Source organism: Paenibacillus popilliae ATCC 14706 (assembly GCF_000315235.1).
Classification (GTDB): domain Bacteria; phylum Bacillota; class Bacilli; order Paenibacillales; family Paenibacillaceae; genus Paenibacillus_B; species Paenibacillus_B popilliae.
On sequence record NZ_BALG01000167.1, the window covers coordinates 1 to 51,160 of the forward strand.

Consider the following 51,160-nt stretch of genomic DNA (forward strand, 5'->3'; position numbering starts at 1 on the left):
GAACCGGTTTGAGTTCGTCTTCACCCCCAAACATGGCTCCTGGCTCAATGGGATTGAAAGCTTCTTCGCAAAGATGACGAAACAGGTACTTCGTTATCTCCGGGTGAAGTCAAAAGAAGTTGTCATGTCGGATGGATTGTGTTGTGATGTAGATGTAAATAGCCCCACCAGCGACGGCAGGGCTTCTTCTCGTTTATCTTAAACGCCACTTCCCCAATGGGCTATGCTCGTTATACTTAGCCTCAATCTCTTCGCGCGTCAGGTCCATATACGCCTCTTCCGTTACTTGGCGGTGATGAAAGTCGAAATCATCGATTGTTAAATCAAGACATTCGCCGATTCTCATACCGGTATCTTGCAGCAGCATAACGATGATTTTGTTGCGGTATCCGTAATATTTCGTGGATCGAACTGCTCTAATAATAGCACGCGGAATTCTTCTTCGTTAATCCCGCGCTTCTGTCTTCTAATTGTCTTGATTTGCTTTATATTATCAACAGGGTTCTTCTGTAGTTCTCCTTCCCCCTTTAACTAGTTAAAGAACACTTTTATATTCCGGATGTAGTTATTGATTGTAACCGTGGAAACTTCCTTCTTATAGTCTGTACGATTATGGGGAAAATTGATTTGTGCATTACCTTCGCGACTTACGACTGTGTATTTTCCTCTTTCTTGAACATGAAATATATTAGCGGATGTGTCCTTTTTTCACATCCGCCAATATATCAACGTCATGCTCTTTTTTCAAGTACGCAATTAGAAGTCGCAATGACTGCTCATATGATGATAAGGTTTTCTTGGAGAGTTTTTTCTGTTGGCAGTACATCAAAAAAATCTTCGAGATAAAATTCCATCTCCGACACTTTCAACGTTTCCATCTCCCGTCTGTGCGAAATACACAGACCCGATAAATCAAGAAAATTCATCGCGTGAACGGAAAAAAGTTTATCGGCATAAAAGCGAGTTTATCGGTATTTGATAACTAGCGTAATATTCCCACCAACCCTTATGGCTCTATGCGTTAGCTCACCTTATGCTCAATCCGCAGCTTGTCGGCAACCATCGCGATGAATTCGCTATTGGTCGGTTTAGACTTGCTGATGTTGATTGTATAGCCGAACAATCGGCTGATGCTGTCGATGTTGCCACGAGTCCATGCCACCTCGATGGCATGGCGAATCGCACGCTCGACGCGGCTCGGCGTCGTTTTGTATTTCTCTGCAATAGCGGGATACAACGTTTTCGTGATCGAGCCGAGAATTTCAATGTTGTTGTACACCATCGTAATCGCTTCGCGCAAGTACTGATATCCTTTAATATGCGCCGGAACGCCGATTTCATGTATGATGGACGTAATATTTGCATCCAAATTTTTCGTCTTGCCCATTTGGATGACATTCGACTTCGAGGAGGTCATATAGCTGCCGGCGTTGGAGCTGCCTATGGACGGAGTCGAAGCGACGCCAGCCAGCTGCCGGATGCGATTCGCCAGGATATCCATGTCGAACGGGTTCAGAATATAATAGGACGCGCCCAGTTGTACGGCACGCTGCGTAATGCTCTCTTGGCCGAATGCGGTCAGCATGATGATCTTCGGTTGGGGGGACTGATTCATACTGCGTAAACGTTCTAACACGCCCAGACCGTCCAGGTGAGGCATAATAATATCCAGAATGAGCACATCTGGCACCGCTCTGGTCTGTTCCAGGAATTGAAGCACCTCTTCGCCATTATAGGCGACACCGGTGACAACCATGTCTTCCTGTTCTGATAAAAAATCAGCTAATAAGTTCGTGAACTCCCGGTTATCGTCCGCTAACAGTATTTCGATCTTTTGCAACTTTTGATCCTCCCTTGTCAAAGTTTAGCATTCCCGAATATTGATGTCGTTGGCTTTCCTCTACAAGAATAACTTATTCGACACCAGGAATGAAATTCCTTCTGTCGAAAACTTTTTTTCTTTATTTTTTTGAGAACATGATTTATAATGTATGGTTATTCATTTTTTCTACATCATTCGTATTCCTTCGACATGAAAAAGGCGAATAAGCGCAAAAAAGGAAGGCTCACGCAGCATGTGAGCCTTCTCTGTTGGAGATCGGGGGTGGCGACAACACCACGCCCGCATCCTGCAGCATCCATTCAATGAAGCAACCGTAACCGGAGCTCGGATCATTGACGAACACGTGAGTAACGGCACCAATGAGCTTGCCGTTCTGTATGATGGGACTTCCGCTCATCCCTTGAACAATGCCCCCGGTCTTTTGCAGCAATCTAGGGTCAGTAATGCGGATGACCATCCCTTTGGTGGCGGGGGACGTCTGCTTCGTCACATGGACCACTTCCAGCTTGAATCGGTCCACCTGCTGGCCGTTGACGACCGTAAGCATTTCGGCGGGGCCTTCCTGCACCTCCTCGCTGAAAGCGACAGGAATCGGCTCCTTGTACAGACTGTGCTCCGGTTGATTCGTCATTTTGCCAAAAATGCCAAACGGTGTATTGCGTTCAATATTGCCCAATACGCGGCTTTCCTTCAAAAAATGGGCCCGCTTCTCGCCAGGCTCGCCATTTTGGCTCTTGGAAATGGAGGTTACGTTGGACTGAACAATTTCGCCCTGGCCTACCGTGATGGGTGTCTGTGTATCCATATCGGTAATGACATGGCCAAGCGCCCCGTATACCCCTTGATCGGGAGCATAAAAAGTAAGCGTGCCTACACCCGCTGCGGAATCCCGGATATATAACCCAAGCCGCCAAGTCTTGTCCTCCACATCATAGGCCGGTTTCAGCTTCGTCTTTATCTCGGTGTCGCCCCGCTGAATAATCAGTTCAATCGTCTGCTTTTTCTCGCCGGCTTCGCGAACGATATCCGCTACCTTCGTCACATCGTTAAGACGGGTTCCGTTCATGCTCATAATCATGTCGCCTAACCGGACGCCTGCTTCTTCACCCGGCGATATTTTACGCTCAGGTCCGACATGAACAAGATGGTGCCCGACGACGAGAATCCCTGACGATTTGACCTTGACGCCAATCGTTTGGCCCCCGGGGACGACCCGCAAGTTAGGGACGACATTGACCTTCAATGTCTTTAACGGAATGCCGCCGAACAACTTCAACTTCAATTCAGCCTGTCCGGTCTGGGACGATTGCAGCGAGATCGGCTTCTGCAGCGATAAGCGAAAGGAAGTCTCGCTCTGCCCGTTGACCTTCAGAATATCAGGACGATCTACGGTGGCCTGCGCTTGGACAGGCATGACCAGATTCAATTGCTTGTGTTCTCCTTGAAAAAGGCGCAAATGATTAGGTAAAGCTGCGTAAGTGCGGAAAGGGGCTGTGGTGCAGCATAAACAAACAATAATGGCCAGCATAAGACCGAGCAGCCGTTTTGCGTTGGGGTTCAAAGGTGTCACACTCCTTTGTTGACGGAACTTTGACGAAAAAGGGCGTGCCCGTTTCGTAACATTAAGGTAACCTTGACCCCAGCGTTTTATGAGTGAAAATCATTCCTTAAGCCCTTGAATTACGCACCTTTTTGACGTTCAGCCAACTTCAGCATTTCTTGAGCATGATGCAAGGTTCTTTCCGTTACTTCCACTCCGCCAAGCATGCGAGCCAGTTCGGCAACACGTCCTTGTTCCTGTAACTCCGTTACCTGGGTCGATGTGCGTTCATCCCGCACCAGCTTCTCTATGTAGTAATGATGATCTGCCATGCAGGCCACTTGCGGGAGATGAGTAATCGCGAATACTTGACCGCTGCGGGATACTTCCGTCAGCTTCTCCGCGATGGCCTGGGCCGCACGGCCGCTTACTCCGGTGTCTACCTCATCGAAGACCAGCACCGGAATGCAATCCATCTCGGCAAATATCGTCTTCAATGCCAGCATAATCCGTGACAGCTCCCCGCCGGATGCGATCTTGTGCAGCGGGCGCAGCGGTTCGCCCGGATTCGGAGAAATCAGGAATTCCGCATCGTCCCATCCGTTCTTCGTGAAGCGGACGTTTACGCCATTGACGTCGAAGCCTTGTCCGTCCTGAAGCCGTTCTAGACGAACATCGAGACGGGTTCGTTCCATATGAAGATGCTGCAGCTCCTTCTCGATCCGCTTCGTCAGCTTATCGGATAATCCCCGTCTTGCATCGCTTAATGCCCGTGCCCGCTTGGCCAGCTTCGCCAGCCGCTTCTCGCTTTCCTGCTCCAAAGCGGCAATCCGCTCATCCTTGTGCTCGATTTTGTCCGCCTCAGCCTGTATCCGTTCGCCATAGGCGATCATTTCTTCCACCGTGGCTCCATATTTCCGCTTCAACCCATTCAACTGCACCAGCCGATCCTCAATCTGCTGCAGCCGCTCCGGATTGAATTCGATGTTCTCCCGGTAGTCGCGCAACTGAAATGCCACATCCTCCAATTGATAGTAGGCGGTCTGGACCTGTTCCACCATCGGTTGGAATCGTGAGGGATCGTACAGCATGACGTCTTCGAGCATAGTGATGGCGACGCCGACCGCATCCATCGCGCCTTGGCCATACAATCGTTCATAAGCATGGTTGACATGATCCATCAGCTTCTCGGCATTTGCTAGTTTACACTTTTCTTCCGCCAATAATTCATCCTCCCCCACTTGGAGGGCGGCATTGTGAAGCTCTTCGATCTGAAAACGGTACAGATCAAGCATCTGATATGCTTGCTGGCTTGTCTGCTTCAGTTGGTTGATCTCATGCTGCAGCGCCATGAAGCAGCCGAATTCTTCGCGGTACCGCTGCTTGAGCACAGCCAGTTCTTCCCCGCCGTACGCATCAAGCCAATCCAGATGCCGCTCTACCTTGAGCAGAGATTGATGCTCGTGCTGGCCATGGATATTGATGAGCAGCTCTCCGACTTCACGCAGCATCGTCAGATTGACCATTTGGCCATTAATGCGGCACATGCTCTTCCCATTCGCCGTCAATTCCCGGCGAATAATGAGCAATTCTTCCGCATCCGCCTGAATGCCCAGCTTGGCGACAGTCGCCCAGACCGGATGGTCTACTGGCAGATCGAAGGACGCCTCTACTTCCGCCCGATCGCGGCCATAGCGCACGAATTCCGAGGAACCGCGAGCTCCCCCGATCAATCCAAGCGCATCAATAATGATCGATTTCCCGGCGCCCGTCTCCCCGGTCAACACGTGAAATCCCTGATGAAACTGAAGCTGAACGGATTCAATAACCGCCAGATTCGTAATGGATAATGCGATTAACATGGACTTCCCCCCAGGATGCATTTACGAAATATACGCTTCAATTTGCGCTACGACTTGATCGCTTTCCTTCTTGGTTCGGCAAATGATAAGTATCGTGTCATCTCCGCAGACAGTGCCCATAATCTCCGGCCACTCGATGTTATCCATCACAACGGCAATGGCGTTCGCCGTGCCGGGAAGACATTTCATCACGACCAGATTTTCCGTACTGTCGATGCTTATGAAGTTATCCAGCAGCGCCCGCTTCAGCTTTTGGGCCGGATTGAAGTGCTGATCAACCGGCAGCGAATATTTGTACCGCCCATCTTTCATCGGAATTTTGATCAGGTGCAGCTCCTTCATGTCCCTGGACACGGTAGCCTGTGTCACGTGGTAGCCTGCGCTCCGTAAGGCATCGACTAATTCATCCTGGGTTTCGATCTCGTTGTTCATTATGATTTCCCTAATTTTGATATGTCGTTGACCTTTCATGTAAGCCCTCCGTTTTGTTCCTTCTACTCCTAGCCTTGGCGCAGCAAGCGAGATGGTTGTTGCTATGCTTCTTATTGACTTAATCGCCGTGAACATAGGCTACCCCCCAATCCATGCGAATTAGGCGCACCCGGCGTTCCAACATATCTACGACGAGCAGGCCCGAGCTATCGGGATAGGCGGCGAAGTAAGGCATCCATTGCCGCTTCATGCCGCTGCCGTCCCAATCGAGCTGCATCCGTTCGCGTGCGATACGAACAATATACCATTGATTGTCGCGTTTGACGATCATATCGATCCAGATGCGGGCATCGATGTCCTCTCCGTCTACCGTAAAGTGCAAAGGCATGCAGAATTTTCCGCCGATCAGCTCATAGCCAGCATCCTCGACGAGTTGTAACGCCTCCTCATCCTCCGGAAACTGGTTGCTTAGGCAGACATCCTCCATCGGCTCGGGAGAATGGGCGTACCGCCGCACGCCGAAGCCAATCCAAATCAATATCCCAATTAGAATGAAACCCATTACCCATCTATCGCTCAATGGAATCACCACCCCGCTATGATGGAAAGCGTACCGCCGGTGCCTGCCAATCCATAAAGAAAGCTCATCCGTCGGATGTCTATCCCGGATGAGCTTCAGCGGATGGAAGTGAACGAAGGAATTAAGAGGTCGAGCAGAAAACCGAATTGGCTTCCTGGACAACCGCGTGAATCTGCTCGATGGAAGTCGCGGATCCCGGCGAGCCGCCTTCCGGCACGCTCCAATAGGCCAAAAACTCGATGTTGCCTTCTCCTCCCGTAATGGGGGAATAGGTTAATCCTTCCAGCTGGAAGCCTAACAATGCAGCATCGTCCAAAATCTGCCTCAGCACCTGCTCATGCGTCCCCGGATCGCGGACGACGCCCGATTTGCCGACCTTGTCTCTTCCCGCCTCGAATTGAGGCTTGATCAGCGCGATGACTCGGCCCGGCTTGCCGATGAGCGCCTGAAGCGGCCGCAGAATCAGCTTGAGCGAGATGAAGGACACATCGATGGTCGCGGTATCCGGGACCGGGCCTTGCAGATGCTCCGGCTCCGTATACCGGAAGTTGGTCCTCTCCATAACATGCACCCGCTCGTCATTGCGAAGCGACCAATTAAGCTGGTTATAGCCAACATCGATAGCATAGACGTAGCGCGCACCATGCTGAAGGGCGCAATCGGTAAATCCGCCTGTCGAAGCGCCGATATCCAGCATGACGGTATCCGTCATCGAGAGGCCGAAGTGGCCAATTGCCTTTTCCAGCTTCAAGCCGCCTCGGCTTACATAAGGATGAACCGAGCCCTTCACCGTAATCGTTCCGTCCCGTGGGACCTTCGTCCCCGCCTTCTCAATCCGTTCCTCGTTCACATATACCAAGCCGGCCATAATGGCGGCTTTCGCTTTTTCACGACTCTCAAAATAGGCCTGCTCCACGAGCAGAACATCAATCCGTTCCTTCGGTATGGACATGCTGTACCCCTATCTGTCATTGCGTACTCGGGCTAGGCCCGGCTCAACCGGTTATCGCCATGGGCGAAGAGCATCATATGCACTTCCTTCACCAGCTGTTCCGCCGTCAGGCCCGTCTCCTGGCGCTGCTCCTTGATGCTGCCGTGCTCCACGAAGCAATCGGGAACCCCGATAGGTCTCACCCTGACGCCGAATACATGATGCTGCGCATAATACTCCATAACGGCGCTACCCAGGCCTCCCGCCACGGAGCCCTCCTCAAGTGTGATCAACGGCAGTTGCTCTCTGGCGAGCAGGGTCAGCATCGCCTCGTCAAGCGGCTTCATGAAGCGGGCATTGATGACGCGCAGTTGAATGCCTTCGCGCCGCAGGTGCTCCGCCGCTTCCTCAGCCACCTGTACCATCGGGCCAATCGCAAGAATGGCGACATGATCGCCGGGACAGACCACTTCCCATGTCCCGATCGGAATCGGAATCAGCTCGGCGTCCAGCTCGACGCCGACCCCGTTTGCGCGGGGGTACCGCACCGCGATCGGTCCTTTATCGTATTCGATCGCTGTTTTCAGCATATGGCGCAGCTCGTTTTCGTCCTTCGGCATCATCAGTACGATATTCGGAATATGGCGCATAAAAGCGATATCGTACACGCCCTGATGCGTCTCCCCGTCCGGCCCGACGAATCCGGCGCGATCGATAGCGAAGATCACGTTCGCACTCTGGCGGCAAATGTCATGGACCACTTGATCGTACGCCCGTTGCAGGAAGGTGGAGTATACCGCCAATACCGGCTTCATCCCTTCCATAGCCAACGCGGCGCACATCGTGGCGGCATGCTGTTCGGCGATGCCGACATCGATCATGCGCCCCGGGAAGCGCTCCGCGAATCCGAGCAGTCCGGAGCCGCCTGGCATGGCCGGCGTAACGGCCACGACGCGATCGTCCTGCTCCGCAAGCTCCATGAGGGTCTTGCCGAACACCTCGGTGTACATCGGATTGCCTACCGCCTTCAGCAATTGCCCGGATTCAATTTTGTACGGCGAGATGCCGTGCCATTTATGCGAATCGGCTTCCGCCGGCGTATATCCTTTGCCTTTGCGGGTTACGACATGAATCAGTGTCGGGCCGTTCACACGGCTCGCTTGCTGAAAAATATCGATCAGCTTGTCAATGTCATGTCCGTTGACAGGTCCAAAATATTTCAACCCGAACTCTTCGAAAAGCATACCGGATACGACCAGATATTTGAAGCCGTCCTTCACCCGCTCCGCCGTCTTGGCGATCTTGCCGCCAATCGCCGGAATCTTTTTGAGCAGTTGCTCCACTTCTTCCTTCGCTTTTAAATAGTTCCGGTCGGAGCGAATTTTGCACAAATAGTTATGTAGCGCTCCGACATTCGGGGCAATCGACATCTCGTTGTCGTTCAGCACGACCATCAAATTTTTCTTCTCATGCCCGATATGATTAAGCGCCTCGAGCGCCATGCCTCCGGTCAGCGCGCCATCGCCGATGACCGCAATGACTTTGTTGCTCTCGCCCTTGAAATCCCGGGAGAGCGCCATTCCCATCGCTGCGGATAGCGAGGTGCTGCTGTGGCCGGCTTCCCATACGTCATGCTCGCTCTCCGTGCGCTTGACGAAGCCGCACAACCCCTTGTACTGGCGCAGCGTATCGAACCGATCCTTGCGGCCTGTTACTATTTTATGAACGTATGCCTGATGGCCGACGTCGAATATCATTTTGTCTACGGGACTGTCATATAAATAATGCAACACAATCGTAAGCTCAACGATTCCCAGGTTCGATGCCAGATGGCCTCCGGTCACCGCCAGCTTTTCAATGAGAAATTGTCGAATTTCTTCCGCCAGGACAGGCAGTTCTTCCTTCGTCAACCGTTTCAGGTCGCCAGGTTGGCTAATCTGTTCGAGCAGCACGGGAATTCCCTCGCTTTCGTTGTTTCGATTTGTCGCGTTTTTTGGTGAACAAGCGGATATGGAGCTTGCTATCCAAAAAATAGAAGCATTTGCCGATCAACAACACAATCGAAGTGGAGTAGTGAATCGCAAACGACTTCCCCAACGCTTTGCCTCCGACGGTTAATGCGGAGACGAGTCCGGTGAATGTAACGCTTACCGCCGTCGTCATCCATACGCTATCCGCATTCATGGACCATAACAAATTCGTCACTACGATCGCTGTGGCCGAACCGCTGATAACCCCTGTCATGTCACCAATCACGTCATTGCAGAAGTTCGAAAAACGATCCGCGTTGCGAACGATATAAATCGCTTGCTTGGCTCCGCGCACCCTCTCCGCCGCCATCGCATGGAACGGAGTCTCCTTCGCGGCAGCCGCAGCTAAGCCCATAATATCAAAAAACACTCCAATAAGCACGAGCATCAACACGATCACCATGCCGACGCCCCAGCCCGCCTTCCCCAATATCGACGTGGAGGCAACAGATAATATGGCGGCCATCGCGAAGGTGACGATAAAAATGAATATGCTCCACTTGACGGAATGTTTGAATGAAAATTTCATTTTCGTTGTCAACTCATCCTTTTAAGAGATGTTCCCACGAACTTATTGTATGTATTTTGTTAACCAATGATGGTTGGAGTGGTAGCTTTCTGGATAAACGCTGTGGCTTAGGTCCAGTAGGTTTTCCCAGACGCCCGCCTCCCCGTCGCCGGGTAGGCCGTTTCCAATTAAGAGCGTCTTGACGCCGTCGCCGGACGTCAGACTGGATTACCACTTAGACCACACTATAATCCCCACAAAGCCTCACAATGTGAACAGTCTAGGAGTTTTCCTCGAGCAGCCCTGAACCGACCCTTAGCCTCTTTTGCAAATCAGATTTCAAGCGGCATCCGATAGGTAGGTCTTTGGCCGAAGACCGTCGTATCTACACATCCGCTATCCCTGCAGACTCACTCAAGGCAGGCTACGCTACATACAAGCCACCCGCACGGAACGATCCGGGAAGCCGGAGAGCGTTCCGTGTGACTCGCAATATAGGTTCATACCCCAAGCCGTAATGCGACGCGCGAGGACGCCGTACCACGCACTTGGGCCTCCGCGGAAGCGGGGTCAACGCCCACATGCCATTGTGGATCGCCCCACAACCTTAACTCCCAGCATCAGCCCACGACTGGGCGTCGCAAGCCAACACCAGGAACTTCATCGATGTGCCCTTTGGCGAATTTTTAGGCCCGTCTTCGGTGTCGGGAGGCCGACTAGAATACTGCACCACTCTATGTGCGCTCTATTATATCACAAAACGGAAACGCAAAACACGCGATATCATTTCCATGAAAGCGTTCCTCTGGAAATCCACCGCTCATCAGACCGGCGGGCATTCAGAATTGGCGCTTCAGCAAAAAATCCGCAAGCTCATACAACCTCGCCGGAAAAGGAAATCCGGCCTGCCGCACCGCTTGCTTCGCTTCCTCCGTCAGCCGGACGACCTCCTGCTTGGAGGCCTCCAGACCGATAAAATACGGGTAGGTAACCTTTCCGCACTTTTCATCGCTCCCCGTCGGCTTGCCGAGCAGCACTTCTTCTCCGGTAATATCAAGAATATCGTCCTGGATCTGGAAGGCGAGGCCGAGCTTCGTCCCGAATTCGGTCAACGCGTTCAGTTGCGATCCATTGGCCCCCGCCAGATGGGCGCCTGCGCGAAGCGCGAACACGATTAAATCGCTCGTCTTATGAAGATGAATATATTCAAGCTGGACCAGCGTCGTCATTCCCTGCTCGCCCAAAATATCGGCGGTCTGGCCGCCTACCATGCCCCGCATGCCTGCATAAACGGACAGTTCCTCGGTGATGGTCAGGGCGATCTCGGCCGGGATGCTGTGGCGGCGCGCGCTTTGCGCGACCGTGTAGAAGGCATGGGTCAGAAGCGCATCGCCCGCCAAGATGGCGAGGGCTTCCCCGAACACCTTATGGTTGGTTGGCTTGCCCCGGCGGTAATCATCGTTATCCATCGCCGGCAGATCGTCATGCACGAGAGAGTATGTATGTAACATCTCGATGGCACAGGCCACCGGATCGGCGGCTTCCAGCGGTCCGCCCAGGCTCTCGCATGCGATGATAACACAGAGCGGCCGCAGGCGCTTGCCCCCAGCCATCAGCGAGTACAGCATCGCTTCCTTCAATTCGGCAGGTACATGCCAGCCGGCGGGGAATTGAGCCGGCAGCAGCCGCTCCATCCGCGCGACGTGACGCTTCAAATAAGAAGCGAACCTTTCTTCCGCTCCGGCGCTACTCAATCCGATCACCCGCTTCTTCCGCTGGGAACGGCTGCCGCCTCAGTTCGCCATTCTGCTCTGACAACACCTCGATTTTGCGTTCAACCTGCTCCAATTTGCGGGCGCACAGACCGGACAGGCCCATCCCTTCCTGGAAAAGCTCAATTGCTTTCTCCAGCAGTACTTCTCCGCTCTCCAACTGCTCGACGATATGCTCCAGCTTCTCCATTGCGGTCTCGAAGCTCATTTCCTGATGGGTAGCCTTTTCATGATTATCCATCGATCAATCGCTACCTCCTTTCATCGACCAGACGTGGCAATCGAGCTGCCCGTCGTTCAGCTTCACGCGGACGACGTCTCCCAACTTCACATCCTTAATCGTGCGGATCATGTTCTCTTCCCGCTCATCATACACGAGACTGTACCCACGCGCCATCGTCTTCAACGGACTCAGGGCATCCAGCTGCTTCAGATGCGCGCCGAGCTTCAGGCGCCGCTCATTCATCTGCATCGCCATCGCACGGTGAAGCTGGCGCTCCATGCCGTTCAGCCGCTCCCGTGCGGAACGCATCTGATGTACCGGCGTCTGCTCCCGCAAGCGTCCGCGCAGTTCCCTCCACCGCTCGTCCGCTTGATTGAAGCGGCTGCGCGACCGGTATACGAGCCGCTCTCGCAGCCGTTCATACCGCTCCTGATGTTTCGCCGTCAGCAGCACGGGCTTCCGCAACACGGGCGAGCGCTGGGCGCGCAGCAGCCGTTCCTGGCTCTGCTGCACCGTTCGCCGCATGCCGTGCCGCATCCGCTCCGCAAGATGCTGAAGATGCTGCCGCAGCTCCTCCTGATGCGTCACCGCCAATTCGGCGGCCGCCGTCGGTGTCGGCGCACGCAGGTCGGCAACGAAATCCGCAATCGTGAAATCCGTCTCATGCCCAACGGCCGATATGATCGGGATGACCGATTGAGCGATGGCGCGAGCCACGATTTCTTCATTGAAGGCCCACAGCTCCTCCAGCGATCCGCCGCCGCGCCCCACGATGAGCACATCGGCTTCCTGGTGGCGGTTCATTGCTTCGATGGCCGCCGCGATTGAGGCGGCCGCCTGGTTGCCCTGAACCAGCACCGGATAGAGAACGACATGGACGCCCGGCTGGCGCCGCCGCAGCGTAATCATAATATCGCGCACCGCAGCGCCCGTCTGCGACGTTATGACCCCGATCTTCTTCGGATAGCGAGGCAGCAGACGCTTTCGCTCAGCGGCGAACAGCCCTTCCGCTCCCAAGCGCTCCTTCAACTGCTCGAACGCCGCATACAAACTGCCAATGCCGTCCGGCTGCATATGCTGTGCATAGAATTGATACTGGCCGTCGCGCTCATACACCGTCACGTTGCCGCGGGCGATGACGCGCGCCCCTTCCTTCGGCCGGAAGGGAAGCCGTTGATTGTAGGATGCGAACATGATCGCCCGCAAGCGGCTGTCCGCATCCTTGAGCGTGAAATACATGTGTCCGCTGGCATGGTGAGTGAAGTTCGAGATTTCGCCCCGCACCCAGACATCCTGCAACCGGGCATCCCCATCCAGCTTCATCCGTATATAACGGTTCAGATCCTTTACGGATAGAACCCGTGCCTGATTCGCCATCCCGGCAGCCTCCTCCCCCCGAGACATCCTGCCATCCGTACGTTAGCGATGGCGGTCCTTGCGGTTTGTACTGCGATTCGTCCTCTGGTTCGTACCGCAAGCCATCGCACCGCTTTCCCCCTGCGGCAGGCTACGCTTGGGCCGAAGCCTTCGCCAAGCGGTGGAACCGTTCCGCCGTCTTGAGCGTGTTGGATATTAGCATCGTAATCGTCATCGGACCGACGCCGCGCGGCACTGGCGTAATCCAAGAGCACAGCTCCTTGACGTCGTCGGTGTCGACATCGCCGACGAGCTTGCCGTTCTCCAGCCGGTTCATGCCGACATCGATGACGACGGCTCCCGGCTTAATGAAGGAACGGTTGACGTAATGTGCCTTGCCGATGGCGACAACGAGAATATCCGCCATTCGGGAGAGCTCTTCGATGTTCTGCGTGCGCGAATGGCACATCGTCACCGTCGCATGCTCGCGCTGCAGCAGCAGCGAGATCGGTTTGCCGACGATATTGCTGCGACCGATGACGACGGCATGCTTGCCGGCAATCGGAATGTCGTTGCGCTTGAGCATTTCCATCATGCCCGCCGGCGTGCAGGGCAGAAGAGACTCGTCGCCAAGCACCATATTCCCGACGCTGACCGGATGGAAGCCGTCCACATCCTTCTCCACCGCAATCGCATCAATGACAGCCTTCTCGTCGATAGGAGACGGCAGCGGGAGCTGGACGAGAATACCGTGAATCGTCGCTTGCACGTTCAGGCGGCCGACCAGTTCCAGAAGCTCTTCTTGGGAGGTCTGTTCCGCCAGACGGTGCACTTCCGAATAGAACCCCAATTCGAGACAGGCTTTATGCTTGCTGTTCACGTAAACATGGGAAGCCGGGTCGTCACCTACGATGATGACCGCCAATCCAGGACGGGTTCCTTGCTCGATCAGCCATGCCGCCTGCTGCTTGATTTCTTCGCGTATCGTCTGTGATAATGCTTGTCCATTCAAAAGTTGCGCTGTCATGGTCTCTCCTCCATCCGTTCTTGTAGCTCGCCAGTTATCCCCGGAGCTCGCTGTCCACCGAGGGGCCATCTATAGGCTCATCGTCCTTGCGATAGCCGCTGCCGCCTTCGCTGGCGTCTGCTCCGTCCTGCTGGCCGCTGCGATCCCGCAGCATCTGGCCGAGCACGCCGTTTACGAATTTGCCCGACTCCTCGGCACCGAAATGCTTGGCCAGGATAATCGCCTCGTTGATGGCCACCTTCGGCGGTACATCTGTGCGGAATGCCATCTCGTAACAAGCAAGGCGCAGCACCTGGCGATCGACCCGCGACAGCCGGTCGACCTGCCAGCCCTTCAAATAACGGACCAGGATGGCATCGATCTCGTCCCGCTTCTCCCAGGTATCGCGAACCCATTTCAGCACGTGCTTATGCATCGCCCGCGCATGCTCCGGCTTCAACCCGATTTCATTCTCTTCTTGATTCGATTCCGAAACGATCATGTCCACCGCTTGTTCAGGGGTCACGTCCGTCATTTCCAGCTGATACAAGCTTTGAACTGCCATCTCTCTGGCAATGCGTCTCTTCATGAAAAAAACTCCTCCTGCATCTATATCGCATCCGAATCGCCACTTTCACACTGCCGTCGAAGGTGGATCCTTCATGTCTCTTGACTGCCACGGCCCCTCCGGAATTCATGCCCCGTCCAAAAAATCCTATGCCGCCCCGATTTTGTTCCGTCGGTAAGTGACCTGCGGTCAAGCAGTCGTTCGGAGCGTCCATAGGACTCTACTTAAACCTATCAAACCGTTCTGACAGCCATATTCCAATACGCCGCCATGGGAACATGGGGCCCAGCTTCAAATCGTTTTGCCTGCCTACATTGTATCCAATGAAGACGAGTAGCGCAAAAAATAACATATCCCAAAATCCGGCGATCAAATAAACCACGCCCAAAATAAATCCACCCGCGCTGCCGATGATGCGATTTCTGTGACTCTCCCACCATTCATTCCACATCCGGAAAGCTCACCACCTATTCAACCCGCGCTTTGAAGGTCGGAGTCTGGACCACATTCGCCACATATACCGATACGTAAGAGACCGGAATCCCCGTAATTTGCTGCACATAGTCGCGAACCTGGCGCTGGACCTCCTCCGTCAGCTCAGGAATCGACGTCTCGCCGTCTACGACCGTCCGAATCACAATGTCCAGACCGGCATCATTCGTGCGAATGCGGGCCTTCAAGTCCTTGACTCCCCGTACTCGTCCTGCCGCCTTAAGGGCCACATTCTCTATCGTCTCCATCGAGATCTTGATGTCGCCTATCTCTGTCCGCTGATCGATCGTAGGCAGCGCCGCACGCTCTCTCCGGATGGACACATAGAAAAAACGGATGCTCAACAAAAACAAGACGGCGGCGGTCGTGATGACCGTCGACTGCAACCAAAGCGGCTCCGTCAGCTGTATCGGTTGGGCAATGAAACCTGAAGCGGCAAAAATGACAGCTATAGCAATCGCACTGATCGCGAAACTGTAAATAAACAGAAAGAGCCTGTCCACAATTTTGCTCACACTAGCCTGCCTCCTTTGAACATTTCGTATTGAATATGGCAGTAAACCCCCTTCAAGAGGGGGTTCCATATCAATCTTATTTAACTTGCGCCTTATTTAACTCGCGCCGGATCTGTCTCTTCAACCTTATCTTGTGCCTTGAAATGAACGTCATGCACGTGCACATTCACTTCCACGACATGAAGCCCGGTCATCATTTCGATCGAGCGCTTTACGTTCTGTTGAATCTCGCTGGCTACGGTAGGAATGCGATGGCCGTACTCAATAATAATGTTGACATCGACAGCCGCTTCACGCTGTCCTACTTCCACCTTCACGCCCTTGGACAAATTCTTCCGTCCGAGCATCTCTGCGATGCCGCCGACGAATCCGCCGCTCATGCCTTCTACGCCTTCGACCTCGATCGTCGCGAGACCTGCAATAACTGCAATGACCTCCGGCGCAATCTGGATGTTGCCCAAATCCGTGCGTTCAAATCCCGATGCGATCGCCTGATTCATCCGTCACACTCTCCTTATCTTTTTGTACTAGAGGCAGTTCCTGTCCAATGATTATCCTAACTATACCATTTGCCCCTGCATAAGACAAACGACGCTGGCCAATCCAGAACTTCTAGACCTCGTGTTCTTCCAAAAACGTAATGTCAACATCGCCCTTGATGAACGTAGGGTGTTCAAGCAGGCGGATATGAAACGGTATTGTCGAATGAATACCCTCGATGGTGAATTCGGACAGCGCCCGCTTCATGCGTTCAATCGCCTCTTCGCGCGTCGGCGCCCACACAATGAGCTTGGCAATCATCGAATCATAGTGCGGCGAGATCAGACAACCAGGATAGGCGGCGCTGTCGACGCGAACGCCAAATCCGCCGGGTGGCAAATAGAAACCGATCTGGCCGGCCGAAGGCATGAAGTTGCGTGCCGGATCCTCCGCGTTAATGCGGCATTCTATAGCCCATCCGTCAATGATGACATCTTCTTGACGGAAAGGTAAAGGTTCGCCTTGAGCGACGCGAATCATCTCCTGAATGAGATCAATTCCCGTAATCATCTCCGTTACCGGATGCTCAACTTGAATCCGGGTATTCATTTCCATAAAGTAATAACTGCCGTCCGGCCCAAGCAGAAACTCCAATGTGCCTGCACCGGAGTAATCGACCGCCAGCGCGGCGCGAACCGCCGCTTCTCCCATCCGCTCGCGAACTTCGGGCGTCAATACCGGACAAGGCGCTTCCTCTACCAGCTTCTGGCGGCGCCGCTGCACGGAGCAGTCGCGCTCACCCAAATGAACGGCATGGCCGTGCTTATCGGCAATAATCTGAATTTCTACATGCTTCATTCCGGTTAAATACTTCTCCAGGTACACACCCGAATTGCCGAACGCTTTCCCGGCTTCCTGCTGAGCGGCCGTCATCTGCTTGATTAGGGCGTCATCGTCCTCCGCGATGCGGATTCCTTTGCCTCCGCCGCCTGCGGTAGCCTTAATAATGACAGGATATCCGATATCCCGCGCTATCATGAGCGCCTGTTCCAGATCCTCAACCAGTCCGTCCGGCCCGGGAATAACCGGAACGCCGGCATCTTTCATCGTCTGCTTGGCGACGGATTTGTCGCCCATGCGCTCAATGGCATCTGCAGACGGACCAATGAATGTGATGCCGCACGATTCGCAGATCTCCGCGAAGTCCGCGTTTTCCGCCAGGAACCCGTAGCCCGGGTGCACGGCGTCGCATTCCGTTAACGTGGCGACACTCATCAGATTCGCAAAATTCAAATAACTGGCTTTGGACGCGGTAGGTCCGATACAATAAGCTTCGTCGGCAAGACGCACATGCAGCGCTTCCCTGTCCGCCTCCGAATAGACGGCGACCGTCGCGATACCGAGCTCACGACAGGCGCGAATAATGCGAACGGCGATCTCGCCGCGGTTAGCGATTAAAATCTTATGGAACTTCATCCTTGGACCTCCTTGGCTGGGCATCGTAATGGAATGACGGAATACGTCATTCTGGCTTCACCAGGAATAAAGGCTGGCCGAATTCGACCAATTGGCCGTTCGTTGCTAGCACCTCGACAATCTCGCCCTTCACCTCGGCTTCGAGCTGGTTCATTAATTTCATCGCTTCCAGAATGCCCACAACTGTATTCTCGTTGATCTTGTCGCCCACCTTGACATACGGCGGAGCTTCCGGCGAAGGTGTACTGTAGAAGGTGCCGACCATCGGGGATACGATACGGATCAAGCCCGTCTGCTCTTCCTTCTTCTCCGGTTGAGGCTCAGCCGCTGGCGTGAGCGCTTCTGACGAGACAGAAGCCGTTGCTGGAGCAGGTGCTGCATATGTAAGCGGCGCTGCCGATGTCTGTACATTGAACACCTCAGTCTTGCCGGGCTTCCGAATCGCGATGCGGCAGCCCTCGTTCTCTATTTCCAGTTCATGTACGGAGGTCTGGTCCAGGAGCTTGATCAGTTCCTTGATTTCGCTAATTTTGAACAACTTGAATCACTCCTTGAGACGATATGTATGAGCAAATAGATAATGTTATCAGACGGACAATCTACGACGTATGTATTATATCATAATCGTCTCAAATGGAAAGAGCCCAGTTTTTGACCGGGCCAGTTCCAACAACGCTGCATTATTCCGACACATATTGCACGCTTACCTTGTCCTGCGTTATGTTCAGCTCTTTCATCATTTTCGAGATGATGTCCACTGCTTCCGACACTTCCATCTTGTTGCTCTGCACGACGACGGTGAACTGGTCGTCCTCCTGCGTGATCACCGCGCTGTTGTAATCTTTCTGCAGCTCGGTTTCCAGATTCGAGATTTTGACCTCGCGCTCTTCCAGTTGGTACATATCTTCATAGGCTTGCGCGAGCCTGTTGCCCGTTGTCTTATCGTCATTGATCATGCCCATCAGCTTTTCCAGCTTCTGCTGGTACTGCTCGTTGCGCTCCATCTGCTTCTGCTCGATCGTGCTGCGCTTCATGACGCCTTCGGCCACGACTTGATCCAGCATCGCCTGCTCTTTGTCCTCCGGAGTCGCCTCTGGCGCCGCCGCATCCTCTCCTGGCTGTCCGCCTTCGACGTTGACCGCAGGGTCGGCTCCTTGCTCCGGAGCGGCCGTTCCGTTCTCTGCCGCCCTGGCCTGCGCGTCCTCCCCGATGGACACCTTGGTGACTTCCACTTGTGGAAGCGGGGGCGCTTCCGTCATATCGCCCTTCAACTGCTGCTCACCCGCCATTTCAGGAGCTGTCGGCGTGTCCTCCGTGAACAGATAATAAGCGGACAGCACCACCATCAAGCTAAGCATCGATACCAGCCATATCGTTTGTCTTTTCGTATTCATCGTCCTTTTTCTCCTCCTTTACGATTCATGCATTGTGCAGGTTGATTTGCTACTCGGCGATTTTCCGCGGCACGACGGAGATTCGATAGACCGGTACATTCAGCCCTTTCTCGACCGCGTCGACGATGAGCGACTTAACGACGGCGTTCTCCGCCCCTTTGGCGACGATGACAACGCCGCGAATCTTCGGCTTGATGCGCTTGGTCACGAACGGCGTCTTGCCGTCGGAAGACTCATACATCACAATTTCGCCGTCCCGGGTATGCTGCGAAGTATGCCGCTTGCCTCCATTCGCATCGGTCTCGTCCGTCAACTGCTGGTTGTCCTTGAAGTTGCGCTGGACGACAATTTCTTCCGTCGAGTCAATCGTGACCAACACATCGACTTGTCCCACCCCTACAATTTCCTCCAAGATGGACTTGACCCGGGCTTCGAATGTCATCTCCACCGACTCAAATGGGCCCGGCACGGCCGATGAGGAGGACGCGTTCTGCTCCGCGCCGTCAAATACGCCTACCGTCGGCGGCTCCCGGCCGACATTGCTTGGGCCCTGTGGCCATCCCCCGCCCCCGGACTGAAACGTGCCATACAAGAGGAGCGCCGCGCCGGCCAAGCCGAGAAGAAGCAGCCAGCGGAACGCTTTGATCCGTTTGGAACCGTTCGAGCCCTTGCCGATCCACTGTTCAATCTGCTGCAACCAATTCGCCAATGCCATCGACCGCCTTTGCGTAGTATGGACCTGCTCTCACTTGTCCTATTTTCACCTATACGCGCGCGCGGCGATTTTATGACGGTTTGTCCGCATTTTTTTGCGGCGGCACCCTTTTTGTAGGGGCCTTACGGGACAACGCATTCCGGCGACCAGGATACCACAATCTGCTCGGGCTTCACGAGCCAGGCGGAGGTAAGCGCTCCGACAGCGGCCTCCTCCAGGTGCAGGAGCTTGCTGCTGGCCGTACCGAAGGCTGGCGCGTCCTCCGGCGCTTCCGGCGGCGAGCTGCCGGCCTCGACCGGTTCGATCCGAACCGGCTCGATGGCCGCGACCGGTTCCGGCTCGGGCGGGCCGCCGCTGGCCGGAGCTGCCAGCGGCTCGGTCACCGGGACCTCCTCTAGGGTGAGCGCGATTCGAGCAATTACCAACTGCCCCTGGCTGGCGTCATGCATCAGCGCAACGTGCACGGCCGCCACCTGAGCGGCCGTCCCCCCGCTGGAGCCGGCGGCTCCCGCCTGGAGCAGCGCCCGTTGGATCTGCTCCTTCATACTCACTTCCATCTGCGCGCCGGCTAATCGGAGCGCCTCCTGTTCACGTGCACGCGCCAACCGTTCCCCTTCCAGCCGGATTTGCTCTAGGGTCTTCCCTTCGAGACTCTTGGCGGTCGAAGTACTCAGCAGCGCATCCCATTCGCGGACGAGCTCCGCCGTCACGTTGGAGTCGAACAGGCGCAGCAGCGGGGACAGTAGCGTAAGCAGAATAATCAGGCTGAGCATCAGCTTGACATAACGCTGCATCGAACGGTTCGGCAGCAGCAGGTCGATGAAGGCGGCCAGCAAAATCACCATGATGATCTCCTTGATCCATTGACTGAACCATTGCATACTCCCGCCTCCCTTCTCTCCGGCCTACCTCATCATGACCGTGACATTGCCTGCCGTCAGCAGTATCGTGATGGCCAGGAAGAACATTAGGCCAACGGCCGCGAGCGCCGCGAAGACGTAGATCATGCTTTTGCCGACCGTCTTGAGGCACTCGGCTGCCGGCGTGTCGCCAAGCGGCTGCATGATAGCGGAGGAGACGTTGTAGATGAGCGCCAGCGTCACGATTTTCAGCGCCGGGAACGCGCAGATGAGCAGCAGGATGACCACGCCAGTCAAGCCGACCGCATTCTTGACGAGCAGCGAGGCGGATATGACCGTATCGGCGGCATCCGAGAAGACGCGGCCGACGACAGGCACGAAGTTGCCCGTAATATACTTCGCTGTCCGGACCGTAACCCCGTCGGTAACCGAGCTCGTCGCGCCCTGCACGGAGATAACACCCAGGAAGACGGTCAGCAGAACGCCCAGCATGCCGATGCTGATATTGCGCAGCAAATTGGCCAGTTGGGTTACTTTGTATTTGTCCGACAAGGCACTGATAATGTGCAGCAGCGTGGAGAAGAACAGCAGCGGGAACACGACAGTATAGATCAGCGTTCCAATGAAATGCACCATGAAGACGATGAGCGGGTGCATGACCGAAACCGTAACGAGATTGCCCATCGAAGCAAGCAGCGTGAACAGCAGCGGCACCATCGCCATCATGAAATGAATCATGCCCGATATCGCTTCCTTCGCATAACCGATCGCGACATGGAAGCTGTTGATGGCCAAAATAATGATGACCATATAAGAGACGGCATAGGCGATCTTGCTGACGGCATTCCGTTCAAACGCCGATTGCAGCGTCTCCAGCACCATGCTGAATACGGCCAGAATGACGATGGTCAGAATCAGCTTGCCGTTTTGGATCACTTCCTGCATCAGGAATTTGCCGAACGCTTGCAGCACCGCCCCGGCTGTAAGTTTCTCTCCCCCGGGAAGCAGTAGATCGGCAAATTCGGGCAGCGAGTCTCGGGGCAAAAAGCCGCTGTACTTGCCCAGCAGTTCGTTCCAATACCGCTCGACATCCGCCATATCCAGCTTGTCTGCCTGCTTGCGGCCCCACTGTTCAGTTACCGCCTGGACGCGGGAATTCCCCGTGTCCCCCTGAGCGGACTCGGGAGCAGCGTATCCGGACCCGATGCAGGCGAACAGGAAGCACAGCAGAGCCGAGGTCCAGATGTGCATCCTCTGCGGCGGTGGACTGTCTATCCGTCGTAATCGATTCATTCCCTCTCCACCTTATATTGGCAGCAATCTCATTACGGTCTCGATAATAACGCTTATGATCGGAACCGCCAGCACCATGATAAGTACCTTGCCCGCTAGCTCGATCTTCGAGGCGATCCCTTCCTGTCCGGCGTCCCGCACCACCTGGGCGCCGAATTCGGCAATATAGGCGATTCCGATAATCTTGAGAATCGTCTTCAGATAGACCGTCTGTATCCCGGATCGATCCGCCAGATCCTCCAGCACGTGAATGACGATATCGATTTTGCCGATAAGGAAAATAAAAATGATAACTCCGGTCACGGTCGAGATCAGAAAGCCGAACATCGGCTTCTGTTCTTTGACCACCAGCACAAGGATGGCGGCAATCAATCCGAGACCGACCACCTGTATGATCTCCACGGAAACCACCTACCCGCAAAATGCGGCCGCGCCGCGCTAGTCAACTTCAGTCATTGGAATAAAAATATGGTCCGGATCTCTTTAAAGAGTTGATCCAGCAGGCGAACGACCATGAACAGGACCACGACAAAGCCGATGACCGTCACCCAATGCGCCATGTCCTCTTTGCCCATTTGCTTGAGCACGGTATGTATCATGGCCACGATAATGCCGATCCCGGCGATTTGGAAAATGGCGCTGACATCCACATTCATTTCATGGCACCTCAATACATCAAGATAACGGCCAACAAGCCGCTCAATACGCCGAGACTGCGGCACATCGTGCCATACCGCTGGTATTCCTCGCGAGCCACGAATTCTTCCTGCTCCAGCTGCTTGATTGCATGGCGGATATGCTTGCGCTGATCATCGCGATCGCTGATGCCGAGGCTGTAGCCCAATTCCAGCAGAACGCGCAAGTCTTCGTTCGCCAACGACGTATTCCCACGATGGCGCTCCCAGGCCAACTGCCACGCTTCGCGGGCAGTGAGCGGGACCGCATTTGCGTCGTCCATCGCCTGCGCCGCAGCGGCGAAGATGGCGTGCAGCGGAGGCGGCAGCTGACGGCTAATCTCGGCGAACGCTGCTGGAAGCGGTGTATGGCCGTACATGATGGCCGTCTCCAGCCGCTGAAGCGCATAGTTGAGCAGGCGGAGCTGCTTCGGTCGCGCCCTGTAGGAAGCGGCCTTGAGCCAGCCGATGCTGGCTGTGGCGGCGATCAAGAGGACCGATCCGAGGAGCTTGATTATTCCGGCCCCCTCCCTTCCATCGGCAGCACAGGCTTCTTCAGCACTCTTCCCTGTTCGTCGTAAACTTTGCGCTGCCATTCCCTTTTGGCCCGGCGAAGCGTGACAATGCGGCGGAAGGCCCCTTCCTCAAGCAGTTGCCGGAGGCCGGGGCGACGCAGCAGATCGTCCATATCCTCCGCATGCGCAGTAGCAATCAGGCGGACGCCGGCATGCATCGCCTCGCTCATCGCCAGCAAATCCTCCTCCCGTCCCGTCTCGTCGACAGCAAGTACATCGGGCGACATCGAACGGATGAACATCATCATCCCTTCCGCCTTTGGGCACCCGTCCAACACGTCGGTCCGATAGCCGAGATCGTAGCTCGGCACGCCCTTGATACAGCCGGCAATCTCGGAGCGCTCGTCGACGACGCCTACCTTGAGCGCCTTCCACCTCGCTTCGGGATGATGCCATAATCCGCTGCCGATTGCCCGCACAAGATCGCGCAGCAGTGTCGTCTTGCCCTGCTGCGGAGGCGATACGATCAGCGTATGATGAATATGGGCATGCTTGAAATCAAGCAGCATCGGCATGACCGAAGCCGCGATGCCATGTACCTCGCGCGCAATCCGAAGATTGAAGCCGGTAATCTCCCGCAGATGGCTTACCCGGCCTTGTGCGAGCACCGTGCGGCCGGCGAGGCCAATCCGGTGTCCGCCCGGAATCGTAAGGAATCCACGGCGCAATTCTTCTTCCATCGTGTACAATGAATGATTCGTTATCAGATCGAGCATTTGATACCCATCCTCCCGGCTTGGGCGGTAGGCGTCATCTGGATTATCCGTCCGCTCCCCCTGCTCCGTTACGAGCTGGAAGTCATCCATGACGCCGATTTCGAGCGGGCGTCCTACGCGGATACGAATCTCCTCCAGTTCCCGACATGTACCAGCGGGCAGCCGCTGCAGGATGGATTTGAGCATCGGCGGCAGCACCGACGACCAGTTTCGTGCTTCCATTGGCATTCTCTCCCGTGTCATCATTCAACATCCGGACAACCAGGGCTTGTATCCCTATATGTATGGCGCTGCGCCGCTTTTTATGCCCTCGCCGGACCCGGCGCCTCGAATGTCCGGCTCCTACTTCTTCAATACGCCGATAAGCAGACAGGACACCCCGACCGCAATCCAGACAAGCTTGCTCCAGTTCAGCTTATCGGCGATGCCGATGAGACCGATGGTCGTCGTCGCGATAAGAATGAGCGGACCGATAATCGCAAGCAGAGAATTGACGGCCAGCGCCTTCACCGGCTCATTCAGCTTGAGCATAATCAGAGCCGCGGTAATTTCCAAGCAGCCCGACATGATGCGGAGCCCTGACATGCTGGCGACAAATTTATCGACGGACAACTTCTCACCTCCCTTCGCTGCGAGAATAACGGATAAAGCGGGGCGATAGTTTCCAGCTCTGCCGGAGTCCGCAGGCGCAATCCGCGCAGCCTTCTTTTCCCATATATTGACCATTGTATGCGCGGCAGCGTCCCGTTCATGCTCTTCCCTTCGATTTCCGCCGTATCTTCTCCCACTCGATGACACTTTCCGTCCGGGTAGGCACCTATCAGCAAGTGGGCGCATATATTACTTGCATGATTTTACTAATCTGGGGACATGAAGGAGATTATGTGATGGGTCTTTCCGAACCTCAAATCGCACAATGGCCTTGCGCCATGGCAGATCCGAGCGGAGTACGAACCCGCAAGCCGAGAACAACCGGATTGACGATGGTAATGGACAAAGGCTTGGGAGCGAACGCATTTGCCGATCTGCTCTCTACAGCTCATGAGCATATCGATATCATTAAGCTGGGCTTCGGCACGGCTGCGGTTACGCCGACCCCGCTGTTGTCATGGAAGCTGGACACAGCCCGGCAATATGGGGTGATGGTGATGCCAGGGGGGACATTTCTTGAATATGCCGTCGTCAAAGGCATGGTCGAACCATTTTTTCATATGATGAAAGAAACAGGCTTCACTGGAATCGAAGTATCCGACGGGACGATCGCGCTGCCGCGGCAGAAGCGCAATGAACTGATTCAGCGCGCCCGCGAGGTAGGGTTCTTCGTCTGCTCCGAATACGGGAAGAAAGCGGCCAGTTCCACCTTCATTCGGGACGATGTTGTGAAAACGTTCAATGAAGATATTGCGCATGGCTCCGAATGGATGACGCTTGAAGGCAGGGAATCGGGAGCTGGCGTCGGCGTATATGACGAACACGGGGGCTGCGATACGGAAATGGTGTCGATGATTGCCGAAGCGGTGCATTCCCCCCAGCGGCTCATGTGGGAGTCTCCGCGCAAGGATCAGCAGACCGCCATTCTTCGAACGCTCGGTCCACAAGCGAATCTCGGCAATATCTCCCCGGATGACATTATTGCGTGCGAGGCGCTGCGGCGGGGACTGCGTTCTGATACGATGGGTCATTTCCTGGATACGATGAAGTAGAACTGCAGTCTAACGGCATCGCCAACGCAAAGGCGAGCGAGAGGAAGGGGAGCAACTATGCAGGTCGATGTTATTGCGAGCGTCAATGAAGCGAGGACGGTTGAACTGGCGAACCGGACGGTCATTGTCATCGATGTGCTTCGGGCGACGAGTACCATCATTACGGCGCTGGCGCACGGGGCATCCGGCATCGTGCCGGTCGAAACGGTGCAGCAGGCCAAGCAGGCTGCCCGGGACGGGGACATAACGGGAGGCGAGCGCAACTGCAAAAAAATACCGGGCTTCGATGCAGGCAATTCTCCGTTCGAATATATGGGCGAGAGCGTGTACGGGAAACGTGTCGTGCTGACGACCTCGAACGGAACGCGGGCCATCCACAAGGCGTCGAAGGCCGACGTTATTTTGGCCGGCGCCTTCCTGAACGCGTCGGAATGTGCGCGCACCGCCTACCAATTACGCAAGGACATTGCGGTATTATGCGCCGGCACGCAAGATGAATTCGCCTTCGAGGACAGTCTATGCGCCGGTCTCATCGTTACGGAGTTGTGTCGGCTTGGCCGCCAGGAACAGGAGATGCGCACGAATGACCTCGGAAGCATTCTCGTTAGCGCCTATCGCCATCATGCAGGAGAGATTACGGCGGCGCTGCTCAGCTGCTCCGGCGGGACGCGCCTTGCCAAGCTGGGATACGCAAAAGATGTCGAATACTGCGCCGACGTCGATACAGTGTCGGTCGTTCCGGTGTGGGTTCAGCAGATGATGCTTCCGTTTGCGACATAGGGCGCGGCCATTTATGGATGATAAGGTACGATCGTTGTTCTAAACGGAGAAGGCTTGTTCATACCGTTAGTAGAGGATGTTCAATTACGTCCCTTCTTGATCAAGCGGACGGACAAACTTTCTTGTCGAGGAGCAATAATCATGAATGGCGAGTTGGTACTGGTTGTACTTATTGTTGTCGGACTGGTCAGCCGTTCCCCGATCATTACGACGGCTGCATGCATCCTGCTTATCGTCAAGCTCGTACATCTGGAACGGTATCTGCCTGCCATCGAGCGGAGAGGACTGGAATTGGGGCTGTTGTTCCTGACGATAGCCGTGCTTGTTCCTTTCGCCGCCGAGCGGATTACGGCCGAACATCTATGGAGCACGCTGACATCCTGGCCGGGAATTTTTGCGTTGGTCGGCGGGGCCGTCGCCACGTCCATGAACGGCCGGGGCCTGGAGCTGCTTAAAAGTGACCCGCAGATGATCGTCGGCCTTGTTGCCGGGTCTCTGATCGGGATTATTCTATTGCGAGGCGTGCCCGTAGGCCCGCTGATGGCGGCCGGAATAACGGCCTTGCTCTTGAGTATTTGCCGATGGATTATGGATAAGTTCTAGCCGCATCCCTCATGATAACAAGCCGGCCCTCCCGGACCGGCTTATTTTGTGCGCATCGTTCTTCCTTTATCTGCGGTCTTTTGGACCGCCGACGAACGCTTCCTCGACGGCATCCAGACCGTATGAAGTGTGTAACGCGGCAATGATATCATTCAGCTTGGCGTTGGACACGACGCAGGAAACTTTAATCTCGGACGTGCTTACCATTCTAATGCTGACGCCCGTCTCCGAGATGACGCGGAACATTTGCGCCGCAACGCCAGGATGGCTGACCATGCCTGCACCGACGATCGATATTTTGACCAGGTCGGCTTCAGAGGTCACTTCGCGGTAAGGAACTTCGCTCCAGATATTCTCTAGGACTTGAACAGCGCGGTCCCGATCATGCAGCGCCGTCGTGAATGAGAAATCGGCCTCCCCGTTCGTTACCCCACTCTGAACGATGATATCTACATTGATCTGCTCATCAGCGAGTGCGCCGAACATGCGGGCAAGCACCCCCGGAAGATCGGATACGCCGAGAACACTGATGCGTGCCACATTTTTGTCATAGGCGATGCCGCTAACGACCACCCCTTGCTCCATCTTCGCTTCCTCCTTCACATAGGTCCCTTCATTGTAATTGAAGCTTGATCGCACGACGAGACAGACCTTATTATGCTTGGCATATTCGACAGCCCGGGGGTGAAGAACCGCCGCGCCAAGATTGGCCAGTTCCAGCATTTCATCGTTGGAGACCTCCTCCAGCTTGCGCGCACAACGCACAATTCTCGGATCAGTAGAATAGATTCCGTCGACATCCGTATAGATTTCACACACATCGGCCTCAATCGCCGCAGCCAGCGCGACCGCCGTCGTGTCAGATCCCCCGCGGCCGAGGGTCGTAATCTCTCCGTCCTCGGACATGCCTTGGAAGCCGGCGACGATGACAATGTTCCCTGTTTGCAGCGCCGAATGCACGCGCTCGGGAACAATGTCCGTAATGCGCGCTTTTCCATGCGTGGCGTCGGTCCGGAAGCCCGCCTGCCATCCGGTCATCGACATGGACGCATGGCCCAGCTTCTGTATGGCCATCGCTAGCAAGGACATCGAGATTTGCTCGCCCGTGCTCAGCAGCAAATCCATCTCACGGGCCGGCAGTTGATCGTTTATACTTTTCGCTTGATCAATCAGATCATCCGTTGTATCGCCCATCGCAGACACAACGACAACACATTGATGGCCTTCTAATTTTTTCTCTACGATCCTTTCGGCAATCCGTTTCATCCGTTCGATGGTGCCGACGGAGCTGCCTCCGAACTTCATAACGTATCGTGCCACGCTGACTCACTCCCACCCTCAATGGAATCATTAATTGGATATTATAGCACGTTTTTGGGCGGATGGATGAAAAAAATAAAAACCCCGGAAGCGAACTAGGAACGGCGGCTCCGCAAGTGGTCACTTTTGTTGCGTGTCCATCTTACGGGTCGCAGTTCACTATCTGCTTCCGGGGCTTTTCGGATCTGGCGGTTGCCGGCGTCCGCTAATTAGGCACGGGAAATGTACTTGCCTTCGCGCGTGTCAATCAGCAGGACGTCTCCTTCGTTGATGAACAGCGGCACTTGAACGTTAAGGCCTGTTTCCAGGTTGGCGTTTTTCGTTGCGCCTGTCGCTGTATTGCCCTTGACGCCCGGCTCTGTCTCAACGACCTTCAGTTCAACGCTGTTCGGGAGATTGATGCCAATAATCTCGCCCTGATAGCTGACAATATGAACAACCATGTTGTCTTTGAGGAAATTCAACTCCCATTCAAGCTGATCCTTCGTCAGATTGAACTGATCATAGGACTCATTATCCATGAACGTATATTCATCCCCGCTGTTGTACAAGTACTGTACTTCGCGGTTATCGATTTGCGCCTTCGCAAGTGTCTCACCCGCGCGGAACGTTTTTTCTACCGTATTGCCGTTGCGCAGGTTTCTCAGCTTGGAGCGCACGAATGCGGCGCCTTTGCCCGGCTTCACGTGTTGGAATTCGAGAACCGTAAAAATATCTCCGTCCACTTCAACTGTCAATCCTGTCTTAAAATCGTTAACTGATATCATTCGCTTGATTCCCTCCTACAATGATGCAACCCAGATTGCTTGGACGGAGTAGCTCCCTACAGCTCCCCAATCCTATCCGATTACATGTCCAATATGAGCAGTTCCTTGGTCGATTGCGTAATCAGCTCAATTCCGCTGTCCGTAATGACAATATCGTCCTCAATGCGCACACCACCGAAGCCCGGTAAATAAATGCCCGGCTCGACCGTTACCGTCATGCCTGGGGTGAGCACATCATCAGACGATGAAGCAAGACGAGGCATTTCATGGACTTCCATGCCTACGCCGTGCCCGGTGCTATGTCCAAACTGATCGCCATATCCATGGCGCTTGATCATATCGCGCGCCAACGCGTCGGCTTCCCGCCCCGTCATGCCCGGACGGATGCGAGCCAGCGCATGCAGCTGCGCTTCCAGTACAATATGATAAATGTCCCGGTGTTTCTCCGACGGCGTGCCGAGAACGACTGTCCGTGTCAGATCAGAACAGTAGCCGTTGTACAATGCGCCGAAATCAAATGTGATGAATTCGTTGCCTCGAATAATCCGGTCGCTCGCCACGCCATGCGGAAGTGCCGAACGCTCTCCGGACGCAACAATCGTATCGAACGAGCTGGACGTGGCCCCAAGCTTGCGCATGAAGAACTCCATTTCCAATGCGAGATCCTTTTCCCGTACGCCCGGCTTGATGAAGCCAAGAATGTGACTGAAGGTTTTGTCGGCAAGTTGGGCCGCTTCCCTCATGACCGCCAGTTCCTCCGCATCCTTGATCATCCGTAGATTTTCAACCCGTCTGTCGACCGGAACCAGCTCGATCCCTTGCAACTGCTCGCTGTAAGCGGCATAGGTGGAATACGTCACATGCTCCTGCTCGAAGCCGATTCGGGTCAGGCCCGCCTCCGACAGCAGCTGCTTCAGCGTGTCTGTCATGCTGGACGTGTACTCCACCACTTGCATATGCTTCGCTTGATCCGATGCTTGCGTTGTGTAACGGAAATCCGTCATGAGAACGGCCCGATCGGCTGTAAGGAAGACGCAGCCTGAAGATCCGGTAAATCCGGTCAAATAGCGCCGATTAATCGCGCTGGTCACCAACAGTGCTTCCAAGCCGCGAGCTTCCATCGTTTCTCTCAGTCGAGTAATGCGGTGTTGACTCATTCTCATCATCTCCTGACAATGGACTATTATCAATCCGTTCGTCGGGCCCGCCCGATGGTTCCCGCTTCGAATCGCTTACGGTATGGTGAAGGGCCAGAAGTCCCAACTCATAGGACCTCGATCCGAATCCCGCAATCTGACCGAGGACAACCGGTGCGGTTACCGACACATGCCGGAAGGCTTCCCTTGTATGTATGTTCGACATATGGACTTCAACTGTCGGGATGTTCACGGCGCTGATCGCATCACGCAGCGCATAGCTGTAATGCGTTAGTGCGCCCGGATTGATCAGGATGCCGTCATGCGTGCCGTAAGCGGCATGGATGCGGTCAATAAGCTCGCCTTCGTGATTGCTCTGGAAGGTTTCCAGCCGAACGCCCCATTGCTCTGCCATTCTCGTCAGCCTGCCCACTATCGCGACCAACGATTCAGCTCCGTAGACTCCGGGCTCGCGTATGCCGAGCATGTTCAGATTCGGTCCATTCAATACCATATAGGAAGCCAAGCCGTACACCCCTTTCCCCGTACGCAATTACATGATAATCCTCACGTATTTTACCATACGAAGCGGCAAATGAGAAGCGTATCCGTAGCGGAGAAGCCGTAATTTCCGGCTTCCGGACGATTATATGACAGGCTGAGGCTGCGTGCGGTCACCGGATGCATTCCCTTCGCCATCCTTCTCTCCCTTGTCCGGCGTGTCTTGCTGCTCTTCCGCCGCACCGGATGAATTCGAGTCTTGCGGCTCCCGCTCCCGTTCTTCATTGAATTCCGTCGCCACGGTATAGCCGATGAACAGCCCCCACAGCAGCATGATGCATAATTCCGTCCATATCGTATTCCATGTCGTGTGGCGCACCGGTGGAACTAAGCCTAGCAGCGGACCGGGTATGACGAATAGGAGAACCCACCATACGACTCCGAAGACGATGCCCGCCCACGGTCCAGGCACTTTGCGGAGCACAAGCACATACAACAGCGCCGCCAGAATCGAGAACACGATGAATGCGCCCAAGCCGAGAAGCTGACCGTACCCGGTTGTCAAATAGGCATGCTTGAAAAACGGCTCGACCAAAAAACCGGGCACGATAATCGTAAAGTGAAAAATATAGCAGAGCCAATGCAGTCCCCCCCATATTAATCCGGCAAAAAAACCGGTCAACATACCGAACGAGAACGGATTCGTCCGCTTCTGCCGCAGCCGGGTTTGACGTTCATTCATATCGATTGCTCTCCTTTCCTTGGACAACATATATGTGGTAGTATGCTCCAATCGGGAAAGGGAGATTACAGAATTCCGCGTTGAAATCATGAAGTGGAAAACAGTGTTGAAATTCGTTACAATAATATAGCATTCCTAATCCATGAGTACACCACTGACTGCACAACTGTTATTGAATAGATAAGGATGGTGAACGAATTTGTCTGAACAGCAAGACCGGTCAATTTATGGCGGACAGGCCGTTATCGAAGGCGTCATGTTCGCTGGCAAGCATGTCAATGTGACAGCGGTCCGCCGTAAAAATAAGGAAATCACTTTTTATGAAGTTCCGCGCGAAGACAAGCCGTGGTTGGCCGTTTTGAAGAAGATTCCCTTTATCCGGGGGGTCATCAGCCTGCTGGACGCAAGCGGCAAAGGGTACCAGCATCTGACATATGCGGCGGAGAAGTATGCCGAGGATGAGGAAGGAGAGGATGCAGCCGAACAGGGAAAAGACGAAGGCAAATGGAATCTCGTCATGATTATCGGGGTTGCAGCCGTCGGCGTTCTGTCGCTTATTTTCAGCAAAGTCATCTTTACTGCGGTTCCCGTCATCATCGAGCAATTTTTATTCGGAAAAGCATTCGATAATCGGGTCATTCATACGCTGATTGAAGGAATGATTAAAATTATTTTCCTGCTTGCCTACTTGTGGCTGATCGCCAAGACGCCGATTATCCGAAGACTGTTCCAGTACCATGGCGCGGAACACAAGGTGATCAGCGCCTATGAGGCCGGGCTGGAGCTGACGGTGCATAACGTGCAGAAGTTCAGCACACTTCATTACCGTTGCGGCAGCAGCTTTATCATTCTAACTGTCATCGTGGGGGTCGTCATTTACTCCTTCATCCCATATGATAATTTATGGGAACGGATGTATCCCCGGCTCCTGCTTATCCCGGTCGTCATGGGCGTAGCTTATGAGTTCCTCCGTCTGACCAATGCGCTGAGAGAGGTTCCCGTGCTGCGCTGGCTCGGCTACCCCGGCTTATGGCTGCAGCTGCTGACGACGAAGGAGCCGACCGACGATCAAGTGGAAGTATCCATCGCTTCATTCAACCGAATGCGCGAGTTGGATCAGGATCTGACGGCGAAGAAAGCGGCCTACTGACTGCATCAGCTTCTGCGGAAGAAGACAACAGTCGAAAGGAATGATCATATGGGCGCATTTCCAAAATGGGCTCTGGCTGTAATGGCGTTGGCCGGAATCGGCGCATTGTACGCTGCCCTGCAAACAGGCAGCGCATCGTTGCTCATTCCCGTCGTGCTGATTGCAGCGGTATGCCTCCTCTATAAGCTGGGACCGAAGAAATCAGCCACCCTCAGAATCAAGAAGTCGGCGCAGACGGAAGCCAAAGCGAAGGGCAACGCGAACCGACAGCCTAAGCGAATCCGGCCCCGATCGCAGGCTAACCTGCGGGTCATTCAAGGAAGCAAGCCGAAGGATAACAAGAAGAAATCGAAGTAGCAGAACGGAAGCGCTCGCTATGGCGCTTCCTTTTTTATTTTTTTACAATAAGGATTTTCCATCTGTTTTCGTAAGATTCATATTGTATACTTGTTGTTAGGGCATGTTCCACAGGATCTGATTCAGAGGCCTGCTTGGGAACAGCTTCTTATCGATATTTCGCATGGGAGGTATGACATCATGGCAACCGGACGTGAAAAGCTGTCCGAGGTGCAGCTTGTACGCGCGATGGCAATCATCGGAGTCCTGTCCGTTCACTCGACGTCATTTGCGACGCTGGAGATGATGGATTCCAATTATTACTGGTTGTACAGCTTTATGAATATATTTACGAAGATTGGCACACCGACATTTTTATTCCTGAGCAGCTTCGTGCTGTTCTACAACTATTTTGCAAGACCTTTGGACGCTAAGCTCATCAGCAATTTCTATAAAAAACGAATGAAATACATTATTATTCCCTATTGTTTGTTTTCGGTATTTTACTTCGTCATTTTACATGTTACTCATTACCGGGACCGTGCCCTGGACGAGACGCTCGTCAAATTTTTCAGTCAGCTAGCTACGGGTAAGGCGTATACGCATCTATACTTCGTCTTCATCAGCATCCAGTTCTATCTGTTGTTCCCGATTTGCCTGTGGCTGTTCAAGCGGAAGCCGGCCATTGCCAAGTGGAGCATTCCGCTTGGACTCGCCATGCAGTGGGGCTTCATCCTGCTTAATAAGTACGCACTTCAGGTGCCTAACAAGGGGAGCTGGTCGCTCGCGTATATGTCCTACTTTATGCTGGGCGCTTGTCTGGGCATTTATTATCCGAAGCTGAAGAACTGGCTCGTCATCAGCCGCGACAATGCAACCACGCCGCGTATCCTATCCTGGATCGTCTTGTGGACAGTCGGATTATGCGCCGGACTCGGTCACGTGTACATCTGGCACACGACACGGCTGTATGGCGCAAACTACAATTCGCTCTTGTATGAATTGCTGTGGAATGTTCACACCTACACTTTCGCGATTATGGCATTCCAGATCGCGTTTCTGCTTCGCCGCCATGCCTGGCCGTGGCTCGTTAACGGAATGCATCGGCTTGGGGAAATCTCATTCGGCATTTATTTGATTCATCCGTTCTTCTTATTCGTCTATCGCAATTTCCCGCCACATACTTCGAAATCGCCGCTCTTGCATATGTGGTATGCCGGCGGATTATTGTCGGCGCTTATCTTGTCCTGGATAGCGGTCTCCCTGACGGTGCGCTTCGTGCCCCAATCATGGGTTATCTTCGGGAGCACGCCTCCACGGAAAAAGAGCAAGCCTGCACAGGGAGTGGCCGTAAGCGGCTGACCCTAAAAACTCCGTCCCGATCTTATGCGGGGCGGAGTTTTTTGCTTCCATACCGTCTCGCTGAAAACCGCTCCCATCTCAGACGGCTCCTCTGCGGATCCCAGCAACGATAGCGTCCTTCCCGAGTCAAGTTCATTCATCTATAAAAATTTTGATATATCTCTTTATATTTCCTAAAATCCCATTCCTTGAAGAAATTGGTTCCTGCCTCTAGTCCAGAGGCGTACAACGCCATGTTCTGTTCCAGCGTAAGATCGAAATCCGTCGTACCGATGCCAAGCGTCGGAATTTTGATAGTGCGGTACTCGTCATGCTTCTCGATATAGCGTTGATCATGAGCGGACATCATCGTGCCAAAAATCGCTTGCAGCATCGATAGCAGGCCGGAGATCCGATGCGGCTGGTTCTCTCTGTTCCCTACCATCTTGAATCCGATCGTCGGAATACAGTTTTTCTCTCCGCAGGCCGCGTCCTCATCGAACAGCCATAGCGGAAAATTGCTCAGCAAGGCCCCGTCGACGATATAGGAGAACTGCTTATTGAATGGCTTGCTTTTGCGCACAGCCGATTGGAAGGAATGCCGGATGATAACGGGATCAAAAAAATACGGAATGCTCGTGCTCATTCGAACGGCTCTGCTTACGAGAAATCGGTTCGGATCGATTCCATACTGCTTCATATCGTCGGGAATTACGAGCAGCCGGCCATTGGAAATATCCGAGGCGATAATGCGCAGTCGGCCGGGCTGGACGTCGCCGAAGGTGCGGACCCCTTTTTCCAACAGCCGCTGATGGACCCAGTATTCGAGCCGTTCTCCGGAATATAGGCCTTTTTTCAGCAGCAGCCGCAAGGCTGGCCCCATCCATTTGACTTGAAAAATCGGAGCGCGCTGTAAAAAGGAGGAGAATGGCATCTCCATGATGAGATGTCGCATCTCTTCCGCCGAGTAGCCCACAGCAAGAAGTGCGGCCACGATGGAACCCGAGGAAGTCCCAGCCACGCGGTGAAATGAAAATCCATCGTTCTCGGCAGCCTGCACCGCTCCGGCTAACGAAGTACCTTTGACGCCGCCGCCTTCAAAAACAGCATTGATTTTCATTGCGGGAATCCCCCTTCCGGCACATACGCGGATCGTATTACTGTTATGTATGCGCGGAAGAGGGCGATTATGATGAGGTTATAGAAGCGCGGTTCTTTTATTGCTCATAATACTGCTTCAGCCGGGTAGCCACGTCCTTCGTATTGTTCAGTAAATCCGAAGCGCTGAAGAAAATGCTGCCCTTCACGCTGCCATACTGCTTGTTGTAGTCCAGTTGGTCGATGAGCACATCGGCGCTGGACCAGTCCTTCTGCTGCGCGTCTGCCAGCTTATAGGCGGCATGCCCGATATACAGTTCGACGCCTGTGCCGGCCGTCTCCTTCACCCACCAATCGACCAGCGTATCATAAGAAGCTAGCTTGTAGCCGATATGCCAATAGACTTGCGGGGCGACGTAATCGATCCAGCCGTTCTTGATCCAGGTGCGCACATCGGCGTACAGATCGTCATAGCTGTTGTATCCCGCCTGGGTCAACGATCCCGTCGGATCGAGCGTCGAGTTGCGCCATACCCCGAACGGGCTGACCCCGAAGCGGATATTCGCCTTGCTCACTTTACATTCTTCATGCAATTGCTGAATGAACTGATTGACATTGTTGCGCCGCCAATCGTCTTTGTTGGTAAACACTTTGTTATACGCTTTATAGGAAGCATCGTCAAGGAAAGGCTCGGCAGCCTGGCCGTACGGATAGAAGTAATCATCCAGATGGACCCCGTCGATATCGTATCCGTCGACCACTTCCATAATCGTCTTGATAATGAACTGGCGCGCTTCCGGCACGCCCGGATTATACATCAGCTTGCCGCCATGCTTGACGACCCAATCCGGATGCTCCCGCGCCGGATGATCAGCGGCCAGCTTGGCTATGTCTCCCTGTACGCTGATCCGGAACGGGTTGAACCAGGCATGGAACTCCATTCCCCGGCGATGGGTCTCTTCGATCAGATAGGCGAGCGGGTCATATCCCGGGTCCTGCCCCTGCTTGCCCGTCAACCATTCCGACCACGGAAGTAGCTTGGAAGGGAAGAAGGCGTCCGATGTCGGTCTCACCTGAACGAAGACCGCGTTCATCCCTATATTTTGCAGCTTGTCCAGCATGTCGGAATATTCCTGCTTCTGCTGTTCCAGGTCGGCCCCTGTGCGAGGAACGGTCGGCCAGTCGATGTTATATACGGTGGAAATCCAAGCGCCCCTCAAGCCCTCGGTATGTATTTCTTCTTCCGCCCCTGCATTGGCTTGCGCGCCTTCCTCCCCCGTGAATAGGTTCACGCTTCGCTCCTGCTGATCCCACTTTACGGTCAGGCCCGTGTTCTCCCCGATGAACCGCAGCGGCACCATCGTTCGGCTGTCCTGCATCTGCGCTCCGGCGTCCAGCGCCACCTTCTCTCCGTTGACGAGCGCCATATCGCTGCCAATCGTGAGCTGGATGACGGTTTCATCCTTGCGGAACTCCACCTCCTGCTTGCTCTTGTCCCAGCCTACCGTCGCACCGATAGCTTCCCCGACGGCCCGGAACGGAAGCATCGTTACGTTCTTCCCCGGCACCAGATAGGGCGCCACGTCCGTAACCAGCCTCTTCTGATCGAGATAAATGGCCATGTTGTTCGCCGCTGCCTGCGTAGGCGCCGACAATGCGGCCCCGAACAGCAGCGCCGCCATCGTTCCCGGCAAGAGGCGTCTCCAGATTGTCATGAATCCTCTCTCCCTTGCGTTTAATTTTCCAGGCTTGCCCACAAGCCCTACTCTATTAGACGTACAAAACAAAACATCTGTTTCACTCGAAACAGATGTTTTTAAGAGGATTCGTTCTCTAATTCGCCGCGCACGCCGGCGAGAGCCTTGAGACGCTCGGGGTCACGCTTGAAATATTCGATTAGCACTTCGATGCATGTAATGGAATCCCAGCTCAAGTGATGCTCGATTCCTTCCACATCCGTGTAGATGTTCTCATTCTGCACGCCGATCATCTCCAGGAATTCCTCCAGCAGATGGTGGCGGTCCACAAGCCGTTTGCCCATTTTTTTGCCCTTGCTCGTCAGCACGAGCCCGCGGTATTTCTCATAGATCAGATATTGATCCTTATCCAGCTTCTGAATCATCTTCGTAACGGAAGATGGATGTACCTCCAATCCTTCCGCAATATCCGATACACGGGCGTACCCTTTCTCATCAATCAGTTGATAAATACGTTCCAAATAATCTTCCATGCTTGGCGTAGGCATCAAGCGTCCCTCATTTCATCCACAATCGCTAACAATATCCATAAGATAGTGTACCATGTTCATGTAAGCAAGTTCAACCATAGCAGGGAAATACGGCCGCATCGAACTCCTTCATTAGATGCCGCTCCTATGTAAGCCGCCTTAGCCAATCCGGCGTGATCTGCTGCAGCCAAATATTGATCTGGTTCAAATGATCCGTAAATAACAGTACGCCCATGATGATCATTACCAAGCCACCGAACTTCATCATTGCGTTCGAATAGCGGAGCAGCCAGCGCGTCGATCCGAGGAACACCGACAAAATGAAGAACGGCAGCCCGAAGCCGATGCAGTAGGCCGTCGTCATCACGATGCCAAGGCGCGGCTGAGAAGCCGACAAGGTGAAGATTGCGCCGAGAATCGGTCCGACGCAAGGGGACCATCCCGCCGAGAAGCCCATCCCGAACAAAAACGATCCGAGGTAGCCTCCCTTGCGCGAGACGCCGAACTTCCATTCCTTCATCAGTAGCTGCGGCCGGAAGACGCCCATGATGACCAGGCCCATCGCGATAATGATCATCGCCGACACTTGACGGACCGTATCTCTATACTCGGCCAAGCGTGATCCGAGGAAGGTCGCACTTAACCCCAGCGTATAAAAAACAACGCTAACCCCAAGAAGGAAAAACAGGGTATGCGTCATCGTCTTCCAACGAACGACCCGCTTGTTGCGCTCTTCTTTCCATTGATTGACGGACATGCCCGTTATAATGGAAAGGAACGTGGGATACAACGGCAAGCAGCACGGGGAAATAAATGAGATGACTCCCGCCCAAAAGGCAACCCAGACCGTTACATCCGACATGTTGAACGCCTCCTCCCTAGTTCAACCGCCGGGTAGGGGGAACGGCTACATGTCTTGGAAGAGCCTCCATGTCGACAGACCTATACCTTTACCCCCCGGCGTATCACTAAGGTTAATATTAACATGGAAATCAATAGCAATACAATCGTCGCGCCGGGAGCCAGGTTCCAGACGCCTGCCATCAGCAGCCCGGCGATGACGGCGGATTCCGACACGAGCACAGAGACGATAACCGCCCTCTTGAAGCTCTTAGCGAGGAGGAGACTGGTCGCGACCGGAATCGTTAAGAGCGCCGATACGAGCAACGCGCCGACGATCTTAATCGCGACGCTGATCACAAGCGCCGTCAGCACGGTCACGGCGAGATTCAACCAGCGGACCGGAAGCCCGTTCACCGCGGCCGCATCCTCATCGAAGGTCAGCATGAACATTTCCTTGAAAAATAGTAGCATAAAAACAACGACAATGACCGTCACGGCTCCGACCACCGTCAGATCCGTGCCGTTCAGCGTATAAATGCTGCCGAATAAATAATTGGTCACGTTCGCATTGAAGCTTCGTCCCAACGTAAAAAAGAGCGAGGCCAACGCGACGCCGCCCGACATGATAACGGCTATCGACAGCTCGGCATATGTCTTATACGCCTTGCGAAGCCGCTCGATCGCCACCGCCCCCAGTAGGGCGAAGACGACGCCCATCGCGAGTGGATAGATGCCGAGCAAAAAGCCGAGCGCCACCCCGGCAATCGTTACATGGGCCAAGGTGTCCCCGATCATGGACAGCCGGCGCAGCACGAGAAACATCCCCATCAGCGGTCCGGTAATCCCGATGAGCAGACCACCGAGAAGGGCCCTCTGGAAAAATTCTGAAAATATAATATCCAATCGATACCGACCCCTTCACATCATTTGCTAGCCGCATGCTAAGCATGCATTCAGACGATGACGCCATGTGTCAAACCCGGCTCCAGACATTCCGCCTCATGAGAATGCTTCACATAGAAATGGAACTTCCCGCAGGTGCCGGCCGGCTCGTCGCCAAGCCACGAATTCACCAGGTCCAGATCGTGGGAGACCATGACGAAGGTCATCCGATGATGCTCATGCAAATGCTGCAGCAGGTTGAAAAATTCCTTCTGCGTGCCGGCATCGATGCCGACGGTCGGTTCATCCAAAATCATCAAGTCCGGCTTGTTCACCATCGCCCGGGCCAAAAAGACGCGCTGCTGCTGTCCCCCGGACAGCTGTCCGATTTTTTTGTGAGCCAAATCCTCGATCCGCATTGCGGTCATCGCATCGACGCATTGGCTGATTTCCTGCTTCGACAGCCTGCGGAACAGGCGTCTTCGGTTATACATCCCGGACTGCACCACCTCCATGACGGTGGCGGGGAACAGCGGATTAAACGAATTTTTTTGCGGAACATAGCCTACGCGTTCCCACTGCTTGAACCGCTGCATTGGCGTCCCGAATAGCCTCACTTCCCCGGCAGCAGGCCGGAGCAAGCCTACCATTAAGCGCAGCAGCGTCGTCTTGCCTGCCCCGTTCGCCCCGATAACCCCTACAAAGTCCCGTTCTCTCACCGTGAAATTCACATTTTCAAAGACCTTCTGCCCTTCATAGTCAAAACCGACATGATCCAACGTGATGACCTGCCCGTGGCAGGGATCGGTTACGCGCATTGTTCTCGTCATCTCGCTTCCTTATCCTCCCGGCCGGCTCGCCGCACGCGCCGGAATGTATCCTTCTTATTGTAACGCGAGAAGGAGATTTTGCAAGTTCCGTGCCATAAGCGTCAAATAATTATCGCCCGCCGCTGCCTGCTCCTGTGTCAAGCCTTCCAGCGGATTCAAGACGAGCGTATCGATCTTCGCTTCCGAAGCCAGCGTCTGGGCCAATTGATCGGATACCAGCTCTTCGAAAAAGACATATTTCAATTGCTTCTCCTGCACCAGCTTCGACAGATTCAGCAGATCCTGCGCGCGCGGCTCCGCATCCGGGGAAATACCCATTATCGCATGCTGGCGCAGATCGTAATCCCGCCCCAAGTAACCGAAGGCCTGATGCGATACGATGAGATCGCGCTTCGCGACGCTCTTCAGCTTCGACGTATATTCCTCATCGATCGAAGCGAGCTTCGCTTTCAACTGCTCATAGTTCTTCTCATAGTCGGCGCGATGCTCCGGATCGGCATCCACGAGCGCGTTCTTCACATTCACCACCATAATGAGCGCAGACTTGGGACTGATCCATGTATGCGGATCGATATCGCCATGGTCATGTCCATGCTCGTCCTCATAGGCCTGCTCGCCTTCGGCGTACGCTTCTTCCTCGTGTTCCTCTTCGCCTGCCTTCAGCAGCGTGACTCCGTTGCTGACCTCGACGGTCTTCACCTTCGAGTCGGCAGCCAGCCCCTTCTGGAAATCAGACAGCCAGCCTTCGAATCCGGCTCCGTTCACGAGCAGCAGCTGCGCGTTGGACACATTCTGCAAATCCCGGCTCTTCGGCGTCCAATCATGCGGCTCGACTCCCGTCGGGATCAGATTAGTCACCTGAACATGTTCTCCTCCGATCTCGCTTGCCATGTAATAGATCGGATAGAAGCTTGTGATCACGTTAACCTTGCCGTTGGCCGCTCCTTCTGCACCTGAATCGTTATTCGCGCATGCACTCAGCAGCAGAAGACTGCAAGCGAGCAGCGCCAGCATGATGAACCGCAGCGACAGACGCCGTTTCCCAAGATTCATATTCCAACTCCCTTTCCTGTGTCTTATTCTTTCTATTTCGTAATTATTACTATTAAGATTATAGCAGGGCCGAAGCACATGTCAATCCCTGCTTGCGGAAAAATAGTGTGTCATGCTTTGACATCCTTCTCCCCCAATCATAAGATGATAGGGGGCCATCTGGCATCTGCATCCCGCAGCAAACCTAATTTTTTTATAAGGAGCAAGGAGTGAAAAGTTTGGAATGGATAGACTGGCTGAAATACGCCATCCTGGGCTTGGTGCAAGGGGTTACGGAGCCCCTCCCGGTGTCTTCAAGCGGGCATCTTGTTATAGTTGAGAAATTATTCGGCATAGATATCGAAGGGCTAGGATTTGAAGTATTCGTCAATTTCGCCTCTTTATTGGCTATTCGGCCTGGCCCAATCGCTCGCCTTAATTCCCGGTATCAGCCGCTCCGACGCGACCATCGTCACCGCCATGGCGCTCGGATGGAAGCAGGAGACGGCGCTGCGGTTCTCCTTCTTCTTGTATATTCCCGTCAGCTTGGGCGGCATGCTACTCGAAGGGAAGGACATGCTGAAGGATCCGGCGCTCGGGCAGTTCATCGGCCCGTATTTGCTGGCCTTCGTCTGTTCCCTGGTCGCCTCCTACTTCGCGCTCCGCTGGTTCATGGGGCTGATGGCGCGGGGCAATCTGAAATGGTTCTCCCTGTACTGCGTGGCAGCCGGCCTCTTCGTGCTGCTGTTCCTGAATTGATCCGTATGGACGAACACATAACGGGGGTGTCCCAAAAGTCATTGAAAATGACTCGGGACACCCCTTTTCTCAAGAATGTAAAACAAAAAGAAATCGTTCTTTAGTACCATGGAAGTACCGCTCAAAAGAGCGGTTAACCGAACTGCTACACCTTCTCTTTCCATGTTGCTACCACATCTTTATCCCAGACGACAGAAATTTCGTGTAATGGGAGCTAACCTACTTCACGACCGCTCCGTTCGGCATGCTGTCCGGCACGGTAGCCACCGTAAGCTGGCCATCCTTGGACGCGGCCAAAATCATGCCTTGCGACAAGACGCCGCGCAGCTTGACCGGCAACAGGTTCGCGACCACAATCACTTTGCGGCCGATAAGCTCCTCCGGCTTGTAATATTGCGCGATGCCGGAGACGACCTGGCGCTGCTCGTACCCGAGATCCAGCTCCAATCGGAGCAATTTTTCCGCTTTTGGCACCGGCTCGCAGTGCGTCACTTGGCCCACGCGCAGCTCGACCTTGCCGAAATCGTCGATAGTGATCTCTTCCTTGGCGTCGGCAGGGGGACCTGCCACGGGCTCCGCTTCCACCGGCGCAGACACTGCTGCAACCGCATCGGCTGAAGCGGATGCGGTTGCCCCGTCGCTCATGTTCTCCGCGATGAATGCCGCCTCTGCGGCAGCCTCCAGGCGCGGGAAGATCGGCGCGGCCTTGACGACGCGCGTGCCTTCCGGAATAACGCCGAACGTGCGGGCCGCATCCCAGTCGGCGCATGACTCTGGCTTCAGTCCGAGCTGCTCCCAGATCAGCGCAGGCGCCTTCGTCAGGAACGGCTGGAGCAGAATCGAAGCGATGCGTAGGCTCTCCGCCAGATGTGTCATCGCCGAAGCCAGTTCGCCGCGTCGCGCTGCATCCTTCGCGAGCGCCCACGGCTGTGTCTCATCGATATATTTGTTCGTGCGGCTGATGAACTGCCAGATCGCGCTGAGCGCAACGGAGAATTCCATCTTCTCCATCGCCGCTTCCACCTTATTTACCGTGTGGCCTGCAATCGAGGCTAATTCGCCGTCGAACGGAGTCACCTGCCCCTGGAACGCCGGTATGACGCCATCGAAATACTTTTCGATCATCGCCACCGTACGGTTCAGCAAGTTGCCCAAATCATTCGCCAAATCGTAATTGATACGCTCCACGAAGCCTTCTGGCGTGAATGTGCCGTCGGAACCGAATGACACCTCGCGCAGCAAATAGTAGCGGAGCGCGTCCAGACCATAGCGGTCGATCAGCATGACCGGATCGACGACATTGCCTTTCGACTTGGACATTTTGCCGTCCTTCATCAACAGCCAGCCGTGCCCGAACACCTTCTTCGGCAGCGGGAGTCCAAGCGCCATCAGCATAATCGGCCAATATATCGTGTGGAAGCGGATAATCTCCTTCCCAACCAGGTGCACATCGGCCGGCCAAAATTTTTCATACAGCTCTGAATGGTTGGAACCGTAGCCTAACGCCGTAATGTAATTCGTCAATGCATCGATCCAGACGTAGACGACATGCTGTGGATCGCCGGCCACCTTGATCCCCCAATCGAACGACGTGCGGGAGACGGCCAGATCCTCGAGCCCCGGCTTGATGAAGTTGTTGATCATCTCGTTCTTGCGCGATTCCGGCTGAATGAAGTCCGGATGCTCTTCATAGTAAGCCAGCAGTTGATCGACATACTTGCTCATGCGGAAGAAATAACTTTCCTCCTTCACGAGTTCTACCGGACGCCCGCAGTCCGGGCAATTGCCGTTGTTCAATTGACGCTCGGTGAAGAACGCTTCGCATGGCGTACAGTACCAGCCCTCATAGCTTCCCTTGTAAATGTCGCCCTGCTGAAGCAGCTGATCGAAAATTTGCTGGACGACCTTCTTGTGGCGCTCCTCCGTCGTACGGATGAAGTCGTCGTAGGAGATATCGAGCTTTTTCCACAGCTCTTTAATCCCTACGACGATATCGTCCACGAATTGCTGCGGCGTCTTCCCTGCTTCCGCCGCCTTGCGCTCAATCTTTTGCCCATGCTCGTCCGTTCCCGTCAAGTAACGGACATCGAAGCCGCGCAGCCGCTTGTAGCGGGCCATCGCATCGCCGGCTACCGTCGTATACGCATGCCCGATATGGAGCTTGTCGCTCGGGTAATAGATCGGGGTCGTGATGTAAAAGGTTTTATTCTTGTTGGCCATCCTGCCCATCCTCCTTCATATTCGCTTGCAGCCGCTGACAGTGAACCCCGGAATGCACGCAAAAAGCTCTCATCCACTTGGGACGAGAGCTGAACTCACGCGGTACCACCCAAATTCCTGCCGTCTTCCCTTCCTCTTCTACAGGGCAGTGGCGACAGCTTCATTGCGGCCGATTCAACCGGCCTCGAGCATTCGTTAACGGGAATGAGCCGCCGCAGGCTTGCCTTCTATCGCCATTCGCGTACAGAAGCTCGCAAGCGGTTCCTCCGGGACCATGTTCGGAAGGGTTCACATACCGGTTCTCAGCAATCCCGGCTCTCTTCGATGCTTACGCTTCCTACTTATCCGTTCATCGGATGATATATACACTAATGTCTGCAGCTTAACTCCAAATATATCCCAGCCCTCCACCACATGTCAAGAGCGCTTGAGCGGAACTGGATCGTAGCCGCCCGGATGGAACGGGTGGCAGCGGCCAATCCGCTTGATCGCAAGCCAGCTCCCTTTGATCGGACCGTGAACCTCGAGCGCTTCCAGCGCATAGGCCGAACAGGTCGGGTAAAAGCGGCACGTCGGAGGCTTCAACGGGGAGATGAATTTGCGGTACAATCTCACCGGCCCCTGCAGCGTCCGCACCGCCCGCGACGGGCGTGAAGCGGCCTGCCGGCCCGCATCTTTGGGCGATCTCATGGCCGGGCACCGTCCTTGTCCGCTTCGGAACCAACTGCATGCGAACAGGCTTCGCAATAGCCGAAGACTTCGAATTTATGCTTCACGACCTGGAACTTCTCCGGCACATCGGTCAGCGGCATCGGACAAAAATGTATCGGATACGTCTTCTCACACTGCAAGCAGATCATATGATGATGGTGGTGCTCCTCCGCGCAATGAACCCGGAACTTGACTCCATCCTCGAAGACGATCTGCTCCAGCACGCCCAATTCATGCATGACGCGAAGATTGCGGTATACCGTATCAAAGCTCAAGCCCAAGTACCGCTTCCCCATAAAATCATAGACATCCTTCGGCGTGAGGAAGCCGTCCGTATCCGCGAATAATTTGGCTAGCATGCGACGCTGTTCCGTAATCCGCAGTCCTTGCGCCGCCATGATGTCCAATATTTGATCTGTGGTCAGCATCGGTGTCCCTCCCGTAGATTCCGAACCTCTTTTATAATAATGATCGATTGTCCTCCCTTAGTCAAACATTATGGAAAGCAGGTGAGCGGATGATTCGACAACAACAAACCTTGGTTCTAAGTCCTTATGTGGCACTGTATGACATCGTTGTACCGAAGGACAATATGCTCCGTCAAATCAATGAACTGGTTCTACTACTGCGATTAAAAGATATGAACCTGCTCGACATGCTCATCGGGCAGACAGTAGCTCTCGCGATCGAGCAGGGTATCTTAAAGAGTGCCTCTATCATCGTAGATGCCACGCATACGGCAGCTGTCATTACGACAGGTGAGAAAAATGATGGCAAGCCATTGCAGACACTGATCGAAAAAAGCCAAGCCACCGGGATGCAGGTCAAAACGGTAATTGGGGATATGGCGTATTCTGAGAAGGATAACCTGATCTACACGAAACAAAACGAGATTGAACTTGTAGCGAAACTTTCGCTGTAAATCTCAAGCGAATACTGAAATTAGTAGACTAAGAACTACTGGTGAATACAGCATTATGAAGACAAAAAGAAGACATTCATCTCCAAAACGCGGGGTGAATGTCTTCTTTTTACACTATCTGCACCGCCTCCGAAGAAAAACGCAAGTTCTTCAGTGGCCTCCCGCGACGGTGCTCTCTTTTGATCGTTCTGATAAGGATTGGATGATGGCTTACTCAGCTGGCTTTTCTTGTGGCAATGGTAAGAATAACAGATTGACCGGCATATTGCTGCCCGCAGCCGGCGTGAACAGAATCTCTACTGTCTCCTGATAAGCTCCAGTCCGGTAGACGACGCTGGCTTCGTTCGGATTGTTTAATCTTCCGCTATTCGGCGTCTGCAGGGTTTGTCCGTTCACATACAAGCCGCCAGAGTAGGAGCCGCCGCGCGAGTTGAAGGCGATTAGGGTATGCGGGGCCACATTTTGCAGCTTGACGCGATACAATACGCCATAGTTGCCGGCGTTCACTTGGCTTTCATATGTCATCATATCCGAACCTACAATGTATTGATCATTCGTCTTGTCGGCGAATACGAGACGGGACGCTACTTCCCCTACCCGTTCGGCGATCGTGAAGACGCGATCCGCATTGTTGAACGTGCCTCGGATATGGGTGCCGTCAGGCTCAAGTTCCTTGAGCTTGTTCAGTTCCTGCAAAATATCCTTCGAAGCGTCCAGAGCGACGACCGAATATTCCAACGTGTTGTCGCCGAAAAAATCGGCATACATCGTATAGATGTCATCCGGTCTCATCACGCGCTCGTTCAATTCCGGCATCAGCACCCGGGTCTCGTTCGGCTGGAGCACAAGCTCATTAATTTCTTTCTCCTGCTCGAACGATTCCATATATCGAACCGACGCGAGCTTCCCAGTCTGCTGTGGATACGGGTTAGGGCCGGCTTGGCCATAATGCTCCACATAGACGGTTGCCGGATCGTCGGATACGTTCTTCGCAAGCACGTAAAGCTGCATCTTCTTGTCCGTACCATTCTTGTGATGCAGGAAAATACGGGCACCGCCTGCAACGCGATCCTTGTACACGATTCCTTCCTCAAGAACCGTCTCCGGGGAATTCGCACGGTACAATGTCCGGTTCTCTTCCTTCACTTCCGGCTGAAGCAGCTTCATGTCCAGTACGGAATGTGCGCCAAGCGGGAACACTTCGCCGTACTCTGTGTACAGCAGGTTGAATTCATCGACGGAGTACAGTTTTTCATCCGAGATCATGATGGTCTGGGAATACTCATCCGTCAGCCCGAACTCATTCGTAACCTTGAGCGTAATCGTCTGCGGACCCGGCTCAAAAAACGCATGCTCGTTGTTGGTCCATACCCGCTCCGTGATGGAATCCTCTTCGTCTGTGCTCAAGTCTTCGTAACGGATATATTCCCCCATCTTATAGGTGGTCTTTGGCGTCCGGAAGTAGGCCTTCGGCGGCTCCTTCGCCGGCTGGACCGTAATATTGACAGCGTAGGGTTCGCTTATGTTGCCGCGCTCGTCAACGACTCGAAGCGTGATGGTGTAGACGCCCGGCGCATCATAATAGTCCTCGAGCCCTTCCCACTGCTCATCGACTATCTTCAACCCGGTTGGACTCGTGGATTCGTTCGTGACCGTCACGCGGGTCTGCGTCGCGAAAATTTCCTCTTCATTTACGCTGAATTGGGCAATCGGCTGCATATTCAACTGAATCACAATCCGCTTGTTCTTGCTGTCCCATGTATATGGATAGCCAAGAGCCTGCATTGCAGATGTGACCGGCACCATAAACGTGCCTTTGTCAATATAGGCTTCCCCGCTCATCTTCGTCGGAGAACCGTTCACCCGGTACTGATCGCTATCGGCCTGATAGCGCAGCTCCTTGTCTCCGTTCGTAATGATCGTTTCCTTTGTCTTATTATCGAATCGGGTTTGCAATCCGAGCCGCTCCACCAAGGACCGTAGAGCGATATAAGAGACGCCCTTTTTGACGGTAATTGGCTGTGGGGACGTATATTTGACGCCGTTATGAAACATCACGTTGCTGTTCGCCATCAAGATAAGCTCATCCTTGCCGACGGTTCCGGCGAATGGATCCGGGGCAACCGCATCCGGGTTAGCCGCATCCGGGTTAGGCGTGTCTGGATTGTCCGCGCTTCCACCGCCGTCCAACTCTTCCCCTGTAACGTCGCCTTGCTGCTCGGTTTCAACATCTGCTTCCGTTCCGCTTGCCGCACTGCCGTCTCCCTCTGCAGCAACCATGATGGGAACAACCGTAATCAATTGTATTGCCGCCAAGCAAGTAACAAATAGCTTTTTCCAAAATTTCATTTCTGTGCGTTCTCCTCACCCATCGTAATCATTTGTGCTCCTATTGAATCCTGGCCACGTATTGAACATAGTCTTAGACGCAAAAGGTTACAAAAAGTTTCTTTTTTCGTAACCATTTTTGCAGAAAGCAATCATACGGAAGGAATTCCGACGAATAACGAGAAGAAATCGCAGCGGGTCCGACAATTTGCCCGAGAATCTCCCTATCCCCAAACAGGCCTATCAGGATTGCGCTTCAAGCAAAACAATGTTACAATTTTAACGTAACATTGTTACGACAATGGCGTGAAGGAGGCTTTCCGCTTGGCATGGACGAACAATTGATATCCAAAAAAGAATTGCTCGATTTGACCGGTATCTCTTATGGACAGCTGTACCGGTGGAAGCGCAAAAATCTGATACCGGAGGCGTGGTTTATCCGCAAGTCAACCCACACCGGCCAAGAGACTTATTTTCCGAGAGAGAAAATATGGGGGCGCATCAATAAAATCATCCATATGAAAGAGGATCTGTCGCTCGATGAACTGGCGGACATGTTCTCGCCCAATGTCGCAAGCACTGCATTCAGCAAGTCCGAGATCATCGGCTGCGGCATCGTGTCGCCGATGGCGCTTCAGGTGTACGCCGAGCAAATGGGCGACGCTGAGGCATTCTCCTTCGAGAAGCTGCTGCACATTTACGTGCTCGATCGGCTGCTGCAATCCGGCGATATGAGCCTGGAGGAAGGCATGCTGCTGCTTCAACTGCTGCGCGATCATTATGGCAAGTTCGATGGGAAGGACTGCGATCTGATACTGGTCCGCAAGATGGGCATCAGCTCGCTGCTGCTCGTCTCCAGCCCGGAAGAAGTCTGCGTCGACACCGGCACGAAAGTCGTGACCTGCCTGTCGCTCGCCAGTTGCCTCGAAGAATTGAAAGGCAAACTTACGTAACGGAGGTACATTTATGTCTCAAGCAACGGGAGATATTATGATTTCGGGTCTTGGAAGCTCGTCCGGCGGCACGTACCAGCGCGTTCGTATCGACGGTGTCGGCGATATCAACGGGGATCTCGTATGCACATCCTTCGTCTCCAACGGGAAAGGCAACGTAACGGGCAATCTGGAGGCGGGCATGACCGAAGCTCGCGGGATGCTTACCGTCAAGGGCAACCTCCAATCGGTTCATAGCCGCATTGACGGGACAGCGCGGCTGGATGGTCATTGGTCGGGCGATACGATCGAGCTAAACGGCACCGTCACCATTGCTTACGATTGTCAGGCCGAGTGCTTCATCTCCCACGGCACCTTCCATATTGGCGGACTGCTCAACGCAGGTACGATCGATGTCAAGATGGTCGGCGGCTGCCGGGCATGGGAAATTGGCTGTGAGCGGATTCAGGTTCGACGGAGCGCCGCGTTATCGCTCTTCAACAAGCTGTTCTCCTCGTTCATCAACCGTCCTCCGTTGGAGGCGGACACCATCGAGGGAGACATCGTAGATCTGGAATATACGCGGGCCCGCGTCGTGCGCGGCAATCATGTCAAGATCGGTCCCGGCTGTCGGATCGATCACGTCGAATACCGGCAATCCGTACAACTGCACGAAGAAGCGCAAGTGAACAGCCACCGGAAGCTGTAGTGAATGAACGGATGCGGGCTGCCCGGGAGTCGTCCCTTGCGGCACCGTCAAGCCCGAACAAGGAGGAATCAGCATTAATATGGAACAGCGACACAATCTGAAAATAATGGGCTCCTCACAAGCAGGCGGAGGAGTATATGATAAAGTAAGCATTATGGGAGATGGCTCCGTGCACGGAGATGTGGACTGCCGTCAATTCAGCTGTGCCGGAACCGCCCATCTCGAAGGCAGCGTGAAGACCGGCGTAATGAAAATTCGTGGAACCTCCCAAGTGAGCGGGAGCGTAAACGTGAACAAGCTCTCCATTCAAGGGCAGGTCGAGATACGCGGCAGCATGCGGGCTGCGGAGGCCAGTATTGGCGGCATGGCGAACATCGGCTGCCATCTACAGGGCGAACGTCTGCGTTTGAAAGGCTCTGTGACGGTGCAGGGCGATTGCGAATTCGAATCCATTACCGCCAACGGCTCGCTCCAAGTCGAAGGCCTGCTCAATGCCGGCAGTCTGGATCTTCGTCTCCAGTGGCCCTGCCAGGCCCGCGAGATCGGCGGCGATACAATCAAAATCCGCCGCGGCAGCGGACTCGGCAATCTGCTCGGCTTCCTCCCCGGCTTGTTCAACATAGTGCCGGATGCGCGCATGAACGCCGACCTGATCGAAGGCGATTATGTTGAACTGGAGCATACGACGGCACGCGTCGTCCGCGGGAACGATGTCGTCATCGGTCCGGGCTGCGAGATCGGTCAGATCGAGTACCGCCGGCAGCTGCACCGCCATCCGGACAGCACCGTTCATCATGTGATTCAATTGTAGCCGGATAGTTGCCTGCCGGCTCACACCATCCGACATCAGGGACGGGATGCGAGCATCCCGTCCCTGATTCAATCGGTTTGGTTGCCATGCACCCCGTACCGGCGGCGCAGTTCGACTGAGACCGTGCGCACCTCGTCCGGCTCCGGCAGACGTAGCTTCGCCGCCGCGGCCGCCATTCCCTGCTCCGTCTGCCGCTCGCGGATGACCCGCTTCACGGCCGCGGTGAAGGCCGCTGCGGCATCCGCATCGCGGCAAAGCCCGGCCGCTTCCTCGAGGCTGGCCGTGCTCTCCTCCGTCACGCGCGGATAGTCCCGCTCTGTGCCGCCGGCGGTTGCCCGCGCATAGAATTCCCGCACGAGCGCGGCACTGTCGCCGCCAGAGCCGCCGGCAATGACGAACGCCTGCACGATGAAGGCGTTCGCCTGCCGGCGCTGGGCGATGCCGCAAAATTTCCGGCCGCCGATGCTGAGATCGAAGTCGCCGGGGCAATAGGCCCCTTCGACCTCGCCTGTGTCGACGCGGCAGCCGGAATGCTGCAGCGCGAGCCGAATCAAGCGGTACATCCGCTCGAAATCGCCGTGGAAATGCTTATCGCCTCCCTCCTGCTTCGGCAGGATGAGCGACAGATTGACGACG

General features: G+C 54.4%; 54 protein-coding genes and 4 pseudogenes. 12 read left to right on the top strand and 46 right to left on the bottom strand.

What is annotated here, in order from left to right:
• Nucleotides 1-202 (top strand): annotated as a pseudogene (locus PPOP_RS25605) (hypothetical protein); the annotation flags it as partial.
• Here PPOP_RS25605 and PPOP_RS24250 read toward each other — a convergent pair.
• The 29 genes from PPOP_RS24250 to PPOP_RS11665 form a co-directional block, all read right to left on the bottom strand.
• Nucleotides 194-367, bottom strand: coding sequence for a site-specific integrase (locus tag PPOP_RS24250; RefSeq protein WP_006286538.1), 174 nt, complete (start codon nt 365-367; stop codon nt 194-196). The pseudogene PPOP_RS25605 and the gene PPOP_RS24250 overlap by 9 nt on opposite strands.
• A gap of 321 nt (nt 368-688) precedes the next feature.
• On the bottom strand, nt 689-826 hold the full coding sequence (locus tag PPOP_RS24255) for a site-specific integrase (protein ID WP_234399803.1): 138 nt from the start codon (nt 824-826) through the stop codon (nt 689-691).
• Between the two features lie 195 nt (nt 827-1,021).
• Nucleotides 1,022-1,840: a sporulation transcription factor Spo0A gene (spo0A, locus tag PPOP_RS11535; protein WP_006286540.1), complete on the bottom strand. Its 819-nt coding sequence runs from the start codon at nt 1,838-1,840 to the stop codon at nt 1,022-1,024.
• Nucleotides 1,841-2,066: 226 nt separating this feature from the next.
• Entirely contained in the window at nt 2,067-3,404 is a 1,338-nt protein-coding gene (gene spoIVB, locus PPOP_RS11540; RefSeq protein ID WP_042228563.1) for a SpoIVB peptidase, read from the bottom strand.
• A gap of 119 nt (nt 3,405-3,523) precedes the next feature.
• Nucleotides 3,524-5,245: a DNA repair protein RecN gene (gene recN, locus PPOP_RS11545; protein ID WP_042228565.1), complete on the bottom strand. Its 1,722-nt coding sequence runs from the start codon at nt 5,243-5,245 to the stop codon at nt 3,524-3,526.
• A gap of 21 nt (nt 5,246-5,266) precedes the next feature.
• Nucleotides 5,267-5,716, bottom strand: a complete 450-nt coding sequence (ahrC, locus tag PPOP_RS11550; protein WP_006286543.1) for a transcriptional regulator AhrC/ArgR — start codon at nt 5,714-5,716, stop codon at nt 5,267-5,269.
• Between the two features lie 79 nt (nt 5,717-5,795).
• Entirely contained in the window at nt 5,796-6,257 is a 462-nt protein-coding gene (locus tag PPOP_RS11555; RefSeq protein WP_148277925.1) for a LolA-like protein, read from the bottom strand.
• A 121-nt stretch (nt 6,258-6,378) separates the two neighbouring features.
• On the bottom strand, nt 6,379-7,209 hold the full coding sequence (locus PPOP_RS11560; protein ID WP_006286546.1) for a TlyA family RNA methyltransferase: 831 nt from the start codon (nt 7,207-7,209) through the stop codon (nt 6,379-6,381).
• A gap of 32 nt (nt 7,210-7,241) precedes the next feature.
• Complete coding sequence (dxs, locus tag PPOP_RS11565) at nt 7,242-9,140, bottom strand: 1-deoxy-D-xylulose-5-phosphate synthase (RefSeq protein ID WP_006286547.1); 1,899 nt, start codon at nt 9,138-9,140, stop codon at nt 7,242-7,244.
• Nucleotides 9,121-9,747 carry a CNNM metal transporter family protein gene (locus tag PPOP_RS11570; protein WP_042228568.1) on the bottom strand — a complete coding sequence of 209 codons (627 nt, stop codon included), beginning with the start codon at nt 9,745-9,747 and terminating at the stop codon, nt 9,121-9,123. The genes dxs and PPOP_RS11570 overlap by 20 nt, the downstream gene beginning before the upstream one ends.
• A gap of 818 nt (nt 9,748-10,565) precedes the next feature.
• Nucleotides 10,566-11,420 carry a polyprenyl synthetase family protein gene (locus PPOP_RS11575; protein WP_006286549.1) on the bottom strand — a complete coding sequence of 285 codons (855 nt, stop codon included), beginning with the start codon at nt 11,418-11,420 and terminating at the stop codon, nt 10,566-10,568.
• A 52-nt stretch (nt 11,421-11,472) separates the two neighbouring features.
• Nucleotides 11,473-11,739, bottom strand: coding sequence for an exodeoxyribonuclease VII small subunit (gene xseB, locus PPOP_RS11580; protein WP_006286550.1), 267 nt, complete (start codon nt 11,737-11,739; stop codon nt 11,473-11,475).
• A gap of 3 nt (nt 11,740-11,742) precedes the next feature.
• Complete coding sequence (gene xseA, locus PPOP_RS11585) at nt 11,743-13,098, bottom strand: exodeoxyribonuclease VII large subunit (RefSeq protein WP_006286551.1); 1,356 nt, start codon at nt 13,096-13,098, stop codon at nt 11,743-11,745.
• A 130-nt stretch (nt 13,099-13,228) separates the two neighbouring features.
• A complete protein-coding gene (gene folD, locus PPOP_RS11590) occupies nt 13,229-14,104 on the bottom strand; it encodes a bifunctional methylenetetrahydrofolate dehydrogenase/methenyltetrahydrofolate cyclohydrolase FolD (protein ID WP_006286552.1) in 876 nt (291 codons plus the stop codon).
• A gap of 34 nt (nt 14,105-14,138) precedes the next feature.
• Nucleotides 14,139-14,672, bottom strand: a complete 534-nt coding sequence (gene nusB, locus PPOP_RS11595) for a transcription antitermination factor NusB (protein ID WP_006286553.1) — start codon at nt 14,670-14,672, stop codon at nt 14,139-14,141.
• 199 nt (nt 14,673-14,871) lie between these two features.
• The gene (locus PPOP_RS11600) at nt 14,872-15,102 is read right to left on the bottom strand and encodes a DUF2273 domain-containing protein (RefSeq protein WP_042228575.1); all 231 of its coding nucleotides are present in this window, start codon (nt 15,100-15,102) and stop codon (nt 14,872-14,874) included.
• Between the two features lie 16 nt (nt 15,103-15,118).
• Nucleotides 15,119-15,658 (bottom strand): alkaline shock response membrane anchor protein AmaP, encoded by a 540-nt coding sequence (amaP, locus tag PPOP_RS11605; protein ID WP_006286554.1) that lies wholly within the window; start codon nt 15,656-15,658, stop codon nt 15,119-15,121.
• Between the two features lie 92 nt (nt 15,659-15,750).
• Nucleotides 15,751-16,158: an Asp23/Gls24 family envelope stress response protein gene (locus tag PPOP_RS11610; protein ID WP_006286555.1), complete on the bottom strand. Its 408-nt coding sequence runs from the start codon at nt 16,156-16,158 to the stop codon at nt 15,751-15,753.
• A 112-nt stretch (nt 16,159-16,270) separates the two neighbouring features.
• A complete protein-coding gene (gene accC, locus PPOP_RS11615; RefSeq protein ID WP_006286556.1) occupies nt 16,271-17,614 on the bottom strand; it encodes an acetyl-CoA carboxylase biotin carboxylase subunit in 1,344 nt (447 codons plus the stop codon).
• Nucleotides 17,615-17,660: 46 nt separating this feature from the next.
• On the bottom strand, nt 17,661-18,152 hold the full coding sequence (gene accB, locus PPOP_RS11620) for an acetyl-CoA carboxylase biotin carboxyl carrier protein (RefSeq protein ID WP_006286557.1): 492 nt from the start codon (nt 18,150-18,152) through the stop codon (nt 17,661-17,663).
• 142 nt (nt 18,153-18,294) lie between these two features.
• On the bottom strand, nt 18,295-19,008 hold the full coding sequence (locus PPOP_RS11625) for a SpoIIIAH-like family protein (RefSeq protein ID WP_006286558.1): 714 nt from the start codon (nt 19,006-19,008) through the stop codon (nt 18,295-18,297).
• 49 nt (nt 19,009-19,057) lie between these two features.
• Entirely contained in the window at nt 19,058-19,723 is a 666-nt protein-coding gene (gene spoIIIAG / locus PPOP_RS11630) for a stage III sporulation protein AG (protein ID WP_006286559.1), read from the bottom strand.
• A 122-nt stretch (nt 19,724-19,845) separates the two neighbouring features.
• A complete protein-coding gene (spoIIIAF, locus tag PPOP_RS11635) occupies nt 19,846-20,604 on the bottom strand; it encodes a stage III sporulation protein AF (protein ID WP_006286560.1) in 759 nt (252 codons plus the stop codon).
• Nucleotides 20,605-20,628: 24 nt separating this feature from the next.
• Nucleotides 20,629-21,876, bottom strand: a complete 1,248-nt coding sequence (gene spoIIIAE, locus PPOP_RS11640) for a stage III sporulation protein AE (protein ID WP_042228578.1) — start codon at nt 21,874-21,876, stop codon at nt 20,629-20,631.
• 12 nt (nt 21,877-21,888) lie between these two features.
• The gene (gene spoIIIAD, locus PPOP_RS11645) at nt 21,889-22,278 is read right to left on the bottom strand and encodes a stage III sporulation protein AD (protein ID WP_006286562.1); all 390 of its coding nucleotides are present in this window, start codon (nt 22,276-22,278) and stop codon (nt 21,889-21,891) included.
• A gap of 50 nt (nt 22,279-22,328) precedes the next feature.
• Complete coding sequence (gene spoIIIAC, locus PPOP_RS11650) at nt 22,329-22,532, bottom strand: stage III sporulation protein AC (protein ID WP_006286563.1); 204 nt, start codon at nt 22,530-22,532, stop codon at nt 22,329-22,331.
• An 11-nt stretch (nt 22,533-22,543) separates the two neighbouring features.
• Nucleotides 22,544-23,146 (bottom strand): stage III sporulation protein SpoIIIAB, encoded by a 603-nt coding sequence (gene spoIIIAB / locus PPOP_RS11655; RefSeq protein ID WP_422730643.1) that lies wholly within the window; start codon nt 23,144-23,146, stop codon nt 22,544-22,546.
• Nucleotides 23,065-24,063, bottom strand: coding sequence for a stage III sporulation protein AA (gene spoIIIAA / locus PPOP_RS11660; RefSeq protein ID WP_052516615.1), 999 nt, complete (start codon nt 24,061-24,063; stop codon nt 23,065-23,067). The genes spoIIIAB and spoIIIAA overlap by 82 nt, the downstream gene beginning before the upstream one ends.
• 120 nt (nt 24,064-24,183) lie before the next feature.
• Nucleotides 24,184-24,453 carry a YqhV family protein gene (locus PPOP_RS11665; RefSeq protein ID WP_006286566.1) on the bottom strand — a complete coding sequence of 90 codons (270 nt, stop codon included), beginning with the start codon at nt 24,451-24,453 and terminating at the stop codon, nt 24,184-24,186.
• 275 nt (nt 24,454-24,728) lie between these two features.
• Between PPOP_RS11665 and comA the strand changes: the two genes are divergently transcribed.
• From comA to PPOP_RS11680, 3 genes are all read left to right on the top strand, one after another.
• Nucleotides 24,729-25,544, top strand: a complete 816-nt coding sequence (comA, locus tag PPOP_RS11670; RefSeq protein ID WP_006286567.1) for a phosphosulfolactate synthase — start codon at nt 24,729-24,731, stop codon at nt 25,542-25,544.
• A 57-nt stretch (nt 25,545-25,601) separates the two neighbouring features.
• A complete protein-coding gene (locus PPOP_RS11675) occupies nt 25,602-26,324 on the top strand; it encodes a 2-phosphosulfolactate phosphatase (RefSeq protein ID WP_006286568.1) in 723 nt (240 codons plus the stop codon).
• A 141-nt stretch (nt 26,325-26,465) separates the two neighbouring features.
• Nucleotides 26,466-26,927 carry a DUF441 domain-containing protein gene (locus PPOP_RS11680; RefSeq protein ID WP_006286569.1) on the top strand — a complete coding sequence of 154 codons (462 nt, stop codon included), beginning with the start codon at nt 26,466-26,468 and terminating at the stop codon, nt 26,925-26,927.
• A 66-nt stretch (nt 26,928-26,993) separates the two neighbouring features.
• Here the strand turns inward: PPOP_RS11680 and PPOP_RS11685 are convergent, their stop codons facing one another.
• From PPOP_RS11685 to PPOP_RS11705, 5 genes and pseudogenes are all read right to left on the bottom strand, one after another.
• Nucleotides 26,994-28,247 carry an aspartate kinase gene (locus tag PPOP_RS11685; protein WP_042228579.1) on the bottom strand — a complete coding sequence of 418 codons (1,254 nt, stop codon included), beginning with the start codon at nt 28,245-28,247 and terminating at the stop codon, nt 26,994-26,996.
• Between the two features lie 209 nt (nt 28,248-28,456).
• The gene (gene efp, locus PPOP_RS11690; RefSeq protein WP_006286571.1) at nt 28,457-29,014 is read right to left on the bottom strand and encodes an elongation factor P; all 558 of its coding nucleotides are present in this window, start codon (nt 29,012-29,014) and stop codon (nt 28,457-28,459) included.
• 80 nt (nt 29,015-29,094) lie between these two features.
• Complete coding sequence (locus PPOP_RS11695) at nt 29,095-30,171, bottom strand: M24 family metallopeptidase (RefSeq protein WP_042228581.1); 1,077 nt, start codon at nt 30,169-30,171, stop codon at nt 29,095-29,097.
• A 70-nt stretch (nt 30,172-30,241) separates the two neighbouring features.
• Nucleotides 30,242-30,676, bottom strand: a pseudogene (gene aroQ / locus PPOP_RS11700) (type II 3-dehydroquinate dehydratase); the annotation flags it as partial.
• Between the two features lie 120 nt (nt 30,677-30,796).
• Nucleotides 30,797-31,393, bottom strand: a complete 597-nt coding sequence (locus PPOP_RS11705; protein ID WP_006286574.1) for a YqhR family membrane protein — start codon at nt 31,391-31,393, stop codon at nt 30,797-30,799.
• Nucleotides 31,394-31,592: 199 nt separating this feature from the next.
• Between PPOP_RS11705 and PPOP_RS11710 the strand changes: the two genes are divergently transcribed.
• The 3 genes from PPOP_RS11710 (at nt 31,593) to PPOP_RS11720 (ending at nt 34,241) form a co-directional block, all read left to right on the top strand.
• Nucleotides 31,593-32,543, top strand: a complete 951-nt coding sequence (locus tag PPOP_RS11710; protein WP_006286575.1) for a DUF1385 domain-containing protein — start codon at nt 31,593-31,595, stop codon at nt 32,541-32,543.
• Between the two features lie 48 nt (nt 32,544-32,591).
• On the top strand, nt 32,592-32,900 hold the full coding sequence (locus tag PPOP_RS11715) for a hypothetical protein (protein ID WP_148277927.1): 309 nt from the start codon (nt 32,592-32,594) through the stop codon (nt 32,898-32,900).
• A gap of 180 nt (nt 32,901-33,080) precedes the next feature.
• Nucleotides 33,081-34,241: an acyltransferase gene (locus tag PPOP_RS11720; protein WP_006286577.1), complete on the top strand. Its 1,161-nt coding sequence runs from the start codon at nt 33,081-33,083 to the stop codon at nt 34,239-34,241.
• A 136-nt stretch (nt 34,242-34,377) separates the two neighbouring features.
• On the opposite strand, the gene PPOP_RS11725 is transcribed toward PPOP_RS11720, so the two are convergent.
• The 7 genes from PPOP_RS11725 to PPOP_RS11755 form a co-directional block, all read right to left on the bottom strand.
• Complete coding sequence (locus tag PPOP_RS11725) at nt 34,378-35,340, bottom strand: patatin-like phospholipase family protein (protein ID WP_006286578.1); 963 nt, start codon at nt 35,338-35,340, stop codon at nt 34,378-34,380.
• Nucleotides 35,341-35,437: 97 nt separating this feature from the next.
• The gene (locus tag PPOP_RS11730; protein ID WP_042228585.1) at nt 35,438-37,033 is read right to left on the bottom strand and encodes a family 10 glycosylhydrolase; all 1,596 of its coding nucleotides are present in this window, start codon (nt 37,031-37,033) and stop codon (nt 35,438-35,440) included.
• A gap of 101 nt (nt 37,034-37,134) precedes the next feature.
• Nucleotides 37,135-37,563 (bottom strand): transcriptional regulator MntR, encoded by a 429-nt coding sequence (gene mntR, locus PPOP_RS11735; RefSeq protein ID WP_006286580.1) that lies wholly within the window; start codon nt 37,561-37,563, stop codon nt 37,135-37,137.
• A 127-nt stretch (nt 37,564-37,690) separates the two neighbouring features.
• Nucleotides 37,691-38,407, bottom strand: coding sequence for a cytochrome c biogenesis CcdA family protein (locus tag PPOP_RS11740; protein WP_006286581.1), 717 nt, complete (start codon nt 38,405-38,407; stop codon nt 37,691-37,693).
• A gap of 80 nt (nt 38,408-38,487) precedes the next feature.
• Nucleotides 38,488-39,291 carry a metal ABC transporter permease gene (locus PPOP_RS11745; protein WP_042228591.1) on the bottom strand — a complete coding sequence of 268 codons (804 nt, stop codon included), beginning with the start codon at nt 39,289-39,291 and terminating at the stop codon, nt 38,488-38,490.
• A 50-nt stretch (nt 39,292-39,341) separates the two neighbouring features.
• Nucleotides 39,342-40,100, bottom strand: coding sequence for a metal ABC transporter ATP-binding protein (locus tag PPOP_RS11750; RefSeq protein WP_006286583.1), 759 nt, complete (start codon nt 40,098-40,100; stop codon nt 39,342-39,344).
• A 54-nt stretch (nt 40,101-40,154) separates the two neighbouring features.
• Nucleotides 40,155-41,153 carry a metal ABC transporter substrate-binding protein gene (locus PPOP_RS11755; protein WP_006286584.1) on the bottom strand — a complete coding sequence of 333 codons (999 nt, stop codon included), beginning with the start codon at nt 41,151-41,153 and terminating at the stop codon, nt 40,155-40,157.
• 218 nt (nt 41,154-41,371) lie between these two features.
• On the opposite strand from PPOP_RS11755, the pseudogene PPOP_RS11760 reads away from it, so the two are divergent.
• Nucleotides 41,372-41,891, top strand: a pseudogene (locus PPOP_RS11760) (undecaprenyl-diphosphate phosphatase).
• A 219-nt stretch (nt 41,892-42,110) separates the two neighbouring features.
• Here PPOP_RS11760 and metG read toward each other — a convergent pair.
• From metG to PPOP_RS11775, 3 genes are all read right to left on the bottom strand, one after another.
• On the bottom strand, nt 42,111-44,111 hold the full coding sequence (gene metG / locus PPOP_RS11765; RefSeq protein ID WP_006286586.1) for a methionine--tRNA ligase: 2,001 nt from the start codon (nt 44,109-44,111) through the stop codon (nt 42,111-42,113).
• A gap of 417 nt (nt 44,112-44,528) precedes the next feature.
• Complete coding sequence (yidD, locus tag PPOP_RS11770; RefSeq protein ID WP_042228593.1) at nt 44,529-44,801, bottom strand: membrane protein insertion efficiency factor YidD; 273 nt, start codon at nt 44,799-44,801, stop codon at nt 44,529-44,531.
• Nucleotides 44,798-45,250, bottom strand: coding sequence for a Fur family transcriptional regulator (locus tag PPOP_RS11775; RefSeq protein ID WP_006286588.1), 453 nt, complete (start codon nt 45,248-45,250; stop codon nt 44,798-44,800). Before PPOP_RS11775 ends, yidD begins: the two co-directional genes overlap by 4 nt.
• 89 nt (nt 45,251-45,339) lie before the next feature.
• Here PPOP_RS11775 and PPOP_RS26315 point away from each other — a divergent pair.
• Nucleotides 45,340-45,567: pseudogene (locus PPOP_RS26315) on the top strand (IS5/IS1182 family transposase); the annotation flags it as partial.
• Nucleotides 45,568-45,954: 387 nt separating this feature from the next.
• Here PPOP_RS26315 and PPOP_RS11785 read toward each other — a convergent pair.
• On the bottom strand, nt 45,955-48,093 hold the full coding sequence (locus PPOP_RS11785) for a stalk domain-containing protein (RefSeq protein WP_042228595.1): 2,139 nt from the start codon (nt 48,091-48,093) through the stop codon (nt 45,955-45,957).
• A 308-nt stretch (nt 48,094-48,401) separates the two neighbouring features.
• Here PPOP_RS11785 and PPOP_RS11790 point away from each other — a divergent pair, with 308 nt between their 5' ends.
• The 3 genes from PPOP_RS11790 to PPOP_RS11800 all read left to right on the top strand — a co-directional run bounded on the left by PPOP_RS11790 (nt 48,402) and on the right by PPOP_RS11800 (nt 50,524).
• Nucleotides 48,402-49,025: a YhbD family protein gene (locus tag PPOP_RS11790; protein WP_006286591.1), complete on the top strand. Its 624-nt coding sequence runs from the start codon at nt 48,402-48,404 to the stop codon at nt 49,023-49,025.
• 13 nt (nt 49,026-49,038) lie between these two features.
• The gene (locus tag PPOP_RS11795; protein ID WP_006286592.1) at nt 49,039-49,713 is read left to right on the top strand and encodes a hypothetical protein; all 675 of its coding nucleotides are present in this window, start codon (nt 49,039-49,041) and stop codon (nt 49,711-49,713) included.
• Nucleotides 49,714-49,792: 79 nt separating this feature from the next.
• Complete coding sequence (locus PPOP_RS11800) at nt 49,793-50,524, top strand: polymer-forming cytoskeletal protein (protein ID WP_006286593.1); 732 nt, start codon at nt 49,793-49,795, stop codon at nt 50,522-50,524.
• 68 nt (nt 50,525-50,592) lie between these two features.
• On the opposite strand, the gene PPOP_RS11805 is transcribed toward PPOP_RS11800, so the two are convergent.
• On the bottom strand, nt 50,593-51,160 hold a 568-nt coding region (locus PPOP_RS11805), incomplete at its 5' end, for a lipoyl protein ligase domain-containing protein (RefSeq protein WP_006286594.1).

Bases quoted from the DNA above. Each gene is read 5' to 3' on its own strand.
- PPOP_RS11570 (WP_042228568.1), bottom strand. From the start codon at position 9,747: ATGAAATTTTCATTCAAACATTCCGTCAAGTGGAGCATATTCATTTTT.
- spoIIIAA (WP_052516615.1), bottom strand. From the start codon at position 24,063: ATGGAAGCACGAAACTGGTCGTCGGTGCTGCCGCCGATGCTCAAATCC.
- nusB (WP_006286553.1), bottom strand. From the start codon at position 14,672: ATGAAGAGACGCATTGCCAGAGAGATGGCAGTTCAAAGCTTGTATCAG.
- xseA (WP_006286551.1), bottom strand. From the start codon at position 13,098: ATGGCGAATCAGGCACGGGTTCTATCCGTAAAGGATCTGAACCGTTAT.
- PPOP_RS11600 (WP_042228575.1), bottom strand. From the start codon at position 15,102: ATGTGGAATGAATGGTGGGAGAGTCACAGAAATCGCATCATCGGCAGC.
- spoIIIAE (WP_042228578.1), bottom strand. From the start codon at position 21,876: ATGAATCGATTACGACGGATAGACAGTCCACCGCCGCAGAGGATGCAC.
- PPOP_RS11800 (WP_006286593.1), top strand. From the start codon at position 49,793: ATGGAACAGCGACACAATCTGAAAATAATGGGCTCCTCACAAGCAGGC.
- spoIIIAG (WP_006286559.1), bottom strand. From the start codon at position 19,723: ATGGCATTGGCGAATTGGTTGCAGCAGATTGAACAGTGGATCGGCAAG.
- xseB (WP_006286550.1), bottom strand. From the start codon at position 11,739: ATGGATAATCATGAAAAGGCTACCCATCAGGAAATGAGCTTCGAGACC.
- spoIIIAB (WP_422730643.1), bottom strand. From the start codon at position 23,146: ATGGCAGCGCAAAGTTTACGACGAACAGGGAAGAGTGCTGAAGAAGCC.
- PPOP_RS11695 (WP_042228581.1), bottom strand. From the start codon at position 30,171: ATGAGTCAACACCGCATTACTCGACTGAGAGAAACGATGGAAGCTCGC.
- PPOP_RS11560 (WP_006286546.1), bottom strand. From the start codon at position 7,209: ATGTCCATACCGAAGGAACGGATTGATGTTCTGCTCGTGGAGCAGGCC.
- PPOP_RS11715 (WP_148277927.1), top strand. From the start codon at position 32,592: ATGGGCGCATTTCCAAAATGGGCTCTGGCTGTAATGGCGTTGGCCGGA.
- mntR (WP_006286580.1), bottom strand. From the start codon at position 37,563: ATGCCTACGCCAAGCATGGAAGATTATTTGGAACGTATTTATCAACTG.
- PPOP_RS11785 (WP_042228595.1), bottom strand. From the start codon at position 48,093: ATGAAATTTTGGAAAAAGCTATTTGTTACTTGCTTGGCGGCAATACAA.
- PPOP_RS24250 (WP_006286538.1), bottom strand. From the start codon at position 367: ATGCTGCTGCAAGATACCGGTATGAGAATCGGCGAATGTCTTGATTTA.
- PPOP_RS11575 (WP_006286549.1), bottom strand. From the start codon at position 11,420: ATGGAGCGGCTGCTGCCGGCTCAATTCCCCGCCGGCTGGCATGTACCT.
- spoIIIAF (WP_006286560.1), bottom strand. From the start codon at position 20,604: ATGCAATGGTTCAGTCAATGGATCAAGGAGATCATCATGGTGATTTTG.
- recN (WP_042228565.1), bottom strand. From the start codon at position 5,245: ATGTTAATCGCATTATCCATTACGAATCTGGCGGTTATTGAATCCGTT.
- PPOP_RS11740 (WP_006286581.1), bottom strand. From the start codon at position 38,407: ATGTCGGATGTAACGGTCTGGGTTGCCTTTTGGGCGGGAGTCATCTCA.
- comA (WP_006286567.1), top strand. From the start codon at position 24,729: ATGGGTCTTTCCGAACCTCAAATCGCACAATGGCCTTGCGCCATGGCA.
- PPOP_RS11755 (WP_006286584.1), bottom strand. From the start codon at position 41,153: ATGAATCTTGGGAAACGGCGTCTGTCGCTGCGGTTCATCATGCTGGCG.
- PPOP_RS11795 (WP_006286592.1), top strand. From the start codon at position 49,039: ATGTCTCAAGCAACGGGAGATATTATGATTTCGGGTCTTGGAAGCTCG.
- PPOP_RS11730 (WP_042228585.1), bottom strand. From the start codon at position 37,033: ATGACAATCTGGAGACGCCTCTTGCCGGGAACGATGGCGGCGCTGCTG.
- PPOP_RS11750 (WP_006286583.1), bottom strand. From the start codon at position 40,100: ATGACGAGAACAATGCGCGTAACCGATCCCTGCCACGGGCAGGTCATC.
- folD (WP_006286552.1), bottom strand. From the start codon at position 14,104: ATGACAGCGCAACTTTTGAATGGACAAGCATTATCACAGACGATACGC.
- ahrC (WP_006286543.1), bottom strand. From the start codon at position 5,716: ATGAAAGGTCAACGACATATCAAAATTAGGGAAATCATAATGAACAAC.
- metG (WP_006286586.1), bottom strand. From the start codon at position 44,111: ATGGCCAACAAGAATAAAACCTTTTACATCACGACCCCGATCTATTAC.
- PPOP_RS11790 (WP_006286591.1), top strand. From the start codon at position 48,402: ATGGACGAACAATTGATATCCAAAAAAGAATTGCTCGATTTGACCGGT.
- PPOP_RS11720 (WP_006286577.1), top strand. From the start codon at position 33,081: ATGGCAACCGGACGTGAAAAGCTGTCCGAGGTGCAGCTTGTACGCGCG.
- PPOP_RS11680 (WP_006286569.1), top strand. From the start codon at position 26,466: ATGAATGGCGAGTTGGTACTGGTTGTACTTATTGTTGTCGGACTGGTC.
- PPOP_RS11675 (WP_006286568.1), top strand. From the start codon at position 25,602: ATGCAGGTCGATGTTATTGCGAGCGTCAATGAAGCGAGGACGGTTGAA.
- PPOP_RS11625 (WP_006286558.1), bottom strand. From the start codon at position 19,008: ATGAATACGAAAAGACAAACGATATGGCTGGTATCGATGCTTAGCTTG.
- PPOP_RS11775 (WP_006286588.1), bottom strand. From the start codon at position 45,250: ATGCTGACCACAGATCAAATATTGGACATCATGGCGGCGCAAGGACTG.
- PPOP_RS11725 (WP_006286578.1), bottom strand. From the start codon at position 35,340: ATGAAAATCAATGCTGTTTTTGAAGGCGGCGGCGTCAAAGGTACTTCG.
- PPOP_RS11705 (WP_006286574.1), bottom strand. From the start codon at position 31,393: ATGAATGAACGTCAAACCCGGCTGCGGCAGAAGCGGACGAATCCGTTC.
- PPOP_RS24255 (WP_234399803.1), bottom strand. From the start codon at position 826: ATGTACTGCCAACAGAAAAAACTCTCCAAGAAAACCTTATCATCATAT.
- PPOP_RS11610 (WP_006286555.1), bottom strand. From the start codon at position 16,158: ATGAATCAGGCGATCGCATCGGGATTTGAACGCACGGATTTGGGCAAC.
- efp (WP_006286571.1), bottom strand. From the start codon at position 29,014: ATGATATCAGTTAACGATTTTAAGACAGGATTGACAGTTGAAGTGGAC.
- spoIIIAC (WP_006286563.1), bottom strand. From the start codon at position 22,532: ATGAATGTGGATGTCAGCGCCATTTTCCAAATCGCCGGGATCGGCATT.
- accC (WP_006286556.1), bottom strand. From the start codon at position 17,614: ATGAAGTTCCATAAGATTTTAATCGCTAACCGCGGCGAGATCGCCGTT.
- yidD (WP_042228593.1), bottom strand. From the start codon at position 44,801: ATGAGATCGCCCAAAGATGCGGGCCGGCAGGCCGCTTCACGCCCGTCG.